Origin of the sequence: Bombilactobacillus folatiphilus (assembly GCF_023380265.1) — a bacterium.
Taxonomy (GTDB): domain Bacteria; phylum Bacillota; class Bacilli; order Lactobacillales; family Lactobacillaceae; genus Bombilactobacillus; species Bombilactobacillus folatiphilus.
Window position 1 is genome coordinate 1,557,131 of sequence record NZ_CP093366.1, and the last position, 57,671, is coordinate 1,614,801.

At 38.8% G+C, this 57,671-nt stretch carries 57 protein-coding genes and 1 tRNA gene (2 of these 58 running past the window's edge); 22 read left to right on the top strand and 36 right to left on the bottom strand.

Going from position 1 to position 57,671, the window contains the following annotated elements; all coding sequences use genetic code 11:
• A protein-coding gene (locus MOO45_RS07730; protein WP_249514335.1) for a nicotinate phosphoribosyltransferase crosses the window boundary here: on the top strand, positions 1–848 show its 3' portion. It extends 586 nt beyond the left edge of the window; the window shows 848 of its 1,434 coding nt (coding positions 587–1,434); the start codon falls outside the window, past its left edge; its stop codon occupies positions 846–848.
• Between the two features lie 198 nt (positions 849–1,046).
• Positions 1,047–2,111: an alcohol dehydrogenase catalytic domain-containing protein gene (locus MOO45_RS07735; RefSeq protein WP_249514336.1), complete on the top strand. Its 1,065-nt coding sequence runs from the start codon at positions 1,047–1,049 to the stop codon at positions 2,109–2,111.
• Positions 2,112–2,178: 67 nt separating this feature from the next.
• Here MOO45_RS07735 and MOO45_RS07740 read toward each other — a convergent pair whose 3' ends face one another.
• Positions 2,179–3,627 carry a glycoside hydrolase family 1 protein gene (locus MOO45_RS07740; protein ID WP_249514337.1) on the bottom strand — a complete coding sequence of 483 codons (1,449 nt, stop codon included), beginning with the start codon at positions 3,625–3,627 and terminating at the stop codon, positions 2,179–2,181.
• 200 nt (positions 3,628–3,827) lie between these two features.
• Here MOO45_RS07740 and MOO45_RS07745 point away from each other — a divergent pair, with 200 nt between their 5' ends.
• From MOO45_RS07745 to MOO45_RS07770, 6 genes are all read left to right on the top strand, one after another.
• Positions 3,828–4,574 (top strand): hypothetical protein, encoded by a 747-nt coding sequence (locus MOO45_RS07745; protein ID WP_249514338.1) that lies wholly within the window; start codon positions 3,828–3,830, stop codon positions 4,572–4,574.
• Positions 4,575–5,246, top strand: a complete 672-nt coding sequence (locus tag MOO45_RS07750) for an ABC transporter ATP-binding protein (protein ID WP_249514339.1) — start codon at positions 4,575–4,577, stop codon at positions 5,244–5,246.
• Positions 5,243–6,388 (top strand): ABC transporter permease, encoded by a 1,146-nt coding sequence (locus tag MOO45_RS07755; RefSeq protein ID WP_249514340.1) that lies wholly within the window; start codon positions 5,243–5,245, stop codon positions 6,386–6,388. Before MOO45_RS07750 ends, MOO45_RS07755 begins: the two co-directional genes overlap by 4 nt.
• Before the next feature lie 160 nt (positions 6,389–6,548).
• Complete coding sequence (amaP, locus tag MOO45_RS07760) at positions 6,549–7,103, top strand: alkaline shock response membrane anchor protein AmaP (RefSeq protein WP_249514341.1); 555 nt, start codon at positions 6,549–6,551, stop codon at positions 7,101–7,103.
• 15 nt (positions 7,104–7,118) lie between these two features.
• Positions 7,119–7,304 (top strand): DUF2273 domain-containing protein, encoded by a 186-nt coding sequence (locus MOO45_RS07765; protein ID WP_249514342.1) that lies wholly within the window; start codon positions 7,119–7,121, stop codon positions 7,302–7,304.
• Between the two features lie 13 nt (positions 7,305–7,317).
• Positions 7,318–7,806, top strand: coding sequence for an Asp23/Gls24 family envelope stress response protein (locus tag MOO45_RS07770; protein ID WP_249514343.1), 489 nt, complete (start codon positions 7,318–7,320; stop codon positions 7,804–7,806).
• Between the two features lie 74 nt (positions 7,807–7,880).
• On the opposite strand, the gene MOO45_RS07775 is transcribed toward MOO45_RS07770, so the two are convergent.
• The 6 genes from MOO45_RS07775 to rhaB all read right to left on the bottom strand — a co-directional run bounded on the left by MOO45_RS07775 (position 7,881) and on the right by rhaB (position 14,516).
• Positions 7,881–9,266, bottom strand: coding sequence for a DHA2 family efflux MFS transporter permease subunit (locus MOO45_RS07775; protein ID WP_249515195.1), 1,386 nt, complete (start codon positions 9,264–9,266; stop codon positions 7,881–7,883).
• Between the two features lie 135 nt (positions 9,267–9,401).
• A complete protein-coding gene (locus tag MOO45_RS07780) occupies positions 9,402–10,310 on the bottom strand; it encodes an AEC family transporter (RefSeq protein ID WP_249514344.1) in 909 nt (302 codons plus the stop codon).
• Positions 10,311–10,322: 12 nt separating this feature from the next.
• Positions 10,323–10,889 carry a sugar O-acetyltransferase gene (locus MOO45_RS07785; RefSeq protein WP_249515196.1) on the bottom strand — a complete coding sequence of 189 codons (567 nt, stop codon included), beginning with the start codon at positions 10,887–10,889 and terminating at the stop codon, positions 10,323–10,325.
• Between the two features lie 82 nt (positions 10,890–10,971).
• Positions 10,972–11,790 carry a rhamnulose-1-phosphate aldolase gene (gene rhaD / locus MOO45_RS07790; protein ID WP_249514345.1) on the bottom strand — a complete coding sequence of 273 codons (819 nt, stop codon included), beginning with the start codon at positions 11,788–11,790 and terminating at the stop codon, positions 10,972–10,974.
• Between the two features lie 34 nt (positions 11,791–11,824).
• The gene (locus MOO45_RS07795) at positions 11,825–13,087 is read right to left on the bottom strand and encodes an L-rhamnose isomerase (RefSeq protein WP_249514346.1); all 1,263 of its coding nucleotides are present in this window, start codon (positions 13,085–13,087) and stop codon (positions 11,825–11,827) included.
• 28 nt (positions 13,088–13,115) lie between these two features.
• Positions 13,116–14,516, bottom strand: coding sequence for a rhamnulokinase (rhaB, locus tag MOO45_RS07800; protein ID WP_249515197.1), 1,401 nt, complete (start codon positions 14,514–14,516; stop codon positions 13,116–13,118).
• 335 nt (positions 14,517–14,851) lie between these two features.
• Here rhaB and MOO45_RS07805 point away from each other — a divergent pair, with 335 nt between their 5' ends.
• Complete coding sequence (locus MOO45_RS07805) at positions 14,852–15,973, top strand: NAD(P)-dependent alcohol dehydrogenase (protein ID WP_249514347.1); 1,122 nt, start codon at positions 14,852–14,854, stop codon at positions 15,971–15,973.
• Positions 15,974–16,140: 167 nt separating this feature from the next.
• On the opposite strand, the gene rhaM is transcribed toward MOO45_RS07805, so the two are convergent.
• Both rhaM and MOO45_RS07815 read right to left on the bottom strand, forming a co-directional pair.
• A complete protein-coding gene (gene rhaM / locus MOO45_RS07810) occupies positions 16,141–16,455 on the bottom strand; it encodes an L-rhamnose mutarotase (RefSeq protein WP_249514348.1) in 315 nt (104 codons plus the stop codon).
• 4 nt (positions 16,456–16,459) lie between these two features.
• On the bottom strand, positions 16,460–17,716 hold the full coding sequence (locus MOO45_RS07815; protein WP_249514349.1) for an MFS transporter: 1,257 nt from the start codon (positions 17,714–17,716) through the stop codon (positions 16,460–16,462).
• A gap of 372 nt (positions 17,717–18,088) precedes the next feature.
• On the opposite strand from MOO45_RS07815, the gene MOO45_RS07820 reads away from it, so the two are divergent.
• Positions 18,089–19,075, top strand: a complete 987-nt coding sequence (locus MOO45_RS07820; RefSeq protein WP_249514350.1) for an AraC family transcriptional regulator — start codon at positions 18,089–18,091, stop codon at positions 19,073–19,075.
• A gap of 103 nt (positions 19,076–19,178) precedes the next feature.
• On the opposite strand, the gene MOO45_RS07825 is transcribed toward MOO45_RS07820, so the two are convergent.
• Genes MOO45_RS07825 through murQ form a run of 4 tightly spaced genes read right to left on the bottom strand, consistent with a single transcriptional unit; the run spans position 19,179 to position 22,147 of the window.
• Positions 19,179–19,730 (bottom strand): DNA-3-methyladenine glycosylase I, encoded by a 552-nt coding sequence (locus MOO45_RS07825; protein ID WP_249514351.1) that lies wholly within the window; start codon positions 19,728–19,730, stop codon positions 19,179–19,181.
• 15 nt (positions 19,731–19,745) lie between these two features.
• A complete protein-coding gene (locus tag MOO45_RS07830) occupies positions 19,746–20,366 on the bottom strand; it encodes a histidine phosphatase family protein (RefSeq protein ID WP_249514352.1) in 621 nt (206 codons plus the stop codon).
• Between the two features lie 9 nt (positions 20,367–20,375).
• Positions 20,376–21,239 (bottom strand): MurR/RpiR family transcriptional regulator, encoded by an 864-nt coding sequence (locus MOO45_RS07835; RefSeq protein WP_249514353.1) that lies wholly within the window; start codon positions 21,237–21,239, stop codon positions 20,376–20,378.
• Entirely contained in the window at positions 21,236–22,147 is a 912-nt protein-coding gene (murQ, locus tag MOO45_RS07840) for an N-acetylmuramic acid 6-phosphate etherase (RefSeq protein WP_249514354.1), read from the bottom strand. The genes MOO45_RS07835 and murQ overlap by 4 nt, the downstream gene beginning before the upstream one ends.
• Before the next feature lie 139 nt (positions 22,148–22,286).
• Here murQ and MOO45_RS07845 point away from each other — a divergent pair, with 139 nt between their 5' ends.
• Positions 22,287–23,174: a BadF/BadG/BcrA/BcrD ATPase family protein gene (locus tag MOO45_RS07845; protein ID WP_249514355.1), complete on the top strand. Its 888-nt coding sequence runs from the start codon at positions 22,287–22,289 to the stop codon at positions 23,172–23,174.
• A gap of 43 nt (positions 23,175–23,217) precedes the next feature.
• Here the strand turns inward: MOO45_RS07845 and scrK are convergent, their stop codons facing one another.
• Complete coding sequence (gene scrK, locus MOO45_RS07850) at positions 23,218–24,093, bottom strand: fructokinase ScrK (protein WP_249514356.1); 876 nt, start codon at positions 24,091–24,093, stop codon at positions 23,218–23,220.
• A 154-nt stretch (positions 24,094–24,247) separates the two neighbouring features.
• Between scrK and MOO45_RS07855 the strand changes: the two genes are divergently transcribed.
• Positions 24,248–25,678: a C69 family dipeptidase gene (locus tag MOO45_RS07855; RefSeq protein ID WP_249514357.1), complete on the top strand. Its 1,431-nt coding sequence runs from the start codon at positions 24,248–24,250 to the stop codon at positions 25,676–25,678.
• A 10-nt stretch (positions 25,679–25,688) separates the two neighbouring features.
• The gene (locus MOO45_RS07860) at positions 25,689–26,690 is read left to right on the top strand and encodes a D-2-hydroxyacid dehydrogenase (RefSeq protein WP_249515198.1); all 1,002 of its coding nucleotides are present in this window, start codon (positions 25,689–25,691) and stop codon (positions 26,688–26,690) included.
• 87 nt (positions 26,691–26,777) lie between these two features.
• Here MOO45_RS07860 and MOO45_RS07865 read toward each other — a convergent pair whose 3' ends face one another.
• From MOO45_RS07865 to MOO45_RS07880, 4 genes are all read right to left on the bottom strand, one after another.
• On the bottom strand, positions 26,778–27,167 hold the full coding sequence (locus tag MOO45_RS07865) for a YjdF family protein (protein ID WP_317619052.1): 390 nt from the start codon (positions 27,165–27,167) through the stop codon (positions 26,778–26,780).
• A 226-nt stretch (positions 27,168–27,393) separates the two neighbouring features.
• Positions 27,394–28,122: a CPBP family intramembrane glutamic endopeptidase gene (locus MOO45_RS07870; protein ID WP_249514358.1), complete on the bottom strand. Its 729-nt coding sequence runs from the start codon at positions 28,120–28,122 to the stop codon at positions 27,394–27,396.
• A 219-nt stretch (positions 28,123–28,341) separates the two neighbouring features.
• On the bottom strand, positions 28,342–28,494 hold the full coding sequence (locus tag MOO45_RS07875; protein ID WP_249514359.1) for a hypothetical protein: 153 nt from the start codon (positions 28,492–28,494) through the stop codon (positions 28,342–28,344).
• 92 nt (positions 28,495–28,586) lie between these two features.
• A complete protein-coding gene (locus MOO45_RS07880) occupies positions 28,587–29,447 on the bottom strand; it encodes a CAP domain-containing protein (protein WP_249514360.1) in 861 nt (286 codons plus the stop codon).
• Positions 29,448–29,587: 140 nt separating this feature from the next.
• On the opposite strand from MOO45_RS07880, the gene MOO45_RS07885 reads away from it, so the two are divergent.
• From MOO45_RS07885 to MOO45_RS07900, 4 genes are all read left to right on the top strand, one after another.
• Positions 29,588–30,034: a MarR family winged helix-turn-helix transcriptional regulator gene (locus MOO45_RS07885; protein WP_249514361.1), complete on the top strand. Its 447-nt coding sequence runs from the start codon at positions 29,588–29,590 to the stop codon at positions 30,032–30,034.
• Complete coding sequence (locus MOO45_RS07890) at positions 30,034–30,975, top strand: nucleoside hydrolase (protein ID WP_249514362.1); 942 nt, start codon at positions 30,034–30,036, stop codon at positions 30,973–30,975. Before MOO45_RS07885 ends, MOO45_RS07890 begins: the two co-directional genes overlap by 1 nt.
• An 85-nt stretch (positions 30,976–31,060) precedes the next feature.
• Positions 31,061–32,857, top strand: coding sequence for a heavy metal translocating P-type ATPase (locus MOO45_RS07895; protein WP_249514363.1), 1,797 nt, complete (start codon positions 31,061–31,063; stop codon positions 32,855–32,857).
• A gap of 229 nt (positions 32,858–33,086) precedes the next feature.
• Positions 33,087–33,953 (top strand): helix-turn-helix domain-containing protein, encoded by an 867-nt coding sequence (locus tag MOO45_RS07900; protein WP_249514364.1) that lies wholly within the window; start codon positions 33,087–33,089, stop codon positions 33,951–33,953.
• A 65-nt stretch (positions 33,954–34,018) separates the two neighbouring features.
• Here MOO45_RS07900 and MOO45_RS07905 read toward each other — a convergent pair whose 3' ends face one another.
• The 10 genes from MOO45_RS07905 to yycF form a co-directional block, all read right to left on the bottom strand.
• Positions 34,019–34,765: a YibE/F family protein gene (locus MOO45_RS07905; RefSeq protein WP_249514365.1), complete on the bottom strand. Its 747-nt coding sequence runs from the start codon at positions 34,763–34,765 to the stop codon at positions 34,019–34,021.
• On the bottom strand, positions 34,762–35,844 hold the full coding sequence (locus MOO45_RS07910; protein WP_249514366.1) for a YibE/F family protein: 1,083 nt from the start codon (positions 35,842–35,844) through the stop codon (positions 34,762–34,764). Before MOO45_RS07910 ends, MOO45_RS07905 begins: the two co-directional genes overlap by 4 nt.
• Positions 35,845–35,945: 101 nt before the next feature.
• On the bottom strand, positions 35,946–36,527 hold the full coding sequence (apf, locus tag MOO45_RS07915) for an aggregation-promoting factor (RefSeq protein ID WP_249514367.1): 582 nt from the start codon (positions 36,525–36,527) through the stop codon (positions 35,946–35,948).
• A gap of 336 nt (positions 36,528–36,863) precedes the next feature.
• Positions 36,864–37,343 carry a 23S rRNA (pseudouridine(1915)-N(3))-methyltransferase RlmH gene (gene rlmH / locus MOO45_RS07920; protein WP_249514368.1) on the bottom strand — a complete coding sequence of 160 codons (480 nt, stop codon included), beginning with the start codon at positions 37,341–37,343 and terminating at the stop codon, positions 36,864–36,866.
• Between the two features lie 250 nt (positions 37,344–37,593).
• Positions 37,594–38,871, bottom strand: coding sequence for a S1C family serine protease (locus MOO45_RS07925; RefSeq protein ID WP_249514369.1), 1,278 nt, complete (start codon positions 38,869–38,871; stop codon positions 37,594–37,596).
• 71 nt (positions 38,872–38,942) lie between these two features.
• The gene (locus tag MOO45_RS07930) at positions 38,943–39,749 is read right to left on the bottom strand and encodes an MBL fold metallo-hydrolase (RefSeq protein ID WP_249514370.1); all 807 of its coding nucleotides are present in this window, start codon (positions 39,747–39,749) and stop codon (positions 38,943–38,945) included.
• Entirely contained in the window at positions 39,721–40,560 is an 840-nt protein-coding gene (locus MOO45_RS07935) for a two-component system regulatory protein YycI (protein ID WP_249514371.1), read from the bottom strand. Before MOO45_RS07935 ends, MOO45_RS07930 begins: the two co-directional genes overlap by 29 nt.
• Positions 40,560–41,882, bottom strand: a complete 1,323-nt coding sequence (locus MOO45_RS07940; RefSeq protein ID WP_249514372.1) for a YycH family regulatory protein — start codon at positions 41,880–41,882, stop codon at positions 40,560–40,562. The genes MOO45_RS07935 and MOO45_RS07940 overlap by 1 nt, the downstream gene beginning before the upstream one ends.
• On the bottom strand, positions 41,866–43,746 hold the full coding sequence (gene walK, locus MOO45_RS07945) for a cell wall metabolism sensor histidine kinase WalK (protein ID WP_449727685.1): 1,881 nt from the start codon (positions 43,744–43,746) through the stop codon (positions 41,866–41,868). The genes MOO45_RS07940 and walK overlap by 17 nt, the downstream gene beginning before the upstream one ends.
• Before the next feature lie 22 nt (positions 43,747–43,768).
• A complete protein-coding gene (gene yycF / locus MOO45_RS07950; protein WP_249514373.1) occupies positions 43,769–44,485 on the bottom strand; it encodes a response regulator YycF in 717 nt (238 codons plus the stop codon).
• A 123-nt stretch (positions 44,486–44,608) separates the two neighbouring features.
• Here yycF and MOO45_RS07955 point away from each other — a divergent pair.
• Positions 44,609–44,681: transfer RNA gene (locus MOO45_RS07955), tRNA-Lys, on the top strand.
• Positions 44,682–44,748: 67 nt separating this feature from the next.
• On the opposite strand, the gene MOO45_RS07960 is transcribed toward MOO45_RS07955, so the two are convergent.
• The 4 genes from MOO45_RS07960 to MOO45_RS07975 form a co-directional block, all read right to left on the bottom strand.
• Positions 44,749–45,927, bottom strand: coding sequence for a pyridoxal phosphate-dependent aminotransferase (locus MOO45_RS07960; RefSeq protein WP_249514374.1), 1,179 nt, complete (start codon positions 45,925–45,927; stop codon positions 44,749–44,751).
• A 114-nt stretch (positions 45,928–46,041) separates the two neighbouring features.
• A complete protein-coding gene (locus tag MOO45_RS07965) occupies positions 46,042–46,872 on the bottom strand; it encodes a phosphoenolpyruvate hydrolase family protein (protein ID WP_249514375.1) in 831 nt (276 codons plus the stop codon).
• Positions 46,873–46,877: 5 nt separating this feature from the next.
• A complete protein-coding gene (locus MOO45_RS07970; RefSeq protein ID WP_249515201.1) occupies positions 46,878–48,086 on the bottom strand; it encodes a Tm-1-like ATP-binding domain-containing protein in 1,209 nt (402 codons plus the stop codon).
• An 86-nt stretch (positions 48,087–48,172) separates the two neighbouring features.
• Positions 48,173–49,354, bottom strand: coding sequence for a phosphoenolpyruvate hydrolase family protein (locus MOO45_RS07975; RefSeq protein WP_249514376.1), 1,182 nt, complete (start codon positions 49,352–49,354; stop codon positions 48,173–48,175).
• A gap of 132 nt (positions 49,355–49,486) precedes the next feature.
• Here MOO45_RS07975 and MOO45_RS07980 point away from each other — a divergent pair, with 132 nt between their 5' ends.
• Both MOO45_RS07980 and MOO45_RS07985 read left to right on the top strand, forming a co-directional pair.
• Positions 49,487–50,152 carry a DUF975 family protein gene (locus tag MOO45_RS07980; RefSeq protein WP_249514377.1) on the top strand — a complete coding sequence of 222 codons (666 nt, stop codon included), beginning with the start codon at positions 49,487–49,489 and terminating at the stop codon, positions 50,150–50,152.
• Between the two features lie 100 nt (positions 50,153–50,252).
• Entirely contained in the window at positions 50,253–50,696 is a 444-nt protein-coding gene (locus MOO45_RS07985; RefSeq protein ID WP_249514378.1) for an 8-oxo-dGTP diphosphatase, read from the top strand.
• Positions 50,697–50,873: 177 nt separating this feature from the next.
• Here the strand turns inward: MOO45_RS07985 and MOO45_RS07990 are convergent, their stop codons facing one another.
• The gene (locus MOO45_RS07990; RefSeq protein ID WP_249514379.1) at positions 50,874–51,290 is read right to left on the bottom strand and encodes a GtrA family protein; all 417 of its coding nucleotides are present in this window, start codon (positions 51,288–51,290) and stop codon (positions 50,874–50,876) included.
• A 94-nt stretch (positions 51,291–51,384) separates the two neighbouring features.
• Between MOO45_RS07990 and MOO45_RS07995 the strand changes: the two genes are divergently transcribed.
• Entirely contained in the window at positions 51,385–52,824 is a 1,440-nt protein-coding gene (locus MOO45_RS07995; protein WP_249514380.1) for an APC family permease, read from the top strand.
• 210 nt (positions 52,825–53,034) lie between these two features.
• Here the strand turns inward: MOO45_RS07995 and MOO45_RS08000 are convergent, their stop codons facing one another.
• From MOO45_RS08000 to MOO45_RS08010, 3 genes are read right to left on the bottom strand one after another with little or no spacing between them, the layout of a single operon-like run.
• Complete coding sequence (locus MOO45_RS08000) at positions 53,035–53,553, bottom strand: methylated-DNA--[protein]-cysteine S-methyltransferase (RefSeq protein ID WP_249514381.1); 519 nt, start codon at positions 53,551–53,553, stop codon at positions 53,035–53,037.
• A gap of 17 nt (positions 53,554–53,570) precedes the next feature.
• Positions 53,571–56,225, bottom strand: coding sequence for a transglycosylase domain-containing protein (locus MOO45_RS08005; protein ID WP_249514382.1), 2,655 nt, complete (start codon positions 56,223–56,225; stop codon positions 53,571–53,573).
• Positions 56,215–57,489 carry a hypothetical protein gene (locus tag MOO45_RS08010; RefSeq protein ID WP_249514383.1) on the bottom strand — a complete coding sequence of 425 codons (1,275 nt, stop codon included), beginning with the start codon at positions 57,487–57,489 and terminating at the stop codon, positions 56,215–56,217. Before MOO45_RS08010 ends, MOO45_RS08005 begins: the two co-directional genes overlap by 11 nt.
• Positions 57,490–57,537: 48 nt before the next feature.
• Between MOO45_RS08010 and MOO45_RS08015 the strand changes: the two genes are divergently transcribed.
• A protein-coding gene (locus MOO45_RS08015) for a hypothetical protein (protein ID WP_249514384.1) crosses the window boundary here: on the top strand, positions 57,538–57,671 show its 5' end (the start). 790 nt of this gene lie beyond the right edge of the window; 134 of the gene's 924 nt are visible here — the first part of the coding sequence; it begins with the start codon at positions 57,538–57,540; the stop codon falls past the right edge of the window.

The following is a 57,671-nucleotide window of genomic DNA, read 5'->3' on the forward strand; positions in this document are numbered from 1 at the left end:
TGGCGCATGCTTGGGTAGAATCTTTTCCCGATGAACTGACCGCTTTTCGCAAATGGGCTGAAATTTATCCTGACAACGCCTCTTTTTTAATCGACACTTACGACGTCTTAAATTCCGGTGTGCCCAACGCTATCACGGTGTTTAAAGAACTGTCGCAAAATGGACAAACTGTTAAAGGGGGGATTCGGATTGATTCTGGTGATATTACCCAATTAACGAAGAAAACGCGGCAAGCTTTAGATGAAGCTGGCCTTCCCCAAATTAAAATCACCGTTTCCAACGCTTTAGACGAAGAAGTGATTCAATCCTTATTAAACGAAGGAGCACCGATTGATAATTTTGGCGTTGGTGAAAAATTAATTACCAGTGCTTCTTCACCAGTTTTAAGTGGCGTCTACAAACTAGCTGCCGTTGTTGAAGATGGACAATTAATTCCGAAAATCAAAGTCAGTGCTAATCGTGGCAAGTTGACCTTACCGGGCATCAAAAAAACTTATCGTTTGTATTATCCTCAAACTCACCAAGCTTTTGCGGATGTAATTGCATTAGAAGATGAGGAGATTACCAACCGTTTAACTGTCGTTGATTCTAATCCGGTTTCGATCACCAAACCAATTCAACTCAGTGACTTTGAAGCGGTGGAATTATCTCAACCTATTTTTTTGAATAAACAGGTTCAACAACTCGAAACAGACGTATTCCAAATTCAACAGCATTGTCGTGAACAATTGACTCATTTGCCCAAAGCAACTCTGAGAATTGTAAATCCTGATGCTTATCCTGTTTACATCACCACTAAATTAGCGCAATTACAGACTGATCTGGTCAATCAGAATTTAAAAAATTAATTGTTATACTTTTTCACCAAGCACACAAAGAGTAACTTTTTTAGTTTATCTTTGTGTATTTTTTCGTAAATAAAGCTAGCATTCACAAAAATAAAGTGCTACTATTTGCTTGTGAATACGTTTGCATAATTTATTGAAGGTATGCAAACTTCATAAATTATTGCAAACGCTCAATTAATAAGATGGGAAGGTATAGCAATGAAGGCAGCTCGTATTTATGGCAAACAGGATTTAAGAATCGAAGATGTCGAATTAAAAGATCCTAAAGCCGATCAAGTCCAAATTAAGGTTAAGGACATTGGTATTTGTGGTAGCGATATTCATATGTATCAAGAAGGTACGGGGATTCCTTACAAAAAACATCCGTTAACTGGCAAAACGGTACCCGTCACTGAAGGTCATGAATTTTCCGGTGAAGTTGTTAAAATTGGTCAAGATGTCAAAGATATCGCCGTCGGTGATCACGTTTGTGTGGAACCAATTATTGCCTGTGGCAAATGCGAATTTTGCCGCAAAGGTTTATATAATTATTGTGAAAAGGGTGTTGGTCCTGACGGCAGTTTACAGTTCATCGGTTTTTCTGATGATGGGGCAATGGCTGAATATGTCAATGTCAAAGATATGTATACCTACAAGCTCCCTGACGGTATGGACTATGAATTAGGCGCTTTAGTGGAACCCACCGTAGTAACTTATCAAGCTGTCCGTGACAGTGGCTTAACTGCTGGGCAAAGTGTCGTTGTTTTAGGAGCTGGCCCCATCGGCTTGTTGACGGCTTTAGTTGCCAAATATGCTGGCGCGACAACTATTTATATCGCTGATTTAGCACAAAATCGGTTAGACAAAGCTAAAGAATTAGGCTTTACAGACGTTGTCAATTCAGGTGAAGTTAACTTAATTGACAACGTTCATGAAAAATTCCCGCAAGGCGTGGATGTGGTCTTCGAATGTGCCGGCGCTCAACCAACTTTGAATCAAGCTGTTCAATTAGTCGCTCCCGCTGGCGTCTTAGAAATTGAAGCTTTGTTTAACGGTAATTACACTTTGGACATCACAACATTGCAAAATAAAGGTGCCCGCGTTTATACCATGATGGGCTATGCCAATGGCTTCCCACAAACAATTGGTATTATTAATCAACACCGGGATACTTTCAAAAAATTAATTACCAAACGCATTAGTTTAGATGATGCTGAAGAGGGTATCAAATCCTTAATGACTGATAAAACGCAAGTGAAAGTCATGATTTCACCTGAATTATAAAATAATAATTTACGATACCAAAAAGGCCCAGAAATCAAAATTCCTGAGCCTTTTTTATTGTCCAATTTTAGTCTAAATTGTCACCATTAGTCGCAATTACTTGTTGATACCAATCAAATGATTTTTTCTTGTAACGCTTGAATGTTCCTTGACCGGCATTATCTTCATCAACATAGATAAAACCGTAACGCTTAGCCATCTCACCGGTGGAAGCACTAACTAAATCAATACAGCCCCACGGGGTATAACCCATCACATCAACGCCATCATCAATCGCTGAACGAATTGCTTCGATATGCTCCCGCAAATAATCAATCCGGTAATCATCAGCTACATAATGATTAGCATCCGGTTCATCAACGGCGCCCAAACCATTTTCGACCACAAAAACCGGTTTTTGATAGCGATCAGACAATTCATTCAACGCAATTCTTAACCCTGTTGGATCAATTTGCCAACCCCAATCACTGGCTTTCAAGAATGGATTTTTGACACCACCGATTAAATTACCAGCAACCGTGTCGTTATCATCTTTAGTCACTTCAACCACGGAAGACATGTAATAACTAAAACCAATATAATCAACGGGATACTTAGCGATTAAATCCAATTCTTCTTGCGTATAATCCAAATCACTTAATGCCACACCTTCACGCGCTAATAAACTCTTCGTATAAGCTGGATAATGACCGCGAACTTGCACATCCGCACAGAAGAAATTATTCGCCTGATTAGCCTGTAAAGCCGCCAATTGATTGACTGGATTAGCATCATAACTATAAGTCGTCGCGTACAAAATCATGCAACCAATTTGTAAATTAGGATCTAATTCATGCCCAATTTTAACTGCTTTAGAACTAGCCACAAATTGATTATGCCAAGCTTGATAAATATTTTTCCGATTATTGGCGCCATTAGCGACTACTAAGCCTTGGCTCATCACTGGAAAATGTGCAGCACTGTTGATTTCGTTGAAAGTCATCCAATATTTGACTTTATCATGATAACGATTCAAGACAACTTGGGCAAAACGTTCGAAAAAGCCAATTAATTTTTTGTTTTTCCAACCACCATAAGTTTTCACCAAATTCAATGGTAATTCATAATGAGAAATCGTAATGACCGGTTCAATCTTATATTTCAAACATTCATCAATTAACTCATCATAAAATTTCAAACCTGCAGCATTCGGTTCTGTTTCATCACCCTGTGGAAAAATCCGGGACCAAGCGATTGAAAATCGATAGCACTTAAAACCCATTTCAGCAAATAAAGCAATATCCTCTTTAAAATGATGATAATGATCAATTCCCACATGATTAGGGTACACATATTTGGATTCGTCCATTGAAAAATCAAATTGAGGATCATTCATTATTTCGATCCGTTGACGACCTTGCGGCATAATATCGGGTAAAGATAAGCCCTTACCATCAGCTTGGTAAGCTCCTTCTAACTGATTAGCTGCCGTGGCGCCACCCCATAAGAAGTTCTCCGGAAACTTTGTTGTTGTCATAAAGATCCTCCCTTAATAAAATACGTAATTTAGCAATATTATATCATTTTATCAATCTGAAATTAAAGCGCAATCAATTTTCCAACACAGAATGATTGTTTTTTAATAAAGTAACTTGTTTTTTAACAGATATGGAGTTATAGTGTGGTAGTACACATATGTAGGAACCGTACACTCAGAGAAAAGGATGTTAACAATTTATGAAAAAGAAAACCAAATGGATCACCATTATTATTATTGTCCTCATTATTTTAATTGGCGGACTTTGGCTGCTTAATAGCCATCAAAACGCCAAAAAATCTGATCAGCACACACGACCACATCAACATACTTACGTTGTCAAAGCGGCTAGTCCCTTAGAGCTGTCTGGAACGGTCACTTATCAACAAAAATATGATTTAATCAAAGTTCAAAGTTGGCAATTACTCGTACAAAACGGCGCTAGTGTTTGGAAAGGTGAAAAACTGGATACTACGGGTCAATTAGCCCCCGCTAATGGTATTTTTGAGCTAGGTAATAATCAAAACAGTATTTATACCACACCTTTTAAAGCCCAGGGAACAATTTCTGAGTATGACTTAGACAAACTCAATGTCGGCGATCAAGTTAATATCAAATCGTTAACCCAACAAAAACAAGCATCACAAACTGCACAGATAACTTATCTGCAACTCAATGCTGATAAAAATTCTTCGGGTGTTTCTTATTACAACTTTGAAACGACATTGCCGCCAGTCTATCGTTTAGGCCAACATGTCATTATTTCAGTTCCTTCCAAATATTCCCAAATTGCTAAAAAAGCCGTGCACAATCACCAAGTTAAATTGAAAGATGGAACCAAAAAAGCACTGACAGCCGACCAAATCAAGCAATCCGATAATCAATACGATTATGTCGATCAAAGTTATTTAGCACCGCAAACTAAATTAGTGTATAAGGACAAATAAATGGCAGATGTAATTCAACTTTCCCAAATTCAAAAAACTTATGACCGACAATCTGCCTATGCCTTGAATATTCCCAGTTTAACCATTCAAGATGGTGAATTTGTCGCAATTATGGGGCCTTCAGGTTCGGGTAAATCTACTTTTATCAACATTTTAGGTTTACTCGACACTGCCTATCAAGGTCAGTATCAACTCAATCAAAAAGATGTTCATCAAATCAAAAGTGATCGCAAATTATCACGATTGCGGAATCAATATTTAGGCTTCGTTTTTCAAAATTTTAAACTACTGCGCAATTATACAGTTTTAGATAATATTAATTTGCCGCATATTTATAGCAAGAAACCATTTGCTTCACAAAAAGCGCGGATTTTACAAATCTTAGATCAAGTCGGTCTCAAAGATCAGGCGCACAAGTATCCAACGCAACTTTCGGGGGGGCAACAACAGCGAGTTTCCATTGCTCGGGCGCTAATCAATGACCCTCAAATCATTATTGCCGATGAACCGACGGGCGCTTTAGATTCAGCCACTTCGCTGAAAATCATGGATCTCATGCAGCAATTGCATCAAGAACAGCATAAAACGATTATCATGGTCACGCATAGCGAACTGGTCGCCGAATATGCCGATCGAACAATCAAAATCAAAGATGGGCGGTTATATCAATGAAATTTTTGAATAATTTACGAATCGCTCTGAGCAGTGTTAAAAAGCGTTTTTTTCGAAATCTGGTTTCAATTAGTGGCATTGTCGTCGGCACATTAAGTGTGTTACTAATCCTCGGACTGGGCAACGGCTTAAGTCAAATGCTCACTCAAAATATGTTCAAGGGTTTCAGCGGTGACAAACTAAAAATTTCTTATATTCCTAACGACACCGCAGGCACTTTTCAGAAGTCCGATGTTCAACTCATTCAACATTTACCTCAGGTCAAAAAGGCAAAATTAATTGATGATAATGTCGAAGCTTATCAAAACGTCACTTGGAAAGGCAAAGGCAAATCGCTCCGATTACAAGTAATCAAAAAGGGCTCTCATGAAAATCAGCTAAATACGATTGCATTGAATCGTTACGATATCAAGGGTTCTGCGCTGGACAATATCCAAATTGGCGATTATGTTTATATCCAGAACATTCCGTTTAAAGTGCGTCAATTTTATAATGACCCGATGCTTTTAATTAGCGGTGATAATTCGGGCGCCAAAATCACGCAACACGATTACCAAATTTTAAAAGGACGCCACCACGCTAATTACTCTGAGATGGACGTAACTTTAGCGAAAAATTTAACCACTAGTCAATCCACTCAGATTAAAAATAAAATTTTAACGACCTTGCAAGAAAAGGGTGCTTATCATACTTTAGGCGATTACTTTTGCCCTGACGCTAGCGCTGCTAAAAAACAGCTTGATCAAATCGTTCGCGGGATTGCAGTCTTTATAGCGGTTATCGCAGGGATTTCTTTGGTAACTGCTGGGATGGGCATTATGACCACGATGACGGCTAATATCGCTGAACGTACGCAAGAAATTGGTTTGCGTCGTTCCATCGGTGCCAGCAAACATGATATTACCCTCCAATTTTTGTTAGAAGGAACTTTATTAACGTTATCCGGTGGTCTGATTTCCGCAATTTTGGCAGTCATCATTCAATTAGGCGTGAACTCATTAAAACTCCATGGCTTCGCAATGCACGTCACAGCCACCAATTTCACAACAGTTTTATTAATTGTCTTTGTCATCGGCTTAATCTTTAGTTACGCCCCTGCTCGTAAAGCAGCCAAACAAAATATTGTGGATTTAATTCGCTAACAAAAACGCGAACGACAAACCAATTCAATTATGTATTCAAAATAGCCATTTTCATAACCGAAAATAGCTATTTTTTTCGATTATTTTTAGTGCAAAACATATCATTAGACACTGATCAATTCTTAATGCTATGATGGCCTTGAAGGAAGGAGGTGGTCGATTGAAGATCAGTAAAAAATGGTTTTTAATCATTGGCTTGCTCTTAGCTTTGCCATTACCAATCTATATTTTATGGAATAACAATACCGTTTGGCAATCTTATTTGGGTTTGAAACTGCCTGATATTGTGGCCATCAATAATTATTTAGCTTGGTATCTAATCATCGTTAGCGCGATCGTTTTAGTGATATTAATTGTTTGGATGATCGTGCTGTTATGTTGGCCCACGCGTAACAAATATTTCTTAATCCACAAACAAGACGGTCACGTCAAACTCACAAGTAAAGCCATCAACGGTTTTATCAGTGCTTCACTGGCTGATTTGCCTTATCTGGATCATCCCAAAATCAGCTCCAAATTGACTCAGCGCCGATTAAGAATCAATATTAGCGGTAATTTGGCACCCAGTGAAAATATTCAACAGCAGTTGCAGACATACTTGCAGCAACTTGAACAAGATCTTAGACAGCTCTTGGGTATTGAACAAAAACCAAAAATCGAAATTAGATTTAACAATTTTTCATCTGAATCATCATCAAAACAGCGGGTCGACTAGAAAGGAATTACTTCAATGAAGACATGGTTGAATCAAAATAGTCCTGAAATTATTGGTATTCTCGGTGGTTTCATTTTAGGCTTATTATTTTTAGCCTTCGGCTTTTTTCAAACCGTTTTTTTAATTATTTTGATGATCTTAGGCGGCGTGATTGGTCATTATTTACCACTGCTCAACCAATTGCACAATAAAAAAGAATAAAGGAGTGTTGATTATGACACAAGTAAATAATAACGAACAAATCAAAGGTGAATTAACTTACGATTCCAAAGTCATTCAAAAAATTATTGGTCTTGCTTTATCTGACATTGACGGTTTATTGACGATTGACGGTGGCTTTTTCTCCAATTTAACTGACAAATTAGTGAATAACGACGACGTCACTTCCGGGATTCATGTGGAAGTTGGGAAAAAGCAAGTTGCTGTGGATATTGATATTGTCGCCGAATACGGCATTGATATTTCCAAATTATATGACCAAATCAAAAAGCAAATTTTTGATAAAGTGAAAAAAATGACTGATTTAGATGTTGTAGAAGTCAATGTGAGCGTCGTCGACATTAAAACCCAGCAAGAACACCAAAAAGATTCGGTTAGTTTGCAAGATCGAATTAGTAGCGCTTCTAAAGACACCAAAAACAAAGTTGAACAACGTCAAAAAGCAAATAATCAAGCCAAAGCAACTGAACAACGTGTCCATTAAATAATCACATAATAAAAAAGCCTTGTCTGATAGGAATCAGCCCCTTATCAGATAAGGCTTTTTTAGTTCAATCATTATTCAGCTTTTTTTCGTAAATTAAACGCGAGAATCACACCGATAATCGCTAAAATCAGCGTAAAATACAAACCATAATGCACACCGTTCGTAAATTTGACCGCGGTACTACCACTTTGCACCGATTGACCCCAGCTCAAAAAGCTTGTCGTCAAAGCCGTGACCACAGCACCGACAACTTGTTGCATCGTATTCAAAATCGTACTTCCATCAGCCGATTCAGGTCCCTGCAAGGCATTCAAAGCATGCGTTTGTGCCGGCGACATTGCTAACGGACAGCCAATCATCAACACAATATGTGCTGCAATAATATAGCCCAACGAAGAATGCGGACTCGACAAAATCAGCATCACAATCCCAACAACTGCAATTAAAAAGCCAATGACAGCTGGTTTTTTAGCGCCTAATTTGTCATATAAACGTCCTGCAAAAGCAGACACTACTGCATTAATAATCCCACCAGGCAACATGATCATGCCCGTCAATGCTACGGGTAAACTCAAGCCGCGTTGAAAATATTGCGGCAGCAAATACATTGCCGACAAGATAATTGAAAAATCAATCATCACACCTAAAGCTCCCAAGGTGAAAGCTGATTTATGAAAGACATGTAAATTTAAAACCGGCGTTGGCAGATGTAATTGACGCACTGCATATAAAATCAAAACAAGTACACCAATCACCAATAAGCCTAACACAGTAGGTGACGTCCAGCCCCATTCACTCGCAAAGCTAACACCTAAGACAACTGCACTAAAGCCGACAATGGATTCTACGACCGACAAAACATCAACATGCGGTTTGGTAATTTGACCAACATTTTTCAAACCAAAAATTGCTAAAATTAATGCAACTAACAAAAATGGAATAAACAACCAAAAAACCCAGTTCCAGCTTGATTTTCCCAAAATAATCCCAGTCAAAGTAGGCCCAATCGCTGGTGCTAACATAATCACTAAGGCACATACACCCATGGCAGCACCCAATTTTTGTGGTGGAAAAATAGTCATTGCCACTGTAAACATTAAGGGCAAAATTAATCCTGTGCCGATACCTTGAATGACACGTCCGGTCAACAAAATTCCAAAATTAGGCGCTAACGCCGAAATGGCGGCCCCCACCATAAAATCAATCAAACCAAAAATGACAATCTGGCGCGTGGTGAACCACTTCGTTAACAAACTCGAAAACGGCAAGATAATGCCAATCACTAACATATAACCTGTCACTAATAATTGCACATTGGCTGCACTGACATGAAAAGCCTGCATCAACTGTGGTAACGCAATGTTTAATGACGTTTCCGAAAGCATTCCGACAAACGCTCCAATTAGCATACTAGACATCGCTAACCAGGGTTTACGTATTTTGACAACTGCTTCCATTTTAACCATGTAAAAACTCCTTTTACTTTCATACTTTTTTGCAACTTGGTTATCTTATCAAAATAAAAAAGTTTGTGTAAGGATTTTTTACAAAATAAATTCTATGCGTCTAGAAGATTTCTAAAACAACCGTAGTTAACCGACTAAATTCAATAAAACAGTCAATGTCCCTACACTCAACAAAGTACTCATTAATGTACAACTAGAGACTAAGTCAGGTTCTGTCTCAAATTGGATTGCATATAATGTTGTATTGGCCGCACTAGGCATGGCCGCCATCAAAATAATGATTTGCGTCAATAATTTACCCACAGATAACCAAGAACAAACCAACCACGCCAAAAGTGGAGACAACAGTAAACGCGCACTGACCGCTAAAATAATCGTGATTGGACTGATTTTTGTCATCTTCACATCCGCTAATTGCATTCCTAAAATCAGCATAATCAACGGAATTGTAATATTGCTAAGCATATTTACACTCTTCATTAAATTAACAGGAAGCAAGATATGATAATAGTGCAATAAAATCGCAGGCAAAATCACATAATTCATGGGTTGTTTTAAAATCGCCAGCACTGCTGTTTTCAGACCTTGGATTCCATGTTGATGTGATGAAGCCGCAATAAAAACGCCAACTAAGCCCATCAAAATATTATGAAAAACCATAATCATCATTGCATAGTTACTTCCTTTATTTCCAAACGCAAAGAGCACTAGTGGTACGCCATAGTTGCCACTATTTGGAAAAACCGTAGCTAACAAAAAAGCATTCAATTTACTTTTGGTGAAGTGACCCATGAAACCTACTAATAAGCCTAGTATAATCAAGCCGATCATAATCAGCACAGATGTCCAAATAATCTCCCAAAAACTATGATTCAATGTTTGGTGATAAAAAACTTTAAAAACTAAGAAGGGTAATAATAAGTACATTGCCAAGGTTGATAATGATTTTAGATTGAGTTGAAAGAATTTTTGAAAAAGATACCCTGCTAAAAATATTAGTAAAATAGGTAACATGACTTGACTAAATGCTGACATCATACTGTCCTTTCAACCTTGCTTTGGTAGTTGTTTAATAATTTTGGCTGGCGAACCCGCAATAACTACATTATCGCCAAAAGATTTGGTTACCGTCGAATTAGCACCTACAATCACATTATCGCCTAAACTGACTCCCGGTAAAATGACTGAACTGCCCCCAATCCAAACGTTATTTCCTATGGTAATGGGGCGACCCAAACCAATTAAGGCACTACGCTGGACAACATTTTGGGGATGGTCAGCGGCATATAGCTGTACTTTGGGCGCCATCAAACAGTTATTACCTATAGTTACCGTGGCAATATCCAAAATTGTACAATCATAATTACACAAAAAATTATCACCTACATGAATATTATATCCAAAGTCGCACCGAAAATTAGGCTGAATATAGGGATTTTTGCCGACAGAACCAAATAATTGCTCAATCACTTGCTCTTTTTGAATAGTAGCTTGATCATCTAATTCATTTAATTCTCTGCATAAGCGCCGTGCCCGCGTTTCATCATGAGCTAATTGCGGATCCATAATCTGATACGGTTGACCTGCCAAAAATTTATCTTTTTCACTTTGCATCATTGTCAGACTCCTTTCGATAAAAAAAGCCAAATGCCTTAAATTGGATTTGGCTTTTTTTACTGAATCAGTAAGAAAATAATTAACTTAAAAAGTGAGGATTAGCGGTGACTTGGAAGGATTTAGCCAAATCGCGTAACTGGTCATCAGTAATACTTTGTTTTATCTGTCCACCCTGTGCACCGATCTGCGAATAAATGGTTGCCGCCTTCTCAACTGTTTCAATCAAACCAAAAGTTTCATCTAATGTCGTGCCCGTTCCAAAAACACCGTGATGAGGCCACATTACAACCCGAAAATCATGCATTTTAGTAGCGGTCGCTTGCCCAATTTCATTGGTTCCGGGAGTCATGTAAGGAACAACCCCGATCCCTTCAGGGAAGACAACCAGTGATTCGGCTTGCATTTTCCATAATAATAATGAGATACTTTTTTCATTTAATTCATGGGTAAATGATAAAGCAATTAAGTTGGTTGGATGACAATGCATCACCACACGCTGATTGGCATCTACTTTTAAACGCTCAATATGCGACATCAAATGACTGGGAAATTCCGAAGTTGGCTGAGCTCCATCATCGTAGCCCCATAGTAAGTCTGCATGTTGACCATCAGAAGTGATTCTAACCAAACCTAAATCTAAATTTGGCTGATGAATCACATTTCGAAAATAGCGCCCAGTCGCTGTCACCAAGAAGTACTCCCCCGCTAAGGCACTGGCATCAAAGCCTAAATCCAGCGTCCTCTTAACATGATTTAAATCACTAAATTCACTAACATCATCTGCTGTTAAGCGTAAAGAAACATTGCCGCCATTTCTTTCATCCCAACCTTCTTGATAAGAAGCCTGTGTAATTTCGCAAACTTTTTGCACATATTTCGAATCACTAAAACTTGTCATTGGCCTAATTCTCCCATATTATTTTTAATTACTTTTACCGCTTAAATTGAACTTTTTGTTCATACTGCCGAATTTCTTTCAACCAATCCATTCCTACTGGCACATTATTTTTCAAACAAAACTCATCCCAAACCGCACCAAAAGGATAAGATTTTAATTCTTCCGTTTCGACTAAACGTTGTGTAAAGTCATAATGCAATTCATCGGATTTTAATTGATCTAATGGAGCTAACATAGCTTGCAATAAAGCTTTTTGCGTTGCCCGCGCACCTACGACCCAAGCAGCAACACGATTAATTGTTGCATCGAAGAAATCTAAACCAATATTAGTTTTGTCCAGTTCATTATCACGAACTAAAGAACGAGTAATCCGTTGCAAAGTATCATCAAAGATAACAACATGATCACTATCCCAACGTACTGGCCGTGAAACATGAAGCATTAAACCTCGACCAAACGGTAAAAAGGCCGAAAACTTATCAGAAACGTCTTCCGTAGGATGCCAATGTCCTGCGTCAATCGTCCATAACTTATTACGAGTAATAGCATAATTGTTATAGAACAAATGTGACCCAACCGTATAGGATTCCACTCCGGTTCCAAATAATTTACCCTCAAATGATTCCAAAGTGTTATTTTCATCGTAAGGTTCTTTAATAATTTCATCCAAGGATTCCAGCATTCTCAGCCGTGGCGTAGCTTTATCAATTGGATTATCCTTAAAACCATCGGGCATCCAAAAATTATTAATGGAGCGTTGTCCTAATTCTTGACCAAAATAATTAGAAATTTTCCGCGATTGTTTTCCTACTTGAATCCAAAAATCACGAATATCTTTTTCCGGACTAGCTAAGGTAAAATTATTTTTCATTTTGGGATGTGAGAAAAAGGTTGGATTCATATCCAAACCAATTTGTTCTTCTTTAGCCCAATCCACCCAATATTGAAAATCTTCAGGACCAATTTCGTCAAAATCTTTTTTTCGATCTGTAACAGCATATAAAGTATGCAATTGCACCTTATGATGTCCGGGAATTAACGATAACGCCTCATGCAAATCAGTTGTTAATTCAGCAGGAGTTTGCGCAATACCAGCATAGTCGCCACTAACACCAATCCCACCGGTTAATTCTTGTTCTGGATTGACAAAACCGTGAATATCATCACCTTGCCAACAATGTACGGATAATTTAACTTTTTTCAATTGCTCCATTGCTTTTTCAGTATCGACACCAATTTCAGCATAGCGTTCTTTAGCTGTTTGATAAGCAGCTTGAACTGTTTGATCTTTAGTCATAACTTCCATATCTCCTTACTTTGATTTGTTATCCTTTATGAACTTTGGTCTGCCATTGAGTCAAATGTTGGCTCATGTCTTGTTGCGGTTGATAATGTTTTAAATCAAAAGAATTCACAATAATACTTCTTGCTAAATAAACATTTAAAATCTCGCCTTGCGAAATCATCTGGACTATCAAATTACCAATGGCAGTGGCTTCAGTTGGTCCCGCCTCCACATTCACCCCCGCAATATTGGCAGTTAATTGATTCATCAAACTGACATTAGCGCCTCCGCCGACAATATTTAATGTATCAATTGATGAACCTAAGATTTCATCAAGTTTTTGTAATTCGTTTGCATAGTACAATGACAAGTTTGAATAAGCAGCCATGGCAATTTCTCCCGGTGTTTGGGGGACTACTTGCTTCGTCTGACGACAATAAGCTTGTACTTCCTGAATCATATTTGCAGGATTTTGAAAGCGGGAATCATTGACATCAATATATTGTTGAAAAGGCCGTTCTTGTTGTGCCAACTGTGCTAATTGCGCAAAACTATATTTTTCATGCAATTCTTTTTGAATATTTTGAATAATCCATAATCCCATAATATTCTTCAAAAAACGGTAAGTGCCGTAAGCACCCCATTCATTGGTGTAATTATTTTGAAAAGCTAATGTTCCATTTTCTGGAATATTTAATTCTGCACCAATTAACGACCAGGTCCCTGAACTCAAGTAAGCCCAATGCTGACCTAAACCAGGCGTTCCCACAACTGCTGAAGCGGTATCATGAGTGGCTACCGTAATGACTTTTGCTTGTGGCAAATCATAATCCGGAAACTTTGCAGTTTGTAATTCACCCAAAACGGTTCCTGGATCAACTAATTTAGGAAACTGCGTGGCATTAACATTAACTTTTTGCAACAAGTTTTCATCAAAAAGACCTTCTCGCAAACTCAACATCTGCGTTGTAGAAGCATTAGTTACTTCGGTGACCGCCTGATCCGTCAAGACGTATCCTAAATAATCTGGAATCATCAAAATTTTATCCGTGTTTGCCAATAAATCTTTATCTTCTTCAAAGAGTTGGTACAGCGTATTAAAATCTAAAAATTGAATACCCGTTTTTTGATAAATATATTCTTTAGACAAGTCAGATGTTAATTCTTGAATCGCATTTTTTGTGCGTGCATCACGATAGGAAACCGGATCTTTCAGTCTTTGACCTTGTCGACCTACCAAAACATAATCCACCGCCCAAGTATCAATTCCTAAGGTGATGTGCTCAAATCCGGCTTTCTTGACTTTTTGCAGACCAACTAAAATTTCTTCTAAAATATGATCAATATTCCAACAATCATGTCCTTCTTTTTGCGTAAAACCATTAACAAATCGATGCATTTCTCGTAACTGTAACTGACCATTGATTAATTGACCTAACATTAAACGACCACTGGAAGCACCAATATCAATTGCGACATAAGTGTTGGTCACTGAATTCACCTCCAGAACATTTAAGAATTTACTAGTTATGCTTGGTTCGAAAACGTTTTCGAAAATTATTTAATCATACTAAAGTAAGCGATTCAATGACATTTTTCTTGATAATTAGTATCATTTGAATAGGTAATTCTAGCTTTAATTTCTAATCGATTAACATACTACTTCAGCAAAAAAGTTTATGAATAAAATCACAGTTTTTAATTGAAATGCTTTTGCCATCATGACATAATCAAAACTGCAGGGATAGTTTTAAAATTTAAAAAGGGGTTTTAATTATGAAAATTACTGCAGCTGTTGTTCAAAAACAAGGCGATCCATTCACTGTTGAAAACGATATTGAACTTCACGAAGTCGGACCTACTGACTTACAAATTCATATGGTTGCCAGTGGTATTTGCCATTCCGATGAAGCCATTCGAAAGGGTGATGCTTCCGTAGGTTATCCGGCAATTTTAGGTCATGAAGGTTCTGGAATTATTGAAAAAGTGGGTTCAGAAGTTAAAAAATTTCACATCGGTGACCATGTCATTCTATCTTTTTACGCCGATGGAATATGTGATAACTGTTTAAAAGGTGTCCCAACTCAATGTCGAAACTATGCAGACTATAACCTATCTGGGGTCCGCGCTGATGGTGACGACCAATTTAAACAACAAGGTCACCATGTTTCCAACATGTTTAATCAATCCTCATTTACCACTACAACTGTCGTAGATCAAAGAAATGCTGTCAAAGTTGATCCCAGTTTAGATTTGCGCAAATTAGGGCCTTTAGGTTGTGGATATGTAACCGGTTCCGGAACTGTTTTTAATACTTTAAAACCAAGACCTGGTGATACCATCGCCATCTTTGGAACCGGTGCCGTAGGATTAGCAGCCATGATGGCTGGTAAAATTTCAGGTTGCACCAAAGTTATTGCTGTCGATGTCGTGCCCGATAGACTAAATTTGGCCAAACAATTAGGCGCCACTGACGTGATTAATAGCAACGAACAAGACCCCGTGACTGAGATTCAAAAGTTAACTAATGGTTATGGTGTGGATTGGACGGTTGATACCACTGGTATTCCCGCAGTCATTAAAAATAGTGTCTTGGCTTTAGCTCAAGGTGGTACTTGCGCAGCTATTGCCGTGACCCCAAAATTATTAGAAATTTCTACATGGAACGATTTATGTGTTGATGATCGCAAAGTTGTGGGCGTCAATATGGGTGATTCCATTCCGCAAGTCGATATTTCACGATTAATTGAATTTTACAAATTGGGCTGGTTTGCCTTTGACAAAACAGAAAAATTCTATGATTTTAAAGATATTAATCAGGCCAATGCCGACTCCATTTCCGGTCAAACTATTAAACCAGTTTTAATCATTGATCCTAATTATCAAGTCGGTGCCTAATGCATCATCTCAGTAAATGGTAATTTGATCTAAAATTGCCAACATTTATCGTCACACCAAAAAATCTTAACTTCACTTTGAAGATAAATATCATTATGAAATTAAGATTTTTTATATTCTTATGTTTAATTTTGGCTGATTAATTTATTCGTAATTTACCACCTCAACTATAAATGAAACACTTCATGTAAATCTACGGTGACCGGACTTTGATCGGAATTAGTCTCCATTAATGGCTCCATATAAGCCCACCATTTTTGACAAGCTGGACTCTGAGCTATTTGTTGATATTTTTCATAATTATCCACTTCTAAATATGCAAATAAATTACCGGTCTTTTTATCTAAAAAAATCGAATAATTGTGTGCGCCAGCATCAAGCAATGCTTGTTTCATTTCTGGAAATAAATTATTGTGACGGCGCTCATATTCTTCGTATTGATCAGGATACACATGCATTAATTGTGCCAATCGTTTAGTCATCTTATCAGTTCCTTTCTCCATATCTTTCCGAAGTAATCTGCTCCAACGATTTACCTTGAGTTTGTGGCGTCCAAATGGTTCCAATTAATAAAGAAACGATCAATAGTAAAATCATCGCTATCCCCGCAGCTTTAAATCCTAAACTTGATAAAATCACGGGAAAAACAATTGACCAAATACCCGTAGCACCTCTGACGATAAAAAACATAATTCCTTGTGATCCAGCACGATATTTTGTGGGAAATAATTCTACTGCCCACAAAGCATACCAAGCTTGGGCGCCAATTCCAGCAGAAAAGCCCCAAATAATAACAAAAGCTAATAGAGCTGCCCAACCAAAGCCCATGAAAGTTAATATAATCCAGGCCACGACTCCCAGCAAAGCACCTACAAAGAAAAATTTACGTTGATTAATTCGATCACCCAATAACGCAAAACCAAAGTAACCCGCCAAAGCCGTACAACCCCAAAGCAAAACTTGTAACAAATTAGCTTGTAAATTGTTTAAACCGCCCACCGTTTCATAAACATATGGCATGAAAAAGCCCATCGCTCCTGAAACTAAATTCCAAAATACATACACACCACACAAAAAGAGTACACTTTTAACTGAAATTTTGTTAGAAAATAATTCCCTGTAAGGATGCGGTTTCCTGCCTGTCAATTGTTCTTGCTTCTTTTCTTGCAGCCAATCTGTGGACTCAGGCAAATCTTTTTGTAATAACCAAGCAATTAACGCAACAATTGCCAAAAAGACAAAAAGTAAACGATTGCCTAATAGATGCAAAGGTGCCAAAAGTGAAGCTGTCCCAAAAATAATTACCGGACCCATTGACCAAGAAAATTGCGAAATACCGATATCATGAGCCCGATTAGTGCCACTGGAAGTTTCGCCAATATACGTCCACGATGCCGGAACACCGGCTCCAACTGCCATACCTGTAATTAAAAAGCCAATTAGCAGCATAAAGAAATTTAGTGAAAAAACAATCGTTAACGCACCAACAATATAAAATAGCATGTCATAAGTGTAAATCAACTTTCGACCATATTTATCTGATAAATGTCCGCCAATAATCGCTCCCAAAGCTGAACCAAAAGCATTCGCACTCAAAGCTCCCAGCAGGCCAACTGCAAAACTGCTCAGACCAAATTCTTTTTGCCATAACGTCAAGCCCGAAGCACCAGCCACAATTGAACCAGAATCTAAAAAATTAGTTAACGAAACCGCCCAAGTTGCAAAACGTTTATTTTGTTTCATATTTTTCAGTCCTTTAACTAAATTATTTCAATCAGCCAATTGAATACGCTTCCCATTATAAAAAGCCAACTAAAACAATAACAATGACACAAAAATAGTTTTTCGGTATCATTTAACAATTCATTTGAATTCGGTTACATTATGTAAATTGCCAATCGCTGTCATTTAAAAAGTTTATAAGACTAATTCTCCGTAAATTAGTTTATTGATCCGCCACAATTATTTGCAGATTAATTTAATTAAACGCTTGCATTTCAAATCTACAAGTGTGATAATCGTAACAAATCTTGTCTTTCATTCCTCTTAAAAGACCTGTTTGTGTATTAGCAAATGAAACCGCTTTATTTTTGTAAAAAGAAAATGGATAGCTAAATGAAATCTCAAATTTTTAAACAATTACAGAAATTAACATCAATTGAGAGGCTTCAGCTTATTGATCATCATTTTATTAATGATCTCCCCCACAGTGTTGTCGGCAATGCCGATCAAGATCACTGGGACGATGTAACGTTATGTAACGATTATTTTTTCCAACACAATTCTATTTATCTCAGTAAGCACAACCGCTTTGCACCTTATCCCAAGCATTCTCACAAATTTTTGGAATTGAATTATATGTTTGACGGTAGTTGTCACCAAAAAGTTGATGAGCAAGAGGTCACCTTACATACCGGTGATTTGCTTTTAATGGATATTGGCTGCAATCATTCTATTGAAACTTTGGGTGAACATGATTTATTAATTAACTTGCTATTTAGAAATCAAAATATCACTTTTGATTTATTGAACGATATTTATACTAAAAATAGTCTGACATATAATTTTTTATCTAACATTTCTTTAGGTAAAATCAATTTAGAAAAATACATTATTTTTCCCAAAAATTCTGATATTGAAGTCACAATGAATGCCATCATTAATGAATATTATCAGAAAGAAAATTTTTCCAACACCATCATGGAATCTTATTTAAATATTTTATTCGCCAAAATTATCAGACATTATCCATTGCCCACCCAAGCTATTCATAATAATCAACAGGAATTAGTTTTTACTTGTCTCAAGCAAATCGAAAAAAATTATCAGACAATCACATTGGCTGATTTAGCAACACAATTAGGTTATAACAAAGAATATTTAGGCAGCTTGATTCATAAGGTGACCAACAGTAATTTTTCCGATTTAAAAACTCAACAACGATTAATCCAGGCGAATAATCTCTTGAAGTCTAGTCTTCTACCAATAGATAAAATTATTACGCAAGTGGGAATCAACAATAAAAATTTTTTTTACAAAAAATACCGGCAATTTTATGGAATATCTCCTGGTCAAGCCCGTCAAAGAGCCTTGAATTGTTAATATTCTCAGATATTTACTTTTCAAGACACCTTTATCGTCGATATCAACTACTGTTTAAATGCAAAGTTAAGCGTTTTTAAATACTGCTTTACAATCAACTGACCTATCGAAAAGCGCAATTTTGCTGATGATCATTAATCACGCCAACTGCTTGCAAATACGAATAAATAATCGTGGGACCCACAAATTGAAAACCTAATTGCTTAAATTGAATCGCAATACGCTCTGACAGGGGCGACTTGGCTGGAACTTGTGTCGTCGTTGACCAACTATTTTGTTGCACCTGATTGTCCACTAATCCCCACAAATAATGATCAAAACTGCCAAATTGTTGCTGGACACGCAAAAAAACTTGTGCATTATTGACCATTGCTGTCAACTTGCGACGATTACGAATAATCTGCGCGTTTTGCATCAATTCAGCAATTTTATTTTCATCATAATGTGCGATTAAACGATAATCGAATTGATCAAAAGCTGTCTGCATCGCCATTTGTTTATGCAAAATCGTTACCCAACTCAAGCCTGCCTGCATGATTTCCAAGATAAGCCACATAAATAATTGCTGATCGTCATGTTTGGGCCGACACCACTTCGTATCGTGATATTGTTGTTCCAATGAATCGTCATGAACCCATGCGCAACGTTGCACCATCTATCATCTGTCCTTTCATTCCATTAAATTACTGGGCGCTTTTCGATTATAATAACGCAAATCAACTTGCCCGCTATCTTCATGAACCACTAAATGCACCATAGCCGCATTAGCAATTTCCACCAGTTGACTAACATGGTCGATGCCTAACAAGCGCTGGACTAACACGCGCCCCACGGTCCCATGACACACCAGCAACACTTTTTGATGAGGATTATTCTTGATTAAATCTTGCTCAAACGCCAATAAACGCTGACCTAAGTGCGCGTAACTTTCACCAGTGCTATATTTGGTATACTCTTCGGTTGAATAACCCCATGCATCAAAAACTTGCGGATAATGCGTTTGCAACCAATGCTCATCCTGTCCGTCCCAATCACCGTAATCAATCTCACGCAACCGTTCATCAATCTGCAATGGCAATTGTTCTTGACTCAAAATCTGCGCGGTTTGAACCGCTCGCTGTAGAGGACTGGTATATAAAGCATCAATTTGATTCATGTCTAAACTGGCTTTTAACGTTTTAACTTGCTGAATTCCCTGGTCATTCAAGGGTAAATCCGTTCCTGCACCATTCATTTTGCCAGTTTTATTAGTATCAGTTTGACCATGACGTACAATATATAAATCTAACACTTTAAAACCTCACTTTAATTGCTTGTTTTTATACTGATCTAATATCGCTCGTGAACGTTCAATACTCGTTTGACACTGCTCGTAATTCTCACTCATATAAGCATAATAAATAATATCCACCAACATTAATTGTGCTTGCAACGAATGCGTCGCGGCCACACGAATCTTGCCTTCTCGCGATTGCGATGTTTGCAAACTCACATCGGCCAACTGCTGCAAATGGTTTTTGCCTAATGCAGTCGTAGTGATTAATTTAACTCCATTTTGCCGCGCGTATTTGGCTAAAGTTAAAGCTTCCGGTGACTCCCCCGTATTAGAAATAATCCACAACACCACTTGCTGCGTGGCTGTGTTCACCACCAACGGTAATAATTGATTCAAATCAGCACTACTAACCACGCCAATTCCTAATCGTGACCATTTCTGCGCCAGATCTTGAGCCACCAGATTAGAAGCACCAACACCAAAAGTTAAAAATTGTTGACCGTGCCCTAACAATTCGACCACTTGTTGAATTGTGGCATCAGTTAGGTTATCGCTAGTTTCCTGTAAAGAACGTTGCGCATTGTCTACCAATTTGTTTTTGATAGAGGCCACACTTTCATGCGCGGTTAATTCTTGATGGATGGCCGACGCAACTTGCTGCTTTGTCAAATCCGCCGACAATTGTAATTTCAAACTATTATAATCCGCATAACCCAAGCTTCGCACGAAACGACTGACTGCTGCCGGACTCGTTTTTGTTGCTGCCGCTAATTTTTGGCCTGTCATTGTTAAAACTGTCTGAGGATGCGCGCTGACATATTTCGCTAAAATTCGATCAGTTTTGGACAATGATGCAAATAAATTGGCAATATTTCCCTGAACACTCATTTCGTGGACGCTTTCTGCCAAGCTAGCTGGACAGCTTGGGCAATCCGATCATCACTTTGTTGCAATAATTGATCTGCTTGTCTTTCATTGGTTTGGGTCAAAATCATGACAATTGCGGTTTTCGGACGTTGATGAGCAGCGTCAAAAGTTGTTTGAGCGGTGGCAGCGTCACAATCGGTAGCCCGTTGAATAATACGTTTTGCACGATCAATTAATTTGGCATTAGTGGGCTGGACATCTACCATCAAATTACCATAAACCTTGCCTGCTTCAATCAAGGCCGTTGTCGAAATCATATTCAAAACTAATTTTTGCGCCGTTCCCGCCTTCATACGCGTCGAACCGGTCACCACTTCTGGTCCGGTGACCACCTCAATCGGAAAATCGGCGTGTTGGCTTAGCTCTGCTTCCGGATTACAAGCCAGTGAGCCGGTCTGAGCACCGACTGAACGGGCATAATCCAAACCACCAATTACATAAGGCGTCCGCCCAGATGCAGCAATCCCCAAATAAAAATCATGCGAACCAAAGTTGCGCGCCACTAAATCTTGTTTGCCTAATTCAACACTATCTTCAGCGCCTTCAACAGCCTGCAACATTGCTTGCTCTCCCCCCGCAATCAACGCTTGAAACATAGTAGGGGCTACACCATAAGTCGGCACCGTCTCAGCAGCATCGAGCACTGCCAAGCGCCCACTAGTTCCCGCGCCACCATAAAAGATATGCCCGCCTTGGCGCAAGCTAGCCCGAATTGCAGTGACCACGTTAGTAATTTGCATTAAAACAGCTTTTTGTCCAATGATTTGGGGGACAGTTTGATCTTCTTGATTAATCAGCGTCAAAATTTCTTGCGTGGATAATTCGTCAATATGTGTAGAATGGGGATTTTGTTGTTCAGTTGATTGCATCCCAGTTCATCTACCTTTTCTGATTTTTTTGAAATTAAATTACATAAAAAATATAAAAAGTTGAAATTAAATTTCTTTAAGCTATAATTTAACCATCATCACACCTGTTGTCAATCAAAAATTATCAGGAGGCAAAATTTTGAGTTACTTAATCGGCATCGACTGTGGCGGAACCCACATTATGGGACAATTGTGGCAAACCCAACCGGAAAAACTTTTAACAGAAGTGCCCGGCGAACCCGGCAATCTGACCTTAAATTATGACACCGCCGTCGCCAATCTTGAACATGTACTAGACGAGCTTTTATCCACTTGTCCAGCAGCACCAGAGCAAATTCTAATCGGTCTGGCCGGCTTAGAAGCCAGTGGTCAAGCAACCAAACTGCAAAAACAGCTCGTAGCCCAATATCATTTGCCTATTCAATTGGTCAGTGATGCCAAACTTGCTTTGCTGAATGGTCTTCAAGGACAAGATGGTATGTTGATTATTGCAGGTACGGGTTCCGTAATTTATGCGCGGCAGCAAGGACATTTTTTCCGCAATGGCGGTTGGGGTTATATTCTAGGTGATGAAGGCAGCGCATTCGATATTGCCAAAACAGCTCTGCAACAAGTGCTGAAAGCTTACGATAATGACACCTTGAGCTCCTTAACACAACCGTTACTAACCAAATTGCAAGCTACTGATATTCAAGACGCTGTGCACACTTTTTATAATCAAGATCGTACTCAAAATGCCCAATTGGCAATGACAGTGGCTAATCTAGCACAACAAAACAATCCAGAAGCCCAATATATTATTGAATTGTGTGCCAAAAAATTAAGTCAACAAGCCTTGAATTTATTACACCACCATCAAATGACTTTGCCTACCAAAATCGTTTTATCTGGTTCAGTATTACTCAATAATCAAGCATTTCAAACTGCTTTGAAACAAAGCATTCAATCGCAAATTTCTGCTATCGACTTCTTACCCGTTAGTCATAATAATGCCCACGGTGTGCTGTATTGGCATTATTGGCAATAAAAAAAGTTTTGCCGTCTACTTTTCAATAGATGACAAAACTTTTTTATTCACTTTGAACGCGATAAGCCAAAGCAAAGTTGCCTAAAGTGGCTGAACCATTATTTTTCACCCGCGGCATGGTGAGATATTGATCTAACGCCGGAACTTGCACATAGCCACCTAACAGTTGATTAAATTGGGCACGAACTTTTGTCAAAAAGTCTTCACTAATCACACCGCCACCAAAAACAATATTATCTGGACGCAAAATCATTGTTTGTTGAATCGCCGCTTGTGCTAAATAATAAGCCATAATATCCCAAACTTGATGATCGTGCGAAACATCTTGACCTTTAACACCTAAGCGCGCTTCAAACGTTGGTCCAGACACCAACCCTTCCAAACAATCATTATGAAATGGACAGATACCCGCAAAATCCAAATCCGCAGGATGGCGTTTGACAAAAGTGTGACCCATTTCCGGATGACCGATCCCTTGCAAGATTTGACCATTAATCACCGCGCCACCACCAACGCCGGTGCCGACTGTGTAATAGACCAAAGAATTGATTTTTTCATTGAATAGTTGCGACGTGACATACTCGCCATAAGCCGAACCATTCACATCTGTCGTAAAATAAATCGGCAATTGCAATGCTTGTTTCAGCGGACCAATCAAATCCACGTGACTCCAGTTGGCCTTGGGCGTATCGGTAATATAGCCATAATATTGATTATTTTTTTGCAATTCAATTGGACCAAACGAAGCTACCGACAACGCGGTCAATTCAGGAAATTTTTGAAAATATGTAATTGCCTGTTGAATTGTCGTTTCTGGATCCGTGGTAGGAAATTGGATCTGATCTAAGACCCGATAGTCTTCATTGCCAACTGCACAAACGAACTTTGTGCCACCAGCTTCAATACTTCCTAATAACATTTTTCAACTCTCCCTTTCGCAAATATCATACCTTATTCAAACGCTTTCAATCAATAACTTTCTGACATTATAGAACCTTCATAAAAAACGCTTTATTGCTTAACCTTGTGTTAAACTTAATTACATAAAAGTTTGGCAAAGGAGTCCTTAATTAATGCACAATCAAAAATTATCAGCTTGTACAACCATCTTAGTTGGTAAAAATGCTTCTATTGATGGATCCACCATGATTGCCCGCAATGACGATACTTTCCATGCGGTCGCACCACACAAATTTGAATATCACCAACCACAAGACAATGCTTCTGATACAACGGTCAAATCTTGGCTGAACGGCTTTAGTGCCACAGTGCCTACCAAAAGTTTTGGTTGGCCTGGCGTGCCCAATGTCAATTATCAAGAGGAAGGTTATTACGACGAAAGTGGTATTAACACACAAAATGTTGCGATGTCCGCCACTGAAAGTACTTATGGTAATGAACGTGCATTGGCCAATGATCCCTTGGTTGTTGACGGTTTAGATGAAGATTGTATCGTGCGCATGGTTTTGCCATATGTCACTTCTGCAAAAGATGCAGTCTTACGGACTGGCGACTTAATCGCTAAATATGGCTCACCTGCCGGCAATTCTGTTTTATTTAGTGATTGCAACGATGTTTGGTACATGGAAATTGTCACCGGCCATCATTGGGTTGCCCAACGAATTCCCGATGATGCTTACGCAATTGCGGCTAACCGCGTTTCCATTCAACAAGTTGATTTTACCAATGCAATTGAATTTATGTGGTCTGAGGGAATCCAAGAGTTTGTGAGTGAAAATCATTTAAATCCGGATCAAACAGGCTGGAACTTTCGACATATTTTTGGAACCGATAACCAAAAAGATCGTCATTACAATAATCCACGGGTCTGGTTTGGTCAAAAATATTTCAATCCCGAAATTGTTCAAGAGCCCGAAGATGGTGAACTACCATTTATCTGCCGCACCTCACACAAAATCTCGGTTGACGATTTAGAATACGTTTTGGGATCCCATTATAATGAAACGCCTTATGATCCGTTGCAGAGTGGTGAAAACGACGACAAATATCGTTACCGGCCAATCGGCTTAAATCGGACGCAGAATTCCCACATTCTTCAAATTCGCAACGACGTGCCTACTGACTTGGCTGGAATTATGTGGTTATGCTTGGGATATCCAACTTTTGCGCCATATTTACCGTTCTACACCAATATGAACGAAACGGATTCTTCATTTAATGACACTGCCAAAACGTTCAACCTCAAAGATGCTTATTGGCTGTATAACGGCCTCAGCACTTTGGTGGAAAGTCATTACAGCAACTTTGTTCAAAGTAATATTGATTTTCTCACAAAATGTCGCCAACAATTCCGAGCCCACGTCGCTCAAACGGATCAACAAGCAAAAGAATTCAAGGGCACAGAACTGACAAAATTTTTAACAGCGCAAAATCAAGCATTAGTGCAACAAAATCGGCAACAAAGTCTAGATTATATGGCAGAATTGATGACAGAAAGTATCAATTTATCTAAATTAACTTTTAATATGGATAAGAATTTATAAAGGAGGAATTATCATGAAAATTGTAAGCTACGGTATTCGCCAAGACGAGCAACCTGCTTTAAAAGAGTGGCAAGCACAACATCCAGAAGTTCAAGTCCAAGTGGAAAGTGAACTCCTAACCCCACAAAGTGCTACTAAAGCCAAGGGTGCTGATGGCGTCGTTACTTTTCAACAAGCACCTTATACACGTGAAGTTCTGCAAGCTTTACATGACAACGGCATCAACAAAATGTCTTTGCGGAACGTCGGCACGGATAATATTGACATGACCGCCGCCAAAGAACTTGGATTTCAAATTACCAATGTGCGAGTTTATTCACCCAACGCGATTGCCGAACATGCCGTTTGGTTAATGGGTCGCTTATTGCGACGCGAACCTGAATATACTGAAAAAATTAACAACCATGATTTGCGCTGGGCACCCGAAATTGGTCGCGAATTGCGAATGCAGACCGTCGGCGTCATTGGCACAGGCCATATCGGTCAAGTTTTAATCCAAATTTTAAAAGGATTCGGTGCCAAAGTTGTCGCCTACGATCCTTATCAAAACGCGGAATTAGCCAAAGAAGGCCTGTATGTTGACCAGCTCGATGATTTGTACAAGCAAGCTGATATCATCACGATTCATGTGCCCTCCACACCAGAAAATATTCATATGATTAACGCACAAAGTCTTGCCCAAATGAAAGACCACGTCATCATCATTAACGTGGCCCGCGGCGATTTGATCGATACCAAAGCTCTCATTGCTGGCTTAGATGCAGGTAAAGTTGCTGGTGCAGGTTTGGACGTTTATGAAAACGAAGTCGGTGTGTTCAATGAAGATTGGCACGATCAAGCTTTTCCTGACAAGCAATTAGAAGATTTAATGAATCGAAAAAATGTAATTTTAACACCTCACACTGCCTTTTATACCGAAACGGCTGTGAAAAATATGGTGCAAATTTCGCACAATGATAATTTAAAAATGATTCAAGGTCAACAACCCGACAATCCTGTTCAATTAGGGTAAAATAATTACAATTAAAAGAGCAAACTGATAATCAGTTTGCTCTTTTAATTTTGGCAACTTCAAGTTCACCAATCAACACTATCCATGTCAGTGTCCCTTCTTTTTTTCTTTCCTCTTCTCTTGTTTTAATTGAAACTTTTTCTCTTTTTGCAGCTCTTTATTTTCCTTAGTCCTTTTTTTTCGTGCTAATTTCGCCTTTTCCCTATTTTCCTGCATCGTTACCTGTACTTTTGTTGAGAGTACCGGTTTTCTTTTTTCTTTATTAATCTTACGTTGCATTTTTTTCGGGTTTAACCTTTTTTCAGGTTTTGCTTGGACCAAAAAAGCATTATCGCTGGCTATCTTTAAATCGTTTTTCTTAATCAAGGCTTGAAGTTTGCAATTCACAAACACTTCGACCTCTTTGTCTTTAGGCTCTGGACCAAAAACATACTTAACGACTCGATAATCGCCCTTTAAACCTTCATATTCTATCAGTCCGCACCAATAAAATAAACGGTTAGTTTCATTACGTTCCCCTCCTTAAAAATAAGGAAATGGACAACCCGAGGGGGCAGGTTACTGACATAACTTTTATGTTTATGGACTACCAACCATAATGTGTTTTTATTCCTGAAGTAATTATACTTCAAAAATAGGTAATGAGTAGACAATTACCAATAACTCGAAGTTTGGCGTTGGTTAAGATTCTCATTTAAATCTTTTAGAAACTATTATTATTAGTCAATACTGGCATCAAAATGACATAACCAACGATTAAGTAAAAGATTGACACAACAATGGCACTGCCAAACGAAGCATTATTACCATTTTGCATCCCCCAAACAATAGTAACCAAATAGTCTAAGCCAAAATGACATAACATAGGAAATAGTAAATTATTGGTTCTAACAAAAATACTAGCAAACACAAAGCCCATGGCCGTCGTCTGCAAAACTTGGATTATTGTTGCCGAAAAACTTTGCGAGTATAGATTCAGAAAATGCTCCGAACCAAACAAGATACTGGAAATGATCATCGGCAATAAAATACGTCCGTTCTGCTTTTTGAAATGATCAAATAATTCAAATAGGGTCAACAGCACAACTCCTCGAAAAAGATACTCTTCAGTTATACCAGCCATCAAACCGATAGCAATAGCATTCCAAAAATTCTTGATATTCATCAAACCCATAATAATTAAAATTCCAGCAACAACTAAAATGCTTTTTCGTTGATCCTTGTTGAGTTTCAGAGAAATAGGCATTTTTCGTTTTGTCAACCAATTATTCAACAGAATCAGTAAGCAAAAGAATAAAGACTTATCTAAAAATAAAAACAGTACGCTATTATTTTCATGAATGTATCTCGAAAAATTCACCATACAAAATTCAAATAAAACTTCCATAACCAGTAATAATAAAAGTCTATTTGCCAATTTTTTATGACTCATACGTACATTCTCCTAAATATAATAAAATTTCAAAAATACTCAATCTATTTTACTTTAATAAAAGTATATAATATGGTAAGTGGTTATCTATGGGAAAAATAGTAACCATGTTTAATATGACAGATGACAAGTTTAACTTTTATATCATGCTTTTATCTAATCTCATAACTAAAAAAGACTCCCATGAGCTTAACAATGGGAGTCTATTTATTTAATCAATTATTTTGTAGCGAGTTTACTTTCTTTTTTCATTTCATCCAAACCGTTACGCAAGAAAGCTAGAACTGCTTCATGCTGTTGACGACGTTTTGAAGAATTTAATTTGGAGACTGGGCGGCGACGTCCGGTCACACCTTTATGTGTATTAGCCATCGTAATCCTCCTCCCTGTTTGAAAATCAATTTAATCTAACTATTTCATTTTACGGAAAAAACGTTCCAGATTCAAGTCATAATTGCAAATCTTTACTGACCGTTATTATTCACCCGCCGAACCGCGTCAGCTCTAACCAATTGATTCTGACCAATCTGATAAAACGGTTGATTATTGACCATCAAAAAACGATTCGTATACCACGCACTTTGCGCCGGTAACACGCGGCTTAAAATCGGCTGACCAGCCGCATCATACAAAACTGTATTTTGTTGAACCTGTACAACACCATCTAAATCATAAACTTGCGGATTATTTTCCCATTGTGGATAACTGAACCAATCCTCTTGACCCGCCAGATCATAGTGACTAGGATAGCGCAGCTCATCTAATCCCTGTTTTTTCGTATATTGATAATAATCTTGCGCTGTTTGCTGTTGAGCAGCTGTCCACCTTTGGGAATTTGGTGTCCAAAAAGTTTGCACAATATACAGTGTCCCACTTGTACTTTTGGCAATGCCCAAACCTACATCTGTATACAACGGATTCAACATATTTTTACGGTGTCCAAAATCCGGATTACCGTAATCATCGTATAAAAAAGCCGTCGCGTTCACCACATTTTGCCACAAATTGCCCGTATCCAAAATCCGAACCAAATTCTCACCTGAATACATATCCGGATAAATCTCGCCCCAATGTCCATCATGACTCAAACTATGTTCTTGCATCAACTGTTCGACCCGCTCTTGCGAAAAAGTATTTAACTGCGAATTCATTTGTAAAGTAGCCAATTGATTTTGGGAACGTAAGCGATTCAATTCTTGTGTTAGAGCTGCTTGATACGAGGCAGTATCCACGGCTGCCGTCACTTGCTGCGCCATGAATCCGCCCACCACAAATAAGCCACAACTCACAACCAACAACTGAAACCATTTTTGGCAAGCACGCATGACTGACCTCCCGTACATATCCTTCTTAATTAATTATACTCTAAAAAATTTGTTGGCAATCAATCAATGTTTCATAAATTCATTGATTGATGAATTTCCTACATTAATATGCTAAATTATTATTAGGAGGTGTTGCGTGTTTGACTGAAAACATCATGCACTTAATCAAAATTGTTTCAAACCAATTATCCCGTCAAATTAACCATTTTGCGAAGCAATTTGGTTTAACGGGGATTCAAATTCAAATTATTGATTACTTGAATCATTTACCACAAAATCAATTTGTTTATCAACGTGATATTGAGCGCGAATTCAATATTCGTCGTTCAACAGCTACAAGTGTTTTACAGAAAATGGAAGAAAACCAATTGATTGTACGTAATGTTTCCCCGTCGGATTCCCGTTTAAAAATTGTATCCGTTTTGCCAAAAGCGGAGGCATTACAACCACAAATTAGTGCTTTCTTGGAACGGAGTAATCGTGAAATTTTAGATAACTTAAGTTCACTGCAACGCCGATCATTTATTAAAGCACTTGAGAAAATTCCACTCAAATTAAAACAACCTGAAACCTTGGAGGATGAATAATGCTTGAAAATATCGTGTTCGATTGTGATCCCGGTAGTGATGATTCAATCGCTATTTTAGAAATATTTGCACATCCTGAACAGTTTAATGTTTTAGGACTCACGACGGTGGGCGGTAATCAAGTTTTGAGCAATGTTACGCGCAATTTGCAACATATGTTGTGGTTTCTCAAGCAAACAACGCCCATTGCTTCAGGACAAGCCACACCAATCATCAAAAATCTTAAAAATGCATCTGAATTTCATGGCGAAAATGGTCTTGCCGGACCAACTTTTCCTACCGAAGCCGATAATTATCCGATTACTAGTGACAACGGGATTACCTTTTTACATCAAATCATTGCTCAAAATGAACAACCAACTACAATTGTGGCTACCGCACCTTTAACAAATATCGCGTTATTGTTGAAAGTTTTTCCGCAAGATCGTGCCAAAATTAAGCAAATTGTGATTATGGGTGGAAGCTTGAGCGGCGGAAACGTAACCGCCGAGGCCGAGTTCAATTTTTATGTGGATCCTGACGCCGCCGATATTGTGCTCCATTCCCAAATTCCAATTGTTCTTTGCGGTTTGGATGTCACCAATCAAACTGGTTTGACCGATGATGAAATCGCCACCTTAAATAACCAGGGACCTGCTAGTCAATTGGCTTACGAAATTCTCATTCCTTATGCCAAAGCTGAGCAGGAACAACATGGTTTTACAATTGCTCCGATCCATGATTTAACCACGGTGACCTATCTATTAGACCCCACCATTTTCACCGGCCAAAAATTTGCTCTGCGCGTGGATAATAGTTGGGACGATTTACGTGGTAAAGTGCAGATTGATCATGATCCTGCAGCTATCAAAAATGTTTTGGTCTTACAGAATGTTCAACGAAAGTCAGCTGCTCAATTACTGCAAGCTGCCCTCCAAAAATTAGATCAAGATTTAAGATAAATCTTCCCTAATAGTCAAGCCACCTCGGTTTGACTATTTTTTTGCTTAGATTATAATGATTCTAAACTAGGAAGAAGGAATAAACTTGCACTATAAAAAGTTATTGATCATTTTTTTAATTGCTTTAGTTGCCTTTGCACTGCAATTTGTGTTTCATTTGAATGCTTGGGCACAAATTCTCATTACGATTGTGGGCATTTTACTAGCCGTTTCCATGACCTTAGAGATGATCAAAACCCTGCGTTCTGGCAAATATGGCGTTGATCTGTTGGCCATTTTGGCAATTGTTTCTACCCTGGCTGTCGGTCAATATTGGGCTAGTTTGATTATTTTATTAATGCTGGTCGGTGGCGATACTCTAGAGGATTACGCTGCGAATCGTGCCGGTAGCGAACTGAAGGCTTTATTGGAAAATGCGCCTGAACAAGCACATATTATGCACGATGGTCAAATTCAGGATTTGGCCTTAGATGACGTCCAAGTCAACGATCAATTATTGATCAAACCGGGTGAACAGGTGCCCGTTGACGGCGTTGTGACCAGCGGTAATGGAGATTTTGACGAATCGTCTTTAACTGGTGAATCCAAACCCGTTGAAAAAAATGTTGGTGATTCTTTAATGTCTGGTTCCATTAATGGCAATACGGCCGTGGAATATCGTGCCACCAAATTGGCGGTCGATTCTCAATATCAAAAAATTATCCGATTAGTTGAAGAATCTCAACAACAACCTGCGCATTTTGTCCGCTTGGCTGATCGTTACGCAGTACCATTCACCATTATCGCTTTAATTATTTCGGGAATTGCGTGGATCATCACTGGCGATCCTAATCGTTTCGCCCAAGTTCTGGTCGTGGCTTCACCATGTCCCTTAATTTTAGCTGCGCCAATTGCCTTGGTTTCCGGGATGAGTCGGACCAGCCGAAATGGGATTATTGTCAAAAGCGGAACTTCCATTGAAAAAATGGCCTTATTGAAGGAAATTTTCTTTGATAAAACCGGCACAATCACCCGTGGACAATTGTCGTTAGATCAAGTTTTACCAGAATCTGGCTGGACTCAAGATCAATTGATTCAAACCGCTGCCAGTGTGGAACAGCAATCTAATCATATCTTGGCCACTTCTCTTTTGCATTCTTATCATCAACAATTACAACAAGTCACACAGTTAAAAGAAGTCACCGCGCAAGGAGTTCAAGGTTACTTAAATCAAAAATTAGTCAAAGCTGGTAAATTCAGTTTTGTCGCACCAGATTTACCGCCCCAAAATAGCGATCAACCAACGATTTATATCAGTATTGATCGGCAATATGCAGGCAAAATCACCTTTACAGATCAGATTCGTCCGGAAGCTAAACAAACAATTACCCAATTATCCAAATTAGGTATTAAACATTTACGGATGTTGACCGGAGATAACAAAGCAACCGCACTGAGTGTTGCTCAAGAAGTCCAAATTCCCGAAGTCGATGCTAATTTGTTACCTGAAGACAAGATTAAGATTCTGCAAAATGCCCCCCAAAATCAACGACCGAACGCGATGGTCGGTGATGGCGTTAATGATGCGCCTTCCCTAGCTGTTGCAGATGTAGGTATTGCCATGGGCGCCAACGGATCGACCGCCGCTAGTGAAGCTGCCGATGTTGTCATTATCAAAGACGATTTGAGTCGGTTAATTCGTGGACTCGTGATTTCCCGCGAAACGATGACGATTGCCAAACAATCAGTCTTGATTGGTATTTTTATTTGTATTGCCTTAATGTTGGTGGCGGCCTTGGGATTGATTCCCACCATTATTGGCGCTTTACTTCAAGAAGTAATTGACACCATTTCTATCTTATGGGCGTTAAAAGCACGTCACGGTAAGACTAATTTTAATTAAAAAACTTTCGTTAAAATGGTGATTCATAAAGTATATATAGCAACCTGTTAATTTATTTGGTATTATTATTGGTAGGCTTATTTATTATTGTGATTATAATAAATGATTATGGCTATTTAGATGTACAATAGGTTTAACCATTTGTTTTAATCACTTACCCGCTCTACTGTCAAATTGCTGAAGGTTTTTACAACCTTTATTGAATCAACAATACGTAAGGAAGTTTAACATGCAACATATCGGGCAAACTATTGCGAAGATTCAAAAAATGAAGAACATTAAGGTCACAGAATTAATTGATGGTATTGTTTCACGTTCTGAATATTATCGCTTTATTAATGGACAAACCCAACTAGCGGTTGATGTCTTTTTTCAATTATTGGACCGTTTACATGTCACTTTAGATGAATTCCAATATATTGACAATGATTTTCAACGTTCCGATTTTTTCTTATATCAAGATAAAATTTCTGATTTATTAACTTTTAAGAAGGCCTCTGAATTGCATGAATTATCTGAAGAAATTAAGAGTAAGTATGGTAAGGATAGCAATTCTAAATATCAACATTTGGCTATCCAGGCAGAATTGTCCTCCGATTTAATTTTAAATGAAACACATCCCGAAAAAGCCGAACCGCTAGTTAAATATTTTGATAATCTTGAATATTGGTCACAGTACGACATTACTTTATTCTTGAATTGTATCTTTGCTTTTAGTAATACATCTATTGATCATTTCTTGAAATCCTTAATGAAAGATATTAATAATTATATCTATTTTCCTGGTGAAATGAGTGTCGTCGTTCAAATTCATATTGTATTATGTTTTTTGGCGATTGTTAAAAGATTGTTGATCAAATTAGATGTCTTGGATACTTCGTTAAATCAAATTGATTTATCTCCTAACCAATTAACTGAACGTGTATTACGTGATTTTATTAATGGCGCCGTCAGTTATTTTCATGGTCAACTCAAAGAAGGTCTAAATCAGATGAATAAAGCAATTGAAATTTTTACAAAATATGACATGAGACGTTGGTCTACACGCCTGATTGATATGAAAGATTCTGTTATTGCTGATGTTCCTGAAGAATAAATGATCAAGTAAAAAAGTCGCAGCCTCGTTCAATAAAGGTTGCGACTTTTTTATATTGCAATCATTCAGACTTTAACTTTACGGCGTTGGTGCCCAATATAATAAATTGATAGATAGACCGCTCCCAGCACCCCACCAAAGGAAACCATTAATTCTAAAGCCGCATTGACCAACAAAGCATTATTAAAAATTTTGGCTAACGAATAGTGTAGCTGGATAAACCATAAGCCCAGCGTCAAATAACTACCAAAAAAACTAGAGAGCAAGGTATTCAAAGCCGTCGCGATATTTTTGCGGCCAATTTCTAAACCGGCATGCCACAATTGCTTTGCAGCTATCTGCGGTTGCTGTTCCACAATTTCCCAAACCCCAGAACTGACGGCAATGCTGGCTTCTGCAATTGCTCCTAACGAACTGATCAATATCACCACCACTTGAATTTGTGGAAATGATATCCCCACTTCTAAGACAAACTGCTCAATTTCCTCCGTATCTTCCGTTGTGAATCCGTGACTAAACGAAAAATGCACCGCCAAAAGAGTCAATCCGAAAACGACCAGTAACATACTTAAAGTAGCGACAATCGCCGTTTTTTGCACCAATGGATTTTGCGTATTCGGATAAATTGCCAAAAAGGCCAACCCAATGACAAACAGAATGCCCACGACTATTGGATTGAATTCATCGGAAATCAGCATAATTAATATTAATAAACACAAAAAGCCGGCTCCTAAACTACCAAAAATCCGTAAACCTTGACGACCACAGATTAAAACCAATAAAGCTAATAAGATCCCTGTCAAATAAATCATTGCTTCACCTTTTTCAATAAATGTGCTGCCAAAAAAGCAGTAATGGGGACCGCCACAACAATGCCCAGTGCACTAATGATGGTTTGCGTATATCCCAAAGTCATGGTACGTGACATCGAAAAAGCTAATGTGTTGCCGTTGCGCAAATAAAGGACTAACAGTGGAATTAATTCCGCTAAAAAGATATAAAATAAGACATTAATTAGCGGTCCAATAATTTCTTGTCCTACAGTTAAACCGGAATGTAATAGTTGCTTGGACGACAACTCGTTTTTTTCTTGTAACAACTGATACATTGAAGCTGTGATATCACTGGTTTCATCCATTACTGCGCCCAAAACACCTAGCAAGGTTTCTGCCAAAAACACCGTTTCAAACGGTTGAATCCCATGATCCAAAGTTTCAAAATGAATACCTTGATTATGACTGAATTTCAACACCAACACACTGAAACCTACAGCACCAAAAGTACTAATTAAGGTTGCCAGTATCGCTATTAACGTTTGCCATGAATAACCAAACACTAATAGTAAGGTCGAAACAGTCACAATCAATGTTAATCCCGTCGTGACACCCCAAATATGTTGATTTTGCCATTTCGTCATTAATAGTAAGGCGCCCACAAAACAACCCAAATTGAAAATCGCACTCAAAATAACCCGTAAGCCATATTGCCGTAGCAAGACCCACAAAACCAACAACACCAAAAAGACAGCTACTATTAATGTTGAATCACGTTTAGGACCGATAATGCTTAAATGATGCATCTTTTTGTTAGAATGAACCAACAATTTGGTGCCTGGATAATAACGATTTGTATTAGCCTGCGATTGTACATACGTATTAAACAAAATCCGCGTCTGTCCTCGTTGGCGACCATTCAACTGCTTAACTTTCAAACGCTGTTTGACACGCTGATCATGATTTAAATTGGAACTCTTCACAGCTTCTTGATGAACGGTTGTTACTTGTTGGACTCGCACCACCAATTGTCCTTGAAAACTTTGAAACCACAGACCAACCATCCCAGCAGCAAAGAAGGCGATAACCAGCCACAACGTTATTAATTTACTTTTCAACAATAATCTTCCTTGTTTTCTTTATAAAGAATGATATTTATTTTAAAACAAAAAAAAGCCGGCAACAATGCCAGCTTCAAAAACATTAAACTTACTTATTTTTAGTACCAACCATGACTTTGCCAAAATTGTTGAGCTCCAGTCCAAGAACCATAACGTGAAGCTACATAATTATTAGCTACGCGTTCCTGATTAGCAGGTGAATAATCACCATTTAAATAGGATGAATCTAATTGATATTTACCATAATAACGACCATTTTGAGCAGTATACGACCCGCCAGATTCATGGTTAGCAATCCATTCACGTGCACTGTCAGCACCATAATTGTTGTTTACAGCCTGTGCTGGTTGTTGGTAACTAGTAGCGTTATTATTGACAGCTTGTTGAACAGATGCAACCGGCGTAGCATTTTGGACATCACTGGAAGTGGCTTGTGAAATTTCACCGTTATCTTTAATTAATAACTGTTGTCCCACATAAATCATATTAATATCTTGAATATTATTATCAGCGGCCATCTGATTAATACGGCTCAAATCATGATTTAGTTCCATCGAAATCCCAGATAAAGTATCACCAGGTTTAACTGTATAAACGCTGTCAGCTTTAGTAGCTTGTGTAGCACCGAAGAATGAGACGATACTTAAAACTGTTGCTACGGCTAATTGTCTAAATTTCATAGAATCAATACTCTCCTTTGAATAAAACGAAAATAAGTTTCGTACGGCACCTCCCGTACAACAATGGATATACTAACAAACAAATATTACGATAGTGTTTCAAAACAATGATAAATTTCAAGTTATATTACAATAACATTACACACAATCCTAGCAGCCCTTTCTGAGAAGATCTTAGAGAGTTCATCATTAAATGATACTTTAAGGGCAATGAAACCAGGAATAACCCGACTTCTTCTCTTTTTTGGTCTATGCCAATAAGCTTTTCTCATTTTTAACTGCGCAACAAATTTTGCGTTGAGTACGACAATTATTACAAACAACGTAAAAATACTACTATTTATGGTAAGGATTGCCTGCATTAATCATAAATGCCCGATAAATTTGTTCCGTCAAAACTAAGCGCATGAGTTGATGCGGCATGGTGAAACGACCAAATGACAACTGTTTTTGTGCTCGCGCTAAAACTTGCTCGCTTAAACCTAACGAACCGCCAATGACAAAAGTTAGTTTACTATGTCCATAGGTGGTTAAATCCGCAATTTGGGCAGCAAAAGCTGGTGATGATAATTCTCGACCATCAATCGCTAACGCAAAAACATATTCGTCAGTCTTAATTTTGTTCAAAATGCGCTCACCTTCAACGTCTTTCACTTGTTGCATCTGAGCCGCACTCAAACTTTCGGGAGCTCGTTCATCATTGACTTCCACAATGTCAAAGTCACAAAAACTCCGTAACCTTTTAGCGTATTCTTGAATACCCTGCGTAAAAAACTTCTTTTTAATTTTCCCAACGCCAATAATCTTAATTTTCATCTGATCTTTTCCACAACCTTTTCTGAATTTTGAATCCTTGAATATCCGTTTTTTGCCGTCTTTAGACAAAAGTTATCCACTTGTCAACAAGATATGCACATTTCTGTGGATAACATATGCTCATTTTCAGGGCCTACTATAATAGTTATTAACAAAGAAATACACATCCCTGTGGATAATCTTTCCGCAAAGCCGCTGATTGCACAAAAAAATACCGAGGCAATCCCTCAGTATTTTTCAAAGCCAACTTTTAATCAGCCTTGGTTAATTTCAAACTAACGGTCTGTTCCTTACCATCACGATAGAAACTCAATTTGACCGTGTCACCGACAGAATGATTGTACAATTGCGTATGCAGATCTGCAATATTGTCAACCTTCTTATCGTTTAAAGCCACAATGACGTCATATTTCTTTAACCCGGCCGCTTTGGCAACAGAATTATCTGTCACTGAGTAAACTAGAACTCCCGAATTAACATTATCAGGCAATTTTAAGACTGACTGTTGTTGTTGATTCGGAACTTGGTCCAAATCAGCCACTTTAATGCCTAACGACGGCCGCTCAATCTTACCATTTTGAACTAATTGATTAATAATTTTGACAACTTCATTACTTGGAATGGCAAAACCCATCCCTTCCACCGAAGTTCCATTCGTACTAGAAGCAAGTTTCATTGAGTTAATACCAATCACTTGTCCAGCAGCGTTAACTAATGGACCACCAGAATTACCTGGATTAATCGCGGTATCGGTTTGTAAAACTGTTGCTTGGCCGGTTTTTTGACCCGTTTTTTCATCGGTTGTATCAATTGTCCGATTCTTCGCCGAAATAATACCTTCTGTTACGGAAGTTGCGTATTGACTACCTAAAGGCGAACCGATCGCAATCACTGATTCCCCTGGATTAATCGCATCTGAATTGCCAAAGGTCGCAATTGACTTCACTTTGTCAGCTGAAATAGATAAAACGGCTAAATCTGTAATTGAATCCGTTCCGACTTTTTTAGCAGTAATTTTGCTACCATCACTCAAAATAACTTCCAATTTTTGAGACCCAGAAACTACGTGATTATTGGTAGCAATATAAGCTTTCCCATCTTGTTTCGCATAGATTACGCCTGAACCTTCACTAGATTCTTGCAACTTACTTTGATCTTTACTATCAGAATCATCACCTTGCTGATCTTGTGAATTATCGCTGCCACCATTGCCATTGCCGTATAAACTGCCGAACAGGGCCCCCAAACTATTATCATCTTGCTCTTCACGTTGATAATTAATGACAGAAACCACAGATCCCTTCACTTTTTTAAAGGCATTGGTCATTTGATTATTGGACTTCACCGTCACATTACTAATTTTGGTCGTCCCAGCCTTGCCTGAATTATCGGTAACTGATTGTGTCGAAGTCGATTGATGATTATCAAAATGACTAAAACCCCAAAATCCCAGACCGACACCCAGAAAAGCTGAAATTAAGGCGACAAGTGCTACTTTCCACAAACCTGATTTTGAATTGTTATTCAACTGTAATTTCCCCCTTTATCTTCTTCAAACTCATTTTAACGAAGAGATTTAACAAAACCATGAATATTTTTTCAAATTATTGTTAATTGCGTAGCTTGTTGCGCGTAAGTATCATGCAACCAAAAATCATGGTCTACACCATAATCATGTTGCTGTAACAGCTCACTGACCGTTTGATGAGCTAATTTGGGCAAATTATTTTCCGGACTCAAATGGCCCAGAAAAACTTGCTTTGTTTGATTACCAATGACATCCATTAAAGCATTGGCACCATCAAGATTAGACAAATGCCCCTCATCACTAATAATGCGCTGCTTTAATGACCATGGGTAATATCCTTGGCGCAACATTTCCAAATCATGATTACACTCCATCAAAAAACCATCTGCATTTTGAATAATATATTTCACACGATCAGATACATAACCCGTATCCGTTAAATCAACAAAAGAATGGTCTTGGTAATGAAAATTATAAAATTGCGGATCAATTGCATCATGAGATACACTGAAACTTTCGATATCCAAATCGCCCAACGTTAAAACGGAATTAGCTTCAAACAAATGTTGCTGATGACTATCAACAGGACCTATTTTAGCACGCATTGCCTGCCACGTCTTGGCGTTTGCATACACATCCAAGCCGTAACGTCTAGCCAAAATCCCCACACCACGAATATGATCACTATGCTCATGAGTAACCAAAATCGCATCTAACTGTTGAATATCTTCACCAATACTGGCCAACAAATCTTTAATCTTCTTGCCTGACAAACCCGCATCGACCAATATCCGCTTGTTCGGTGTTTTGATATATAAAGAATTGCCTTGGCTGCTGCTAGCTAAAACACTAATCTGCATGACTGCGGTCATTGACATAGCCTCCTTTTGTTTGATCAACTTTGATTACCGCACCGCTAAAAGCGTTCACCTGTCGAATTTGGGTTGAACGCATTCCTTTCGGAACAAATGCTACATACCACACCGGAATATAAATAGTATTATTTTTAAATTTCATCAATTTAGCATATGCCAAATCAGCCCACTTCAATTGAGAATTATTGGGAATCTCATTATTCGTGTATAAATTATAGACCGCCCGTTGCTCACTAATAGTATTTTGCTTCTCGCGCAACACATTCATCGCGTTCACATAAGTTTGTTCGTAACTAACTAACCGATTATTGATAATTTTGAAAGTCACGCGCCCTGTATTTTCGTACAAACGACCCAGTTTAACTTTTTGCACAAAAACAACATTATTGTCAGATGATAAATGTCGACAATATTCATATTCTTGGCCCTTGGTGACATTTTGCGTTTTTTTAATATAACGCTTCAAAGTTGGTACTATTGTTTGGGGGGTAAGCACCAAGGGATTATTCAAGTAACAATTCAATTGCTTTTTAATTTCGTCATAACTCCAAGTAATATTACGCAATTTGACCTGATCATTTCTTAAAACATGCTGATCATCTTGGCTTGCCAAATAATAACCTTCGCCCACACGCTTATCCAACTTACTGTTAATTGTAATATTATCTTGATTCATTTCCTTTTCCAAAGTGGTCGAACCAACATTATTCGTGTTCACCACTTGATTACGCGTCTGACGATATGAGGTAAACAAAAAAATATCCAGCGCAATAAAAACGCATAAGAAAATAATTTCAATTCGGCGAAAATCCATTATTGCCTCCCTCGATTCAACCAATCATTGAACGTCTTCCATTGATTATTAATCAAAATATAATATTCAGGTGTCAAATCCACAATTTCCTTATTTTGATCATCTGCCGCCCAAGTATAGCCAATCAACACTTTTTGAATATTCTTGGAACTGTAACCTGCATGTGTCAATTGCTCAATTACTGTGTGCGTAGAAGGCAATTGCACCGGTGCTTGTTCTGTTGGTAACGGTACTTGCAAATTTTTCTTGGAAAAATAAGCCGTCTGGGCATCATTTGAATAATTAATCGTGACCGCGCCAAATTTACTTTGATTAAAAATGGGAAAACCATTGACATACGTGCGGAAAACTAATTGCGTATTATTTTGACTGTGAGAAAACAAATACAAATTATTCAAGGAATTCCCGACATTTGATAACAGCTGAAACGACTGATTCAACAAATCTGGAATATTTTTAGGCATATCTGTTTTAGAATAATCACTGTAAGTTACTGCTTTAATTTTATTATCAACCACTAAACTGCGATTATCACCATTTCGATAGACCGTCAAATTACCGTTTTTACGTGTTGAAATATTGGCATCCTGACGCGAATTCAACAAATTAGTCACGTAAAAATTATTGGTTTGCTTTGAAAGTAAGTAACTGACTTTAGCCAAACGTATCGGCTTATCATAATAAAGTGAAATATTTTTGGCTTCTTGATGAAAAAACACTGGTGTTTTAAAGTTTTTCCGATTGACCATCTGACTTAACTTGGTAACTTCAAATTGACTCTGATCTAAATAATAGACAGTAAAAGTGCGGTCATCTAGTAAAAATAGCCGCAAATGGTTGCCTTTTTGTTGAATCAAAATCCGATTAAAATTGATATCTCGGCGCAAACGGCGATCAGTCTGATTCATGACCCGCATTAAGGAATTAAAAGTGAACGTTGAAGGATAAATTAATTGTAAGGAAGAATCAAATCGGAGATATCTTTGATAACGCTGACTATTCTGCGTCACAATTTTGCGTGGATCTTTGAATTGAGCTCTTTGCAAAACTTTCATCGTACTATTAATCATATTCGACTGGTTATTGCTAGCTACATACTGCTTGTGATGCTGGGTTAAAACCATTTTGGTAGGCGCAAAAATTGTCCCCATATCTTTTTTAATCGCAGTACTGCGCTGATTAACATGATGTGTCCGACTGACATTGGGAAGTGCCTGTTGATATTTCGCATTGTTGGTCCAAATCATCCACGACAAAATCAAACTAATTAACACGGCAATCATCAATAAGATTCGCAAGACCCAATTATTCAACTGTTTCATCCCATAAATCCTCACTTTCTTTAGGATCATACGGTAACGAAATGTAAAAAGTTGAACCGCGATTTTCCGCACTATTCACCCAAATATGCCCGCCTTGAGCTTCAATGACTTCCTTGGAAATGGCCAAACCTAAGCCCGTGCCGCCTTGTTGACGCGAACGAGCTTTATCAACCCGATAAAAACGATCAAACACACGCTTAATATCTTTGCGCGGAATACCTAAGCCTTGATCTGAAATACTCAAAATCACATTATGATTGGTATCCAACAAACGACAAGTGATTAAACCGCCATTCGGTGAGTATTTGAGCGCATTATTCATAATATTATCAATTGCTTGAGTCATCTTATCAGGATCAATTTCGACCCACAGATCACGCTTAGTCAAAATGCGCTTAATCTGATACGTCTTGACCGATTGATTTTCTGATTGGGCGCGTTGAGCTTCTTTTTGAATCATCAAATCGAACCGATCCAAAATATAATTGAACATTTCGTTAAAATTAACGAGTTCAACATTCATTTTGGCAGTTCCTTGATCTAATCGCGACAAACTCAATAAAGAATTAACCATGCGAATCATACGTTCTGTCTCTTCTTGTGTAACTTTCAAAAACCGAGGCGCCAAATTTTGATTTTGCCAAGCTCCGTCATTTAACGTTTCAATATAACTGCGCAAACTGGTTAAGGGCGTCCGCAACTCATGCGAGACATTAGAGACAAATTCCCGTCGATCTTGATCAATTTTTTGTTGTTCAGTCACGTCGTGTAACACACAGATAATCCCAGTGACAAAACCCGTGTTGCGTTTAATTAAGGAGAAATCTGCCTGCAAAATCAAATCTTCGCCATCAATCTTATTTTCCGGCTCAATAATCCGCTCGGTTTGATTCTCCAACAAGTTTTCAAAGGTGGTATGGTCACTAATACCTAATACGTCAACCAAATTCTGATTTTCAACTTCGTCCATCGCAACATCCAAAAACTCACAAGCTGTTTCATTAATAATAGTAATTTTACCATGGCGATTCGTGGCCACCACGCCATCAGACATTTGGCTTAAAACGCCATCCAAACGCCTTCTTTCCGCGGCAGAATTTTCTTGTTCTTCTTCAACTTTCACCGACAAATCATTCACGGCAATCGCCAATTGTCCCAATTCGTCTTCACTATAAACTCGGACTTGCCCAGAATAATCGCCTTTAGACATCCGAATCGCTTGACGCTGCATTTCAGCAATCGGTCGCGTAATCGCGCGCGCCACGACAATTGAAATCAAAGCCCCCAAAACGCCCGCGACCAAGGACGCAACAAAAAAGATAAATACAATCCGATTAATATTCCTATAAACCTGATCCATATTTGCGCGGACATAGACTGCCCCTACTGTCGAATTGTTGTCACCACTAGAACTCAACAGAGGTGTGATGGACAAGTAATAGCTCCCGTCACGATCACTATGGGAAATCTGAGTTACTTTGCGGCCAGAATAAATTACATCTTTAATTTGAGAATTAGCCGTTCTTTTGCCAATGGACGTCGGATTATTACCATTTTTAATCGCCACAATACGCCCACGACTGTCCACAACTTCCATTTCGGAAATCTGAATATTCGTGAAATCTTGTACGGTGGCACGAATATTGCGGCGAGCCTTAGCCGTATTGCTTGTTAAGTTGACCGCCAAAGGCGTCGTCACCCAAGATGGTAGTTGTACTTGCGCCTCAAAAGCTTCCACATTTTGTTGTTCCAAACGATGCACAAAATAAGCTCCGATAATTTCAATCGTACTTAAAAGTAATAAAATAAAAACTAGTGCAATTTTAAACTGCATTGAACTAAAAAATTTTGTTCGCCGTGTCACGCTTTTGCCTCAGTCTTTTGGTTTAATCTTCTTTTTGATTTGTATCCGATTTCAAATAATAACCCACACCGCGCCGCGTAATTAAATACTCGGGCTTACTTGGATCATCTTCAACTTTTTCGCGCAAACGACGAATTGTAACATCCACCGTCCGAACATCGCCAAAATAATCGTAACCCCACACTGTCTGTAACAAATTTTCACGGGTCATAACTTGTCCAATATGCTGAGCCAGATAATAGAGCAATTCAAATTCCCGATGCGTTAATTCCAGTTCACACTCGTTTTTGGTGACTGTATAGGCATCCGGTAAAATCACCAAGGCGCCAACTTTAATATTCGTCGTTTCTGATTCGTTTGCATTACTTAAATTAACTTTTTGTCGGCGTAAATTAGCCTTCACCCGCGCCACCAGTTCACGATTGGAAAAAGGTTTAGTGACATAATCATCGGCTCCCATCTCCAAACCCAGTACTTTATCTAATTCTGAATCTTTGGCCGTCAACATAATAATCGGGGTATCTTTGGTCTTACGCACTTGACGTGCAACCTCTAGGCCGTCAACTTTAGGTAACATTAAATCGAGAATAATTAAATCAGGATTTTCCTGATCCACTTTATCTAAAGCCGCTTCACCGTCAAAAGCAACTACGGTTTCAAAACCTTCTTTATCGAGATTATACTTGATAATATCCGAGATAGGTTTTTCATCATCAACAATTAAAACTTTATTCGCCATAGGACAGAAAACCTCCTTGCTTTCTTGTGTACAGTATACTAAGTTTTAGCTTATCTGACAAAATTCTTTAAATTTGGATTGCCAAGATTCTAAAAATATGCTAGTATACTTATTGTACTTTTCGGGTGGTTAGCTCAGCTGGCAGAGCAACGGACTCTTAATCCGTGGGTCCAGGGTTCGATCCCCTGACCACCCATCAGGATAATATTAAAAGCGGTCATACCAATTTTTTAATTGGTATGACCGCTTTTTTGTGTTCTCAATTATTTCCTGGGAAATAAATGTAATTTGGCAATCCGCGCACAAGCTTCGCTATACCTTGGTTCATCAATCAACAACCCAATTCGTACATAACCTTCACCTTGTGCCCCAAAACCTGTGCCCGGTGCCACGGCAACGCCTGCTTCATCTAATAGTATATCTGCAAATTCTTGACTAGTCAGACCAACAGGTGTCGGCATCCATGCATAAAAAGTTCCACCAGTGGGGACAGGTTCCCAACCAATTTTACGAGCAGCTGCGTTAAAATCATCATGTCGCCGCTGATAGCGGGTAACTAATTGCCGTACACTTGCTTGATCACTGTTTAAAGCTGCAACCCCCGCCTGTTGAATTGCTGGGAAAACACTCACGAACAAATGATCTTGAATCAAATTCAACGCTTCAATCATTTCTGCATTGCCCGCGGCAAAACCCAGTCGCCAACCGGCCATATTGTACGTTTTAGACATCGTATACAGTTCAATTCCCACTTGTTTGGCACCAGTGGTCTGCAAAAAACTGCGAGGCTGCTGTCCATCAAAACCAATTGCCCCATAAGCAAAATCATGAACTACACCAACCTGATTTTTTTGTGCCCAAGCCACAGTTTCTGCAAAAAAGTCAGCGTTAGCGACCGCTCCTGTCGGATTATTTGGGTAATTCAAATAAATATATTTGGCGGCCTGCACAACTTGCGGATCTAAAGCTTGATAATCTGGCAAAAAATCCCGTTCACGCGTCAACGGAAACAATTCCTGATGAACTTGCGCCAAACTAACACCTGATAAATAATCTGGGTAACCCGGATCTGGCAATAAAACGGTCTCTCCCGGATTCATCAAGGCCAATGGTAGCTCTACCAAACCAATTTTAGAACCACCTAAAACGGCAATTTCAGTTTCCGGATCTAGTTGAACGCCATATTCACGTTGATAAAAAGCCGCTGCTGCTTGCTTAAATTCAAATAAACCGCGAAAAGGCGAATATTTGTGATTTTGAGGCTGCTTTGCTGCTTGCGCTAATGCTTCCACAATAAAGGCAGGTGTGGGCTGGTCAGGATTCCCCTGCCCTAAATTAATCACATCAACGCCTGCTGCAATTTTCGCATTGACCTTTTGAACTAAAGTTGCAAAAAATTGGGTCGGCAATTGCTGTAAAATGTTTGATTCTAGAAATTGCATACTATCAACTCCTTTTTAACGACATTATAGCCTTTTCTGATAGCTAGAAAATATCTTTATTCTGTAAATCAAAAAATACCACTGAATTAATCAGTAGCATCTTCTGGATCGGATTTAGTTTTTAATCGCTTTAAATTTCTCCGTCTGTTCTTGAATACTTTTTTCTGTGGCTAGTCGTTCAATACTAGAAGCTCCAAAGAAACCATCAATTCCTTGCACACGTTCAATCACATAAGCCGCATCTTCGGGCTCAGCAATCGGTCCACCGTGACAGATCACCATAATATCAGGATTAACTTTGCGACCAGCATCCAAAATGGCTTGGACGCGTGTGACACATTCATCTAAGGTTAAAGATGTTTGCGCGCCAATTGCCCCCTTGGTCGTTAAGCCCATATGTGCCACCAACAAATCAGCACCGGCTTGAGCCATTTTGGTAGCTTGTTCCGGATCAAAAACATATGGAGTTGTCAACAGATCTAACTCGTGTGCTTGATGAATCATGTCAACTTCTAAATCATAACCCATGCCAGTTTCTTCCAAATTTTGCCGAAAGACACCATCAATCAAACCCACAGTCGGAAAATTCTGAACACCACTGAAACCTTGATCTTTTAATTGCTGCAAATAAATTTTCATTACACGAAACGGATCTGTTCCACAAACACCTGCTAACACGGGTGTATGTTGCACAATTGGTAACACTTCTTGCCCCATCTCGACCACGATTTGATTCGCATCACCGTAAGACATTAATCCAGCTAAGGAACCACGACCAGCCATGCGATAACGTCCAGAATTGTAAATAATTAACATATCTGCTCCGCCAGCTTCACTACTTTTGGCTGTAATACCTGTACCGGCACCGACGCCGACCAGCATCTCACCATTCTTTCTTTTCGTTTGAAAATCGGCTAAAATTTGAGCTCTGTTTCTATTATCCATAATTATTATCCCTTCATTAATATCTTCAATTGCTCCACACATGCCTGCGTAAATCGTGGATCATTCATGTGATATGGTAATTTAGTGACTGTTACTGCATTATTCGTCAACGCTTTTGTTAATGAATCTGTAAAAGCTGCATCTTCTTCGGGACCATAAAAAGGTTGCCCCACCGCGTCCAATTCCGAAAAACCTTTTGTTGGGATCATCACGGCAATTGGTCTTTGCGCCTGGTTTAATTTTTGTGCCATAAATTGCCCAAACTGTTGATTTTCTGCAATTGTCGTCCGCATTAATGTCACAGTCGGATTATGCTTGACCAAATTACGTTGACGATACTTTGCTGGCACCGTTTCGTAAGGACCAAAATTGACCATATCTAATGCGCCTGGAGCAAGCACTTCCGGCAAATGCGCCTGAATAGCCGAATCTAACCGTGTTTGCCCAGCAGCCATGACCCCACCGCATAATTCATCGGCAATTTCCGTCGTCGTCAAATCTAAAACACCAGCAAAATAACCCTGGGCAATCAACGATTCCATCGTTTGACCGCCGGTTCCTGTCGCATGAAAAACTAAGGTTTCCAGACCTGCTTGATCTAATAAAGATCGTGCGTGATCCACCGCTTTCGTTGTGACACCAAACATCGTGGCCCCAATAAGCGGTTTTGTATCAACTAGCGTCGTCATGGAATGATTGAACATTCCAGAAATTGCTGCTGCCGCATTATCAAAAATGACCCGGGAAATTTTATTTAAGCCGGATACATCGACAATTGAGGGAATCATTACAATATCACTAGTGCCCACATACTCCCGCGTATTACCGGCAGCCACAGTAGAAACCATCACTTTAGGCACTCCTAACGGTAATTGCTGCATCGCAGGTGTCACCAATGAAGTTCCACCACTGCCGCCTAAAGACAGAATCCCTTGAAATTTTCCCGCTTGATAAAGTCTAGGTAATAATATGCGTAAGCCATGTGCCAAAATAGCATTCGCTTCGCCTCGAGTATAATCAGTTCTAACCTGGTCTATTGTCAATTCCTCCACTGCCGCCAATTCGTTGGCATCAATGTCTACTTCGACAGTAGGCGAAAATACGCCAGCATTAATTAACAAAACGCGATTGCCTAAACGTTCCAACACTTGTTTCACATAGTTGAACTCAGTTCCTTTAGTATCCAATGTACCGACTAAAGCAATCGTCTGCATCACTGATCCTCCTTTCATAATGATTAAACTTATCATAAAGTGAAAGGGATTACATTAACAGGTAATATAGTTAGCTTTACTAGTGATTATATGTGTTGTTGATACTGACTTGGAGCTTCATGAAAATATTTTTTAAAAATTTTGTTGAATTGCGCATAATCGTTATAACCCACCATTTCCGCAATCTTATTCAGCGGTTGATATTTTTGTTTCATTAATTCTACAGCCTTATTCAATCGAAAATGCACCAGATAATCTGTAAAAGTTTGATTGGTTTGCTTTTTAAAAATCGTGCTCAAATAAGTTGGCGTCAAATGCAACATCGCCGCTAACTCAGACAAATAAATGGGTACCGAATAGTTCTCTTGAATGAATCTTTTAATAAATTCCACCGGCGTATAGTATTGATCAGCTCCCTTCAGAATTTTGACCGTTAAATTATCATTGAGAGTTTGATCCGCTGTTTTAAAAGAGCGAATTTGTTGCGACAAAGTCTGTTCAGGAACAATCCGTTCAAAGGTTGAACCACCGATATAGCCTTGAATTTCCGGCAATAAATTATATAGATAACGCACTTCGGTCAGATCATTCAAGATACCACCATAAATCATCAGAATACTCTGCGAACGTTGCTGCTGCAGCCGCTGACAAATCTTTTTCACCGTCGCAATCATTGATTCAAAACTCCGAATGCGTTTAGCACCCAACACGCCACCCTCGGTCAAACCTAGATGAATACAAATCAGATCAGCAGGAATTGCACTAGCCAATAACGCCTCTTGCGCATTAGTCACAAAAGCTGCTGTAAAAATATTATGTTGGTGCGCTGCTCGTAAAAGAGCCATTTCTTGACCAAAATTGACATTGGTTTCATCTAGGGCTTCACGAAATTGTCCATCAATCAAGCTAACCGTGGGATAATTCACAATCCCCGCAATTTGATATTGCTTAATAAAATCAAATAAAGTGGCTTGATTCAAATAAGGATCTGTCGCATTAATTCCGATTAAACACGGAAAATCCTGGATAGTGGGCAAAACTTCTCGTGTGGTGAGCGCCATAATTTGTTGATTACTATTCACAAATGGTAAATATGCTCCTAACGATGAGCGACCCATTTGTCGAAATTTGCCAGAATTCAATACCATAATAAAGTCCACGCCTGAGTCCATCGCATGCAACGCACTCATGCCCATCGTGGTGCTCAGACCCAATAAAGGATGCTGTAGTTGAACTTGACGCACTAATTTTTGTCGTAAATGTTGCATTTTTCAACTCCTAAATCTCACCATTAACTTGGTAAAAATTTGTTAACTTGTTAATTAGACAGTTAAACATTAATTCCAATCACGTTCATGATATAATTAAATGGCATTACAAAAAAGAGGGGAGAATCTGTGTTGAATCGAACAGAGATCAAGCAACAAGCAAAAAAACTTTTGAACCATAATTTTTTATTTTTTCTACAACTATTTTTAATTAGTTTAATTTTTTACCTACTTAATCGTGTTCCAAGTGTCATTCAGCATCGTTTGCCATTAACAGTGGATGCATTAGGTGTGGCTGGTTTCTTATCCATCGTGGCTGGCTTATTTGAGATTAGTGCGGACTTTGCCGCCATTGATATTATGAAAGAACAATCCCAATTGGATCATCCTTTCCAAAAAAGTTTCACCTTGTTCAAACGTGGTGAGTTATTCATCGGCAGTATTGGAATTGGTGTTTTGATGTATATCTGGATTTTTCTCTGGTCTTTATTATTGCTCGTTCCTGGTATCATTAAATCTTTTGCATACTCGCAAGCCATGTATATTTATCGTGACCATTTAAATGCAGAAGACCCTGTGACATACCGACAAGCTGTCACGCTAAGCCGCCAGTTAATGAATGGACATAAGATGGATTACTTTGTATTCAATTTAAGCTTCATTGGCTATTGGCTACTTGTTAGTGTGACTCTTGGCATTGCTGCCATCTGGGTACTGCCTTATTATCGTCTGTCGAAAGCTAATTTTTACGTTAACTTAGTTCAAAATCAAAATTTGACCGAAACTAAATTAGCATAATGCAGATTCTTAAGTATCTTTCAATAATTGAAAGATACTTTTTTAATTCCGAAAATTTCGCTTTATAATAAGGTTATTAATAATCAAAGGAGCGTCTAAAATGCGCACGGAACCTGTCGAACTAACTAATATGACGATGATCCTCGACCCTAAGTCCCAGCAAGTATTGGTTGAATACCGTCGTGATCCGCATTGGCCTGGCATTGCTTTTCCTGGTGGGCATGTCGAACCACATGAAAGTGTGACCCACTCCGCCCAACGTGAAGTCAAAGAAGAAACCGGTCTCACCGTTACGAATTTGCAATTGGCTGGTCTAAAGCAATATCCCTTAGAACCTCGTGGTCGTTTTATTTGCTTTTTGTACCGTACCACACAATTTCAAGGCAACTTACAATCATCTGCTGAAGGTCCGGTTTTTTGGATGAAATTACAAGATTTTTACCAAAATCCACAATTGGCTGAGGGTATGGAGGATCTATTGAATATTATGGTAACTGATTTCAATGAAGTAATTTATCAAGGCGAACAAACTTATTTTTTCTAAAATACCAAAAAAGCACCCACCCAATTCAGGTAAGTGCTTCCCATTGAGATAATTTCACTATCAATCAGGAGCAGTTCACTATCAGTCTCAATGTCAAATAATAAAGTGAAGTTGGCTTCATCATTTGTTATTATCATCATAACAAATTAATAATTATATTGCTACTCTAATTATTAATTAATGTTCCTTAAAAATAAAAATTTTACTGAAAAAATAGTTCGCAATTACAACCAACACATTATCAACTAATTTCACCCAAAATGCATTCTGCTGGAGTATGCCGACCCCAATTTGCATAATCAACAGGTCCAATACCAAACTTAACACCCGAAAAAAGAAAAACGAAAATAATTCCGTGCGCATCGCTTGCTGGCTGTTTTGATGCGAATCAAAAACGTAACGCTTATTGGTAATGTAAGCAAATAAAACTGACAGAAACCACGCCAACACGTTAGCTAACTGATAACCTAACAAGTGTTGCCAAGTGTACAATACATTGAATACTACCAAATTAATTAACGTCGTCAAACCACCAAAGAAGAGATAACTCCAAACTTTCTCATATTTTTTAATTAATAGCCAAATTTTATTCATCAAAATCCTCACTATTTTTTCAAAATCAATTGTTATTCTCTACTGAATTGGATAACATAACACTATATTACTATAAGTTGAGGGGAGATTTAGCATGGCGCAGAAAAAACAGATTAGATGGTACAACATTGCCTTCATTGCGTTCACCTCCGTTTGGGGGTTGAACAATGTCTTCAACAATTTTGCTAATCAAGGCCTCGTCGTCATCACCTCATGGGTGTTAATTATGGCGTTATATTTTATTCCTTATACCTTGATGGTGGGGCAGTTAGGCTCAACCTTTGCTCATGAAGGTGGCGGCGTGTCGTCATGGATTCGCGAACTGACTGGTCCTAAAGTGGCCTACTTAGCTTCTTGGACTTACTGGGTCGTCCATATTCCTTACTTAGCACAAAAGCCGCAAATGATTATTGTCGGGTTCAGTTGGCTGTTTCAGGGCAATGGTAATTTAGTCAAAGATGTTCCCGCCTTGACCCTCCAAATTCTGTGCTTGGTGATTTTCTTAGCCTTTTTGTGGTTAGCTTCAAGAGGCGTGACAACCATCAGCAATTTCAGTAGCATTGCGGGAATTGCTGCGTTCACAATGTCTATGCTGTTTATTATTTTGGGGATTGCTGCTCCTTTCATGACGCATTTGACGATTCAAACGGCACACATGAACGAACTTAAAACTTACATTCCCAAGTTCGATCTGAACTACTTTACTACCATTTCTATGCTCGTCTTCGCGGTTGGTGGTTCTGAAAAAATTGCACCTTATGTCAACAAAACACACAATTCAGGTAAAGAATTCCCGCTTGGCATGATTTGTTTAGCTGTGATGGTCACCATTTCGGCCATCTTAGGTTCCTTTGCCTTAGGCCTAATCTTTAACGCCCACAAAATTCCCAGTGATTTGATGGCTAACGGCGCATACTATGCTTTCCAAATTCTGGGCAAATATTTTCACGTGGGCAATCTCTTTGTCTGGATGTACGCCATCACTAACGTTTTGGGATCCGCAGCCGCCATGGCAATTTCGATTGATGCGCCTTTACGAACACTGTTGGCAGAAGGCAGTTCGCAATATATTCCACGCAAATTACTACATCAAAACAAGCGCCACGTGTTTAGTAACGGTTATATTATGACTGGCGTATTAGTCTCTTTACTCATTATTATCCCTGCTTTGGGCATTAAAGGTATGAATGATTTATATAACTGGCTGCTTAATTTGAATTCGGTCGTCACGCCGATGCGTTACCTCTGGGTCTTCGTAGCGTTTATGGCTTTGAGTCGCAAGTTTAAGCAGTACCAAGCAGAGTATACTTTTGTGCAAAATAAGCAACTGGGCTTCACCCTTGGTTTATGGTGCTTCTTATTCACGGCGTTTGCTTGCTTGCTGGGCATGATTCCCAAAATTAATTATGCAAGTGATCCGCATAATTGGTGGTTCCAGTTAAGCCTGAATATCATTACACCATTAGTTTTATTGTTCTTAGGGTTGATTTTACCGCTGATTGCCCGCCATCAAGATCAAAGTATTAATGAATAAAAATTAAAAGAGTCGGCAAATTTAATTGTCGGCTCTTTATTTATAACGAATTGCTATATGTCCATGTCATCGTGCCACTATAATTACCCAGCGGTTTATCGTTAGAATTCAAGCGAAAATGCTTGTTCGAAACACAGCTTTTTATTCTAGAAATAGCTTAAAAATATTTTTTCAAAAAAATAAAAAAAATAATGCCACTTTAGCTCGACATTAGTTCTGATTTCGACTCTTTTGCTCCATTGCTAATAATTTTTGCTTGCGCCATAACCCGCCCGCATATCCCGTTAACCGACCGTCACTGCCAATCACACGGTGACAAGGAATCAAGATCAAAATCGGATTCTTGCTCAACGCGCCACCTAACGACCGGGGCGAACCACTCGGCAAACGTTGTGCTTGCAATTGTGTTTGAAGCTGGCGATAAGTCCACGTTTGACCCACGGGAATTTGTTGTGTGATGTGCCAAACATCTTGTTGGTAAGTTGTTCCGCTAGGTGTCATCAAGATATTCGTCAAGTCTGGCTGTGAACCTGCAAAATAAGCCTGCAACCAAGCTTGAACTTGTACCATGATAGGATTTTGGGTCCAAGAACTCAGTTGTGTTGCTTGGGCGCTCTGTGTTTTGGGCAACGGCATGTCACTAAACCAGAGTTCTTGCACACAAGTCTGATTAACCACCACCGTCATCTCGCCTAACGGTGTGTTGATTTGCGCTCGTTGTAACATCATCCTGCCTCCTCTAAAAGCTACTTAACGACAATCACCGGGTCCGCGACCTTACCGCCATAACTGCGAATTTGATTAATTAAGTCCGTCAATTTTTGTTTTTGTGTCTCTTTATCCGCATCATCATTTTGATACGCACTTTTCACCCGACTGAGCTGCCTTTGATATTGCGGCATTAATTTATCAACCATTTGTTTGCGTTGAGCACTGCGTTGTTGCTGAATCTTATTTTTTTGTTTTTCAAATTTAGCTACGCGTTGATTTTCTTTTTGCGCTTCCAATTGTGCCTGCGTGACATTCAAATCGCGCTGTAATTGCATAATTTGCTGATTAAACTGCGATTTAGCCGACATTCGTTTGACATTTTCATTTTTGTACCGAATTTTCTGTAAAGCACTTAACTTCTTTTCATGCTGACTAAGCTTATCAAACGGCATGGCCTGATATTTGTCCAAAGTCTGCTGGACTTTGTGTTCGCGACTTTGTTCCTGCTTCTTGGTTAAATGATAGATTAAGCGGTAATCCAAATCATCAAGCCGATTTTTATTCGCATTAATCTCCGCGCTGTTAAACGCCAAGTAATTATCCTCAATGACCTGCGCAATACTTTTTTGTGGTACATTTTGCCGAACATAGAGATTGTCGCCTTCGCGCTTGACTGTCTTAGGCATCTTAAAATCTTTTTTCGGTTCTTTGAGATAATCGACCAAATGTTCGCCTTCCGCTTTAAACGTTTGAATGGATAATTGTTCTTGGGCATCACTTAATGGTGTCTGATGATCATAGCCCGTCCAGTTCGCAATGGTGAAGTATGGCGTCATCCCGACAAAATAACTGTCCATATTCCGATCGGTTGTTCCCGTTTTCCCTGCAACATAAGGATAATTACTCAAGGCCGCCTTTTTACCCAAACCATTATTGACAACACTTTGCATCGTATTCAACATCAAATAGCTCGCATTCGCCGCATACACATTGACCGGCGTATGCGGATTTTGATACAAAACCTGACTCTTTTCAGTGTCATAAATCTTTTGAACATTGCTAGGGGCAATAAAATTACCTTGGCGCGCAAATGAACTATACGCCGACGCCATTTCAGTGGTAGTCACCCCCTTGGTGAATCCACCGACCGCCAAAATAGCATTCTTATCTTCCGGGTACAAGCCCTGAAACTGCATTTTGCCTAAATCTTGATAAAAACTTTGTTGCTTGTCTTCCAACGCTAATTTGAACGCCACCGTGTTAATCGAATCCGCCAACGCATTGCGTAACGTCACCGGACCGCGATATCCCGAATACCAGTTGCTGACACTACCGACCGGACCATCAACTACTTTGGACTGCGGTAAATAACCGCGTTCAAACGCTGGCGCATAAGCAATCAACGGCTTTGCGGTCGAACCGGGTTGCCGATAAGCATCTGTCGCCCGATTTAATTGATCATTTTCGGTTGTCCGCCCGCCAATAATCGCTAACACATTGCCCGTGCGATTATCGACAATCGTACTGGAAACTTGGGGCTCCAACTTACCATCTTGATCACGACTTTGGTAAGGCGCATATTGTTGTTGAACAATTTGTAACAACTGTTGCTGCAGTTGCTGATCAATCGTCGTTTGCACAATATAACCGCCATTGAGTAATTGACCGTAATACTTGTCATACATTTGTGAATAGTGATTTTTATAATTATTTTTATCCTGATCATTCTTAAATAAATATTTCATCTCAAAACCATGCGCCATCATTAACTGCTGTACTGTGGAATGCACTGCATAATTGAGCGCATAATCTTGAGAAATATTGTTATCATATTGAAAATTGTGGATTTTCAAACTAATTTTAGCATCGGCATAATGATTAAAAGTCTTTTTGGAAATCATTTTTTGCTGATACCAACTATACAACACCGTATTGCGGCGATTTTGAGCCGCTTTAGGATGCACAATCGGATCATACAAAACCTGATTATTCGGAATTCCCACGAGTAACGCCGCTTCACCCCAATTCAAATCGGCCTGATTTTTCGAAAAATAATATTGCGCGGCACTGCCAATCCCATAACAACCATGCCCTAAATAAACATCATTCAAATAAAACTCCAGAATTTGCTTTTTTGTAAACTTCTTTCCTAATTGTTGGGCAATGACCATTTCTTTGACTTTGCGATCCAACGATTGTGTCTGATCTTTCAAAATCACATTTTTGACCAATTGTTGAGTCAAGGTGGAACCACCTTGGACTTGGCGATGCAATAATAACGATTTAACGCCCCGCAAAACACCAGTCAAATCCACACCGTGATGCTCATAAAAACGGCGATCCTCAATTGCCACCACCCCTTTTGTGAGGCGTGGATTTAATTTGGCATGGCTGACATAGGTAGACTGACTGTGTGTCAATTTTTTCATCACATGATGATTGCGATCCTCAATGACTGTGGGTTGCTTCGGATAAAAATTTTTAACCGAAATCTCACGACTGATTAAATAACCAGCGCTCACATCTTTTTGTAATTCCTGCCAATATTGCCGACCGACATGTCCGCCCACAACCAGACCAATGATGATCAATATTAAGCATACATATTTTAGTACACTTTTCACCGGATGCGCTTGAATATGTTGCCACCGACGCGCCCAACGATGCTGTTTTTTTCTTTTAATCGACATACAAAGTTACTCCAATGGAAATAGCTGTCATCAAACTATTCAAATCACTCAAATTCAAGCCCAAAGTATTATCCAAAGCTAGTGGTGCGTCTGCTAAAAAGCCAATTTGACTAGCATTAGCCACCAGAATCGACGGTTGCAATTTCAAATTATTTTTGAGCCAAAAAACATCATCTGTTTGATTAAAATCACTGATATCATTTTGTTGCGTCGTAAAAGTCGTCGCATCATCGAAGTAGCGTCCAAATGAAGCACTTGACGGATCGGTCACAACTCCGGCAGTCGCACTCGCGTTATTAATGATTCTGCGCACGACATAACTCCCCGCTGGTAGCGAACCACCAACCACCGACAGGCTATGCAAAACGGGCACATAATGGTCCCCACTGCGCCGCACCAAATTCAGCGTTTGCGTGCTACTCAAATATACCAAAACTGTATTGCTGGTAATCCCAGCTTGCTGTAAAATTCGCGTAATTTGATCTAACTGCTTGAGCTTATCAATAATCGTCACGTTCGCAGGTTGATAATCTTGTGTCAGTGGTGCATTTTTCAAAGCTGTCAATTCCTTTTGTTGTTGCGCTTTTTGTGCTTGGCTCTGATTTTTTTGAGCATCTTTAAATTGTTGCAATGCTTGTGCCACACGGGGTTGCCAATCCTTTTTTAGAGTCCGATTTTTCAAGAGCTTATAGTATGCACTAATTTCCGAAGCTTGCGTCATTGTCAACGTCTGGTTATGATCATTGTTGGTAGGAGGCAACGTTTTCGTTAAATATTTTTGGGCATCACGAGTTTGTTCAAACCAAATTCGAATCGTATCCAAACGGTTTTTTTGTTTTTGATAAACCGTTTGATTCTTGTCCAACAGCAATTGCCGGTCCGTATGATTCAATTTTTTGGTTGAAACACCATTCGCGTAGTACGCTGAACCATCGTAATAATGATCAACTTGTTGTTGATTATTTTGGCGCAACTGTGCCAATTTGACCAGTTTCTTTAATTGTTGTTGCGTCTTTGAATGCACAAACAAATTGCCCGGAGTTGACGCCCACAAACTTTGCGTAAAATGTAGCCGCTTTTGATCAATATGTGTCACCAAAGCTGTTTGTTGGGTATCTTGATATTGTGATTTAATCCACTTTTGCGTATTCACGTTAAAAAAGCCACTAGCTAAGCTGATTACAAACACCAGTTCGCCAATCACAATACTAGCTTTGGCTCCCAAATGTAAATATCGCAACCAATCTTTTTTCTTGTTCTTCATAAAAGCTGAACTTTCTTATATAATGAACTTTCTAATGAGGTAAATAGTTTGAAAAAAATTCTTAAAAAAAAGAGGTATTTATATACCTTACTCGTGTGTATTCTTTTATTCATTCTTCTTTATTATAACCGTAATCCCTTAATCAAGGCTAGCAGTAACTGGCTTTCGCGCCAAACGATTCC

Excerpts from the sequence above, each read along its gene's own strand:
- MOO45_RS07735 (WP_249514336.1), top strand. The coding sequence starts at position 1,047 with ATGAAGGCAGCTCGTATTTATGGCAAACAGGATTTAAGAATCGAAGAT.
- MOO45_RS07740 (WP_249514337.1), bottom strand. The coding sequence starts at position 3,627 with ATGACAACAACAAAGTTTCCGGAGAACTTCTTATGGGGTGGCGCCACG.
- MOO45_RS07745 (WP_249514338.1), top strand. The coding sequence starts at position 3,828 with ATGAAAAAGAAAACCAAATGGATCACCATTATTATTATTGTCCTCATT.
- MOO45_RS07750 (WP_249514339.1), top strand. The coding sequence starts at position 4,575 with ATGGCAGATGTAATTCAACTTTCCCAAATTCAAAAAACTTATGACCGA.
- MOO45_RS07755 (WP_249514340.1), top strand. The coding sequence starts at position 5,243 with ATGAAATTTTTGAATAATTTACGAATCGCTCTGAGCAGTGTTAAAAAG.
- MOO45_RS07765 (WP_249514342.1), top strand. The coding sequence starts at position 7,119 with ATGAAGACATGGTTGAATCAAAATAGTCCTGAAATTATTGGTATTCTC.
- MOO45_RS07770 (WP_249514343.1), top strand. The coding sequence starts at position 7,318 with ATGACACAAGTAAATAATAACGAACAAATCAAAGGTGAATTAACTTAC.
- MOO45_RS07775 (WP_249515195.1), bottom strand. The coding sequence starts at position 9,266 with ATGGAAGCAGTTGTCAAAATACGTAAACCCTGGTTAGCGATGTCTAGT.
- MOO45_RS07780 (WP_249514344.1), bottom strand. The coding sequence starts at position 10,310 with ATGTCAGCATTTAGTCAAGTCATGTTACCTATTTTACTAATATTTTTA.
- MOO45_RS07785 (WP_249515196.1), bottom strand. The coding sequence starts at position 10,889 with ATGCAAAGTGAAAAAGATAAATTTTTGGCAGGTCAACCGTATCAGATT.
- rhaD (WP_249514345.1), bottom strand. The coding sequence starts at position 11,790 with ATGACAAGTTTTAGTGATTCGAAATATGTGCAAAAAGTTTGCGAAATT.
- MOO45_RS07795 (WP_249514346.1), bottom strand. The coding sequence starts at position 13,087 with ATGACTAAAGATCAAACAGTTCAAGCTGCTTATCAAACAGCTAAAGAA.
- rhaB (WP_249515197.1), bottom strand. The coding sequence starts at position 14,516 with ATGTTAGGTCAATTAATCAATGGTCAGTTACAGTTACGAGAAATGCAT.
- MOO45_RS07805 (WP_249514347.1), top strand. The coding sequence starts at position 14,852 with ATGAAAATTACTGCAGCTGTTGTTCAAAAACAAGGCGATCCATTCACT.
- rhaM (WP_249514348.1), bottom strand. The coding sequence starts at position 16,455 with ATGACTAAACGATTGGCACAATTAATGCATGTGTATCCTGATCAATAC.
- MOO45_RS07815 (WP_249514349.1), bottom strand. The coding sequence starts at position 17,716 with ATGAAACAAAATAAACGTTTTGCAACTTGGGCGGTTTCGTTAACTAAT.
- MOO45_RS07820 (WP_249514350.1), top strand. The coding sequence starts at position 18,089 with ATGAAATCTCAAATTTTTAAACAATTACAGAAATTAACATCAATTGAG.
- MOO45_RS07825 (WP_249514351.1), bottom strand. The coding sequence starts at position 19,730 with ATGGTGCAACGTTGCGCATGGGTTCATGACGATTCATTGGAACAACAA.
- MOO45_RS07835 (WP_249514353.1), bottom strand. The coding sequence starts at position 21,239 with ATGAGTGTTCAGGGAAATATTGCCAATTTATTTGCATCATTGTCCAAA.
- murQ (WP_249514354.1), bottom strand. The coding sequence starts at position 22,147 with ATGCAATCAACTGAACAACAAAATCCCCATTCTACACATATTGACGAA.
- scrK (WP_249514356.1), bottom strand. The coding sequence starts at position 24,093 with ATGTTATTAGGAAGTATTGAAGCTGGTGGCACAAAGTTCGTTTGTGCA.
- MOO45_RS07855 (WP_249514357.1), top strand. The coding sequence starts at position 24,248 with ATGCACAATCAAAAATTATCAGCTTGTACAACCATCTTAGTTGGTAAA.
- MOO45_RS07870 (WP_249514358.1), bottom strand. The coding sequence starts at position 28,122 with ATGAGTCATAAAAAATTGGCAAATAGACTTTTATTATTACTGGTTATG.
- MOO45_RS07875 (WP_249514359.1), bottom strand. The coding sequence starts at position 28,494 with ATGGCTAATACACATAAAGGTGTGACCGGACGTCGCCGCCCAGTCTCC.
- MOO45_RS07880 (WP_249514360.1), bottom strand. The coding sequence starts at position 29,447 with ATGCGTGCTTGCCAAAAATGGTTTCAGTTGTTGGTTGTGAGTTGTGGC.
- MOO45_RS07890 (WP_249514362.1), top strand. The coding sequence starts at position 30,034 with ATGCTTGAAAATATCGTGTTCGATTGTGATCCCGGTAGTGATGATTCA.
- MOO45_RS07900 (WP_249514364.1), top strand. The coding sequence starts at position 33,087 with ATGCAACATATCGGGCAAACTATTGCGAAGATTCAAAAAATGAAGAAC.
- MOO45_RS07905 (WP_249514365.1), bottom strand. The coding sequence starts at position 34,765 with ATGATTTATTTGACAGGGATCTTATTAGCTTTATTGGTTTTAATCTGT.
- apf (WP_249514367.1), bottom strand. The coding sequence starts at position 36,527 with ATGAAATTTAGACAATTAGCCGTAGCAACAGTTTTAAGTATCGTCTCA.
- rlmH (WP_249514368.1), bottom strand. The coding sequence starts at position 37,343 with ATGAAAATTAAGATTATTGGCGTTGGGAAAATTAAAAAGAAGTTTTTT.
- MOO45_RS07930 (WP_249514370.1), bottom strand. The coding sequence starts at position 39,749 with ATGTCAATGACCGCAGTCATGCAGATTAGTGTTTTAGCTAGCAGCAGC.
- MOO45_RS07935 (WP_249514371.1), bottom strand. The coding sequence starts at position 40,560 with ATGGATTTTCGCCGAATTGAAATTATTTTCTTATGCGTTTTTATTGCG.
- MOO45_RS07940 (WP_249514372.1), bottom strand. The coding sequence starts at position 41,882 with ATGAAACAGTTGAATAATTGGGTCTTGCGAATCTTATTGATGATTGCC.
- yycF (WP_249514373.1), bottom strand. The coding sequence starts at position 44,485 with ATGGCGAATAAAGTTTTAATTGTTGATGATGAAAAACCTATCTCGGAT.
- MOO45_RS07960 (WP_249514374.1), bottom strand. The coding sequence starts at position 45,927 with ATGCAATTTCTAGAATCAAACATTTTACAGCAATTGCCGACCCAATTT.
- MOO45_RS07965 (WP_249514375.1), bottom strand. The coding sequence starts at position 46,872 with ATGGATAATAGAAACAGAGCTCAAATTTTAGCCGATTTTCAAACGAAA.
- MOO45_RS07970 (WP_249515201.1), bottom strand. The coding sequence starts at position 48,086 with ATGCAGACGATTGCTTTAGTCGGTACATTGGATACTAAAGGAACTGAG.
- MOO45_RS07975 (WP_249514376.1), bottom strand. The coding sequence starts at position 49,354 with ATGCAACATTTACGACAAAAATTAGTGCGTCAAGTTCAACTACAGCAT.
- MOO45_RS07985 (WP_249514378.1), top strand. The coding sequence starts at position 50,253 with ATGCGCACGGAACCTGTCGAACTAACTAATATGACGATGATCCTCGAC.
- MOO45_RS07990 (WP_249514379.1), bottom strand. The coding sequence starts at position 51,290 with ATGAATAAAATTTGGCTATTAATTAAAAAATATGAGAAAGTTTGGAGT.
- MOO45_RS07995 (WP_249514380.1), top strand. The coding sequence starts at position 51,385 with ATGGCGCAGAAAAAACAGATTAGATGGTACAACATTGCCTTCATTGCG.
- MOO45_RS08000 (WP_249514381.1), bottom strand. The coding sequence starts at position 53,553 with ATGATGTTACAACGAGCGCAAATCAACACACCGTTAGGCGAGATGACG.
- MOO45_RS08005 (WP_249514382.1), bottom strand. The coding sequence starts at position 56,225 with ATGTCGATTAAAAGAAAAAAACAGCATCGTTGGGCGCGTCGGTGGCAA.
- MOO45_RS08010 (WP_249514383.1), bottom strand. The coding sequence starts at position 57,489 with ATGAAGAACAAGAAAAAAGATTGGTTGCGATATTTACATTTGGGAGCC.